We start from the raw sequence: 57671 nt of genomic DNA, 5'->3' as shown, positions 1-57671 counted from the left end.
ATCAACAGGCTGAGACTGCATTCATTGCGCCAAGCAATGTGTTCACCGCTGCGGCATTTGGTGGAGGCAACCATGGCGAGGCTGCGCTCGCAGCTGCCTGGTCCGGGTCTGGCCCGAAAGTAGAGACCTCTGCTGTACTGGGTATGCAAACCTCGGATGACTGGTCTTTATGGAAGCGAAATATGCCTGTGAAATACATAGTTCAAACCAATACAAGCGGGAAATTAACTGCACAGAGTTATGATGCCAAGCAATGCAACTGTGAACCTCCTGAAATTACACCGAAAATCAAAAAGATGGCCTTGGCGTGGACCGCCAAGCAGGAAGCTGCTGCATCATTATCAAGTGCAATCGTTGCCTATCGTAAAAAAAATGACGCTTGGCCCAAGAGTGTAACGCAAATGGCCCAGCCATTTCCGAATAATATTCTGGGAGAGACTGCGCCAGGGATGACCGAGATGTTTCCGAAGCTGTTAGCTTTGCATCAAGGAAAGGCACAGAAAGGAAAGAGCAATTCAAGTGGTAAAGAGAACGGTTCAACATCTTTGGATTCGTCTCAAGGCAAAAATGCTGCTTTTGCAGATACGCTGGGAGGTCAGCCTTTTTTGCAGGAACCGCTGGAGATGGTCATTGATAAGGATAAACATAAACTTGCATTAATCAGTGGGGATACCATTGTTCGTATATATGATGTGGGACTTGGCGGTGATCAAACACCGGAAGGTTCATTTATCATCACAGATAAAGTGGTCAATCCGAATGGACGCTCGAACGGTGAGTTTGGAAGCAGAGGTATGCAGCTCTCGAATACGAATTATGCCATCCACGGGACCAACGAGCCAGACAGTATCGGACTGGATGAGTCCCTTGGATGTGTGAGAATGCGTACAGAAGATGTAGAAGAGTTATTCGCTCTTGCTCCGCAAGGCACTCCGGTACGCATTGGAGAAGATGTACTGCCAGATCTGACGCTTGTTCCAGAAGCAAAGCAGCGTTATCAGCATACGCTTGTTCCAAAGCAAAATAATCCGAACAAAACGTATCACTGGCTGAATTGATCTGTTTGATATGTAGAATCAGAAGGATTCAGCCTGAATCATCTACATGTTGGCAATAATGATAAGAGCACCAATGATGATGATCAAGCCGCCTACACTGGCTGCAGTCCATGCAATGGCTTTGCGATTCACTTCTTCTTTCTTTTGCTGTAATGCAGGTGGTTTACGTTTGGGAGCCATGAGTTATTCCTCCTTATTTGGAATAGAACTGGTGTAGAGTAACCATGCTCTCATTGTAAAGAATTCAACTCGTCATTTCCAGTGGGCGGGTGGATTTCTTGTGAGCATTTTGTATTATTCGATTTGTGCTGTCTATGCGCAAACTACTTTCCTTTTTAATAAGAAACAGATAAACTTGTGAGTAGAGTGTTTTTTTACATATGAAAAGACGGAAAACGGCTTTTTGGCGTACCGGACCAGAACGGAGTGAGTGATTTGTTATACAGAAGTCTTGCTAAACCTTTGTTGTTCAAAATGGACCCTGAACAGGCCCATCATCTGATTATTGGCGGCCTTAGTGGCGTGGGTAGCATCCGTCCGGTTCCTTCCGGACTGCGAGTGATGTACGGCGTTCGTGAAACGTCTGATCTGGCTGTTGACATGTTTGGGTGTCATTTCCCTACACCTGTTGGTCTGGCTGCGGGTCTGGACAAAAACGGACAGGCCGTAACGGGCTTTTCTTCCATCGGATTTGGATTCATGGAAGTGGGAACCGTGACACCACTTGCACAACCAGGTAACGATCAACCACGGCTGTTCCGATTGCCTCCAGATGAGGCTTTGGTGAACCGAATGGGCTTCAACAATCTGGGTGCGGAAGCCATGGCAGTTGAATTGGCACGTCTACAGGATCGGCGTATTCCAGTGGCTGTTAACATCGGCAAGAATAAGGCAACGTCTAATGAGGAAGCTCACCTGGACTATTCGAAGTGCATTCAGGCACTATACGATTATGCTGATCTATTCGTGGTTAATATCAGTTCACCAAATACACCGGATTTGCGTAATCTGCAACATGGGAATGAATTGAAGGAACTGCTCGCTGCGGTTATGAACGAGATGAACGTGCAGCATGCACGAGCGGGCGGAGCGACCAAATCCGTTCTGGTGAAGATTGCACCGGATGTGAATGATCAGGAACTTGAATATATGGTTCGCACAATTGCAGACAGCGGTGTTGCTGGCATTATTGCAACGAACACAACCATCAGTCGTACAGGACTTTCCCATCAACATGCAAAAGAGACTGGCGGTCTGAGCGGTAAACCTCTACGTGATCGTTCGACGGAGATTATTCGCCAGATCTATCGCCAGACGGAGGGAAAACTTCCGATTATCGGTTCAGGTGGCATTTTCACAAGTGAGGATGCATACGAGAAAATTAAAGCCGGAGCAAGCTTGGTCGAAATATATACAGCATTGATCTATGAAGGGCCTGAGGTGAATCGGCGCATTCATGCCGGACTGCGTGAGTTGCTGCGCAAAGACGGTTATCGTCATATCTCCGAAGCGGTTGGTGCAGAACATCGTTAAGAAGGATTGTGAATCCCCGGAATGAAAATATAGAAGCATGGAAGAGCGTAAAATGGTTCGGGACTCTTCCCCCCACCAAACATCATGTATAATGGAATAGAACAGGGGAAGCTATAGAGACAGGAGGCATAAGCATGGACGGTAGAGACTGGGGTACATTTTTACTTCCTTATGAACAAGCGGTAGAGGAATTAAAAGTCAAGTTTAAGACAATGCGGGCGGAACTGAAAAAAAGGGAAGAGTATGCCCCTATTGAATTCGTTACCGGTCGTGTCAAAAAAATATCCAGTATTCTGGAGAAATCCAGAAGACTGAATGTGTCGCTTGATGACGTGGAAACAGGCATTGAGGATATTGCAGGTATCCGCATTATGTGCCAGTTCGTAGATGATATCCGCCGGGTTGCCGAGTATATTCGAGGCCGTAAGGATCTCACGGTATTAATTGAGAAAGATTACATTACGAATTTCAAAGAGAGCGGCTATCGCAGCTTCCATATGATTATTGAGTATCCTGTTCAGACGGCTCTGGGACAAAAGAAAGTTTTGGCCGAGATACAGATCCGGACGCTTGCCATGAACTTCTGGGCTACCATTGAACATTCGCTGAGTTACAAGTTTCGCGAAGGGTTACCTGATGAGATGAGAACCAGGCTGAAAAAAACGGCTGAGGCCGCGTTTATACTGGATAACGAGATGTCTGCGATTCGTCTACAGATTTTGGAGGCGCAGAAGGCATTTGAGGATGATTCCAATATCGTGTCAAGAACATTGAATATCATTCATCAATTATACTTCTACCACCTTGTCAGTGAAGCAATTGAAGCACAGAAGCGATTTAACGATTACTGGGAACGGCATGATATGGAAGGGCTCAAAGACTTGCTGGATGACGTGAAGAAACTTCTGAACAACGCCAGAAAGGGCGAAAACCCGGATGAGCATCTATGAGCCACTGTACATTGACTACTTAATCTACTTCAATCGGGATCAGGATTATTTCGAGTGCCATGAGGTGCTGGAAGAATTGTGGCTTGAACGTAACCGGGATTCTCTCTATAAAGGGTTGTTGCAAATTGCAGTTGGTTTATACCACTTCAGGAATGGCAATCTCCGCGGAGGAACGATGATGTTACAGAGCTCACTTGATCTTCTGGAACCTTATCCTGCTACGATTCTGGGCATTGACCTAGGGGCTTTGGTACGGGATGTACAGGGGATCGTGAAGCAACTGTCTCAATCAGATGTTCAGTCTGTGACTTACAGGGATTTGTCCATACGAATTGTTGATAAGGTCTTAGAACAAGAGATATCTAGAAGATCGCTTGAGCTAAAACCTAATATTCCGCAGCGCCGGAGTCCTACCAGAGGGCGAATATACGAAGAGAAGATGAAGGCGATGGATCAGAGTAAAAGTTGAATCGTAATCAGCGTTAACATTCAAATGAGCATCCCATGGATATGAAGTTCCATGGTTATGAAACACCCCGACGATTCCTGTAAAGGGAACGATCGGGGTGTTTTTGAATGTTGCGTCGTATTCAGATGATTGCAGGTGGCAGAGCTTGTCCTTCAACAGAACAGTCGGTGATACAATGTGCCTGATTGATACTTGTGGAAACGGATCTATCAGTTAGCTTGCCGAAGGAGCGGCACTGCCTTTATATTTTTGGAAAAATTGTTTGTAATCATCCAGCGTGTAGCCCTGGTCACTACCATTCTCTTGCAGTCCACCAACCATACGGTCTTTCTCGACACCAGCCTCATAATAGACGAGTGTAGGTGTGAACTCGATATTGTAATCGGTCCATCCTGCTTCGAATTCACGCAGATTGAACTGCGGAAGCTCAATACCTTCACTGTCAACCAGTGGCATCAACTGAGGTGTTGTGGCACGGCAGTGCGAGCAATCGGAAGCAAAGAAATAAACAAAAAAGCTGTCTTTGTTATCGATTTTGGCTTTGAGATCAGTGGGCACAATAATTTGTTGATAGTTGGGATCACTAAGTAGCTCCCGTGTAGCTGGATTAAGCTTGGAAGCAGCGATGCCATAAGCATTTTCCACTGAATCCATCTGTTTCTTGGATTGCTGGTCTACGACAACCAGTGCTGCAATCATAATGATTAAAATACCCAGGAAAATAAGGATCGCAGCACTTTTCTTTTTCTTCTTGGATTTCATTGGACATCCCCCATCGATCATATCGAAATATAGTTTGGGCAAAAATAAAGGTTGGGATAATATGCATAAACACCCGGATTTTTGCTCAGGAATCAATCTACTTGCCATTATACTACATTACACGCTGTAGTGGAATAGATACGATATGATAGGAAAGCAAAGCTTGGATATGATAAAATAAAACGATATTGCAATCTTACCAAGACAGGATGAGTGGGAATATGGGTGTAAAGTTACCTTTGATATTTGCTGAGCGAATGAAAAGTTTGCTGGGTGATGAGTTTGAACAATTCATGAAATCTTATGAACAGTCTCCTCATGCGGGACTGAGAGTGAATACGCTAAAAATATCGATGGAACAATTCGATGAGATTGCTCCGTTTGATCTAAGACCTATTCCGTGGTGTGAGACAGGATTCTATGTACCTCATGGTGTTAAACCGGGGCTGCACCCTTATTATCATGCAGGCCTGTATTATATACAGGAACCAAGTGCAATGGCTCCCGTTGAATTATTGCAGGTGGAGCCTGGAGATCGTGTGCTTGATCTGTGTGCTGCTCCCGGAGGGAAAACAACACAGATTGCTGCAAAGCTGCAAGGCAAGGGTGTACTTGTCACGAACGATATCCATGCTGAACGCACCAAAGCGCTGGCCAAGAACGTGGAATTGTACGGGGTGCGTAACGCGGTTGTTTTGAATGAGTCGCCAGAGCGGATCGCAAATGCATTTCCTCATTATTTTGACAAAGTATTAATTGATGCGCCTTGCTCAGGTGAAGGCATGTTCCGCAAGGATGAAGACATGGTGAAATCGTGGGAACATCATTCGGTGGAAAAATGTGTGCTCATGCAGCGGGATATCTTGGAGACTGCGGCACGGTTGCTGGCCCCGGGAGGAACCATCGTATATTCGACATGTACCTTTGCGCCGGAGGAAAATGAAGCGATGATTGCGGAGTTTCTGAATGTAAACCTTGATTTCGTAGTAATGGACATTCCTGAAGAGACGGGGTTCGCTCCAGGACGTCCGGAATGGGTACGTCAGATGATGCCAGAGAAGGCAGAGGAGACGGAAGCTGTACTGGATCAAACGCGTGGCACCGCAAGATTGTGGCCTCACCTTTTGGAAGGAGAGGGACATTATCTCGCTGTATTGCAGCATCGTGTAGGGCAAGAAGTAGAAACAGATCAACCTGGAGTAGTTAAAGAAGGAGCAATGGAGTATGGACAGGTCGTGGATGTGTCCAGGATTGAAGTAGAGGGGAACAAGGATCACTCTATTGCTGCTTCTTCAATTGCTATAACCAAGGCTGATCGTAAAAAGGAACGTTTATTGCGAATCGAATCCCGAGAGTCCCATGACAGACAGGCTGGCGGCGGCAAGAATTCGGGTAGACAGAGCAAAAAAGGTAAAGATCACGGTGGACGTAAATCGGAACGGGGTCAGGGACGCGGAGCTGATTCGGCAAGTATGGATCTGGTTGCGATCTACACTCAGTTTGTGAAAGAACAATTGGAGATTGAGTTAACTGGAGAGACGGTATGTTATGGAGATCGGGTGTATCAATCATCGGTTGGTGCAGCTCGGTTGGAGGGATTGAAAGTCATTCGTCCAGGTTGGTTTATGGGCATGATCAAGAATGGACGATTTGTTCCGTCACACCCGCTTGCATGTGCTCTGAATGCATCTGAGGCACGGAGAAGCGTGAATCTGTCATCCGCTGATGGCGAAGCCGTGAGATACCTCAAGGGTGAAACGTTAAATATTGAAGAAGAACGAGTGGTGCTCAAGGCGGATACGGTTGCCAAAGGGTACGTTCTTGTATGTGTAGATGGTTATGCCGCTGGCTGGGGAAAATGGCTGGATGGTGTACTGAAGAATGAATATCCTGCAGGCTGGAGGTGGACATCGGTATGAGTGGAAAAGGTAAACAAACGTTGCGTCTGGACAAAATATTAAGCCATATGGGTGTGGGAACACGAAGTGAACTCAAAAAGATGGTGAAACAAGGCAGAATCCATGTGGACGGCAAAGCGGTGAAAGACAGTGGTGTACAAGTGAATCCCGAGGCCAACGTCATTGAAGCCGATGGCGAGCGGATTGTGTATCGGGAGATGATCTATCTGATGTTGCATAAACCTCCGGGTGTTGTGTCTGCTACGGAGGACAACAGAGATAAGACGGTACTGGATCTGCTGCGGAAAGAGGATCGGGTGTTCAATCCTTTTCCTGTGGGACGACTGGATAAGGATACGGAGGGACTGCTCATTCTTACGAATGACGGTCCACTTGCCCATGATCTGTTATCTCCACGCAAACATGTACCCAAAACCTATGAAGCCCGTGTGCTGGGAAACGTGGATGAAGCGGATGTACAACGTTTCAAGGCGGGCATTCAATTGGATGACGGGTACGAGACGCTGCCGGCCGAACTGACTATACTTGGTCAGGAAGAAACGGAAGAAGGCACGGTCTCGTCGATCTCGCTTATTATTCATGAAGGGAAGTTTCACCAGGTAAAACGTATGTTTCAGGCGGTAGGCAAGCGTGTGGTTTATCTGAAACGCGTAGCCATGGGTGAGCTGGACCTAGCTTCCGATCTTGCTATCGGAAGCTATCGTGAACTAACCGCAGATGAGTTGAGTCTTCTGCGGAAGTAAGGGTTTGGGTGGGTGCGACTACTAACAGATGAGGATGAAGCCAGAATGACTTATAAATTAATTGCACTTGATGTAGATGGAACATTGCTGAATGATCATCATGAACTTACCGAATGGACTCAGGAGACCTTGATCCAAGCTTCCCGTCAGGGAGCAGAGATTGTTCTGTGTTCAGGTAGAGGTCCTGCCAACACGATTCCTTTTATGGAGCAGATGGGACTGGATGGATATGTGATTACACATAATGGCGCCGTTACCGCGCAAGTGGATACTCGTGAGGTGGTCCATCATTTTGCATTAGATGGACAAGGACTGGAGCCGATCATATCCTACTGTCGAGCCAATGGCGTGCATTTTGATATCAATACGGCTTTTGGTCTGTATGTGGATCAACCGGAAGGTTTGGGTTTGCAGGTGCGTGAGATGTATTACAACTTTATGGCAGAGCCACTGAAGTTACCTAAGTGGGTTGACATGACAGAACCGCTGGCGAAATTTACTGCATTTGGTCCGATTGAACAGATGGATGCAGTACTTCAGGAATGGTCTACTTGGAATCTGCCTTATTATATGACACGGAGTGGTGACTTTTTTATTGATCTGATGCATCCCGAAGCGTCCAAAGGCGCTGCGCTTAAAAGGCTTGCCGAATCGAAGGGAATCATGCCTTCGGAGATTATGGCGATTGGTAACTACTTCAATGATATTACGATGCTGACTTTTGCGGGCAAAGGCATTGCCATGGATAACTCACCGGACGAGGTGAAAGCTGCTGCGGACGAGGTTACACTCTCCAATAACGAGCAGGGTGTGGCACACGCAATCCAAAAATATGTGTTATCCGTTTAACCTTACATCTTATATTTGAAATGCACGCTTCCCTCATAATCTACCGTCCTCAGGGGCATCCTAAGAGAATACCGTTAGGAATGGAGGAGGGCACGTGATGAAATATGATGTGGAATTGGTTGCAGACCTGCGGACATCAGGTGGAGAAGTACAGGACGTGATGGTCAATGGACAATATGCAGGCTCACTTTTCCTTGTGTACAGAGAAGGAGATCGTTTATCAGGTAGTCTTCAGATCGAGCAGGAGTCTCTGCCAGAGGGTACAGAGGAATTTATTGTGGAAAAAGTGCATGCCTATGTCCGATCTCTTGCAGATGCGTTGGAAGCTGCGTATTATGAAGTGCTGGTTAGTTGTGGCTCATTACATACGGTTCTGCATAAGTCAGAGACAGTGTGGCCGTCTGAAGATATGAATCATGACGAACGCTATGACGATATAGATAGCAGTGAAAGTAAGGTAATTCCTGTTTCACAAGCCGAATCGTTTACATATGAAGATCGGGATCAGGTTCTGGAGATGGAAATGGTAAGCGCAGGACGTAGCATATCGACGTATATATTCAATGATGTTGAAGGGCAGGAACTTGCAGAAGCTTCCTTAAAACAATATGGCGCTGATGTACAAGGTGAAATACACTGGTATGACGAGCCGGAAGAGAATCAATTGGAAGCTGCGGCAGAGTTGCTGGTTCGAGAGCTGGATGAAGATATCATCGATACGATTACAATCCGCATGTGGCATCAGGGCAACGAACTCGAGACGCTAGAGTGGGTACATCGCGATTTCTCCGAGGATTTGGAGGATACCGATGAATCGGATCTGGACGAGCTGGAAGCTGCTGAAGAAACATGTTATGTCATGCTGAAGCGTAAGGATCGGGAGTTCCGGGTATATGAGCTGTTTCTTCAGGAGCGAGGTGGATTGCCTGTGGGAACAGCAACAATAGACACTTCTCAATCCGATCTGACGGGATACATTGATTACGAGGTTCCTGGAACCAGTGTGCAGCGAAAGAGCCTGGTCGAAGTGTTGATGCAGGAGTTGGACAAGGAAATGGAGTTTGACACCTTGCACCTGACGATGTTGTATCGAAATCAGATTATTGATGAAGCCAGAATAGATGGGTAAAGGGCAACCGCCTTTTACCTTTTTTTGTTCTCATTTTGACGAAAAATTCATTTCCCGGTATAGTACCATTAGTTAAAAAGAGATCAGGAAGCGGAGGAGAACAATGATGCACTCATTCAGGATCAGTAGCGAATATATTAACGATGGTTTTCAAGCGGTTCAGGCGAAGCCGGAAGATACGGAGGATGTGATGTCGCTGCTGGTGGAGACAGCCGAATGGTTACAGAGCCAAGGTTCTTCCCAATGGAATGCTTTGCTTAAAGGTGAAGATTCACATGATACGGCAGGGGCGATTCGCCGTGGGGATGTGTTTGTATTCAAAAAAGGAGCGGATGTAGCGGGGATGGTCATCCTTTTGGTTCAGCCAAGTCCTTGGGATATTCATCTTTGGGGTTCAAAAGCTCATGCCGAGGATGGCGCAATTTATCTGCATCGGTTAGCGATTCGAAGAAAATATGCTCAGAGCGGTCTGGGACGGTCCATTTTGCAATGGTCCAGCAGCGGCATACATTTTGAAGGCAAACATACTGTTCGGTTAGATTGCGGAGCGAGCAATGCTACGTTGAACTCCTTTTACGCGCGGAACGGGTATACTTTTTTGGGCGAGACCGATGGTTACAGTACATATGAGAAGCCCGTGGAGCTACTGAGCTGAGAGTTCTGACTATCCATTGAATATGTTGACGACAACCACAAGCGATTGACTGCTGAATTAAAGCTTTTGCTTCTGAGGGGAACGTTTCATGAATATGTTGTATATACGAGTTACCGTAATATAGATGTTCCGGCTTCCCTATGTCATAATGGATAGTAGAGCAGTACGTAAGTTAGAAAGGGGGAAACTAACGGTGAAATTGCTGCAGGCGCTTTTCTTTCCTCCGGAGCAGCCCGGAGGTGTATCCTCTATGATTCCGTATATGCAAGAGAGGTTTACAACCCCGAGGTGGGAAATGGATCTGTTCTCGTTGCCAAAGCGAATTCGCAACAAGGGCAGAGAGGAAGTTCAGTTCGAAACGTTTGACTGGACGGAATATCAGGATAGTCCTGTTGTCCAGAAATATATTCAAACTTATCGTGATTATCTATGGTGGACCAAACTGCGTATTCAGAAGCCCTATGATCTGATCCATGCCCACCACCCAATTGCAGGACTTGCGATGAAAACAGTTTTCCCGGATACACCCCTCATTCAGACGATACACTCCAGTTATGAACGAGAATTAATCCTTAATGGACGCATTGAAACGGATGGTCCGGAGCATCGATTCCTGCTTGCGATATATGGTGAGCTGGAACACCAGGCAGAGCGTCTCTTGACGGTGTCGGATTCGTTCCGCCGTTATCTGGCTCCCTATGTGAAGGAACCTGATGTCATCGGTGTGATTCCCAATGGGTTTGATGAGAAGCGCTTTAAGCCGATCCCTCATGATAATGCGATACCACAGCTGGTCACGGTATGTCGGCTTGTTCCGGCGAAAGGGTTGGATATTCTTTTCAAAGCTTGTGCGGAACTGAAGGGCCGAGGTCATGATTATGTGTTACATATTATAGGAGATGGACCGATTCGTCCTGATCTGGAAGAATTGGCGCAGCGATTGGGGATCTATAATGAGACCATTTTCTATGGTTACACACTGCACCCTGAGGAATTCATGCCATTCTTTGATATTTTTGTACTTCCTTCACGGGCAGAAGCATTTGGTTCCGTCTTCGCTGAAGCGGCGCTAAGTTGTCTTGCCCTTGTGGGTACGGATGTAGGTGGTATACCGGAACAGATCGAGAACGGTAGCAATGGGTTGCTTGTACCGGCAGAAGATCCTTCTGCATTGGCTGAAGCGCTTGAAAAGGTGATGCTGGACCCGGCTTATCGTTATGAACTTGCCCGTTCGGCGTGTGAAAAAGCCAAAACACATTACTCGCTCGGCAGATCGGTGAATGAGCTGAAAAAGATGTATCTACAGTTTCCCAGCTAAGCCTAAACATAGAGCAAAAAGTGCGAGCCGCTGTGATAAACAGCGGCTTTTTGTCATGTTTAAGGAAAGAGAGTCTGCGTAATGACTTGTGTTCATGAACTAAACCGATGCTTATCCTCCTCATGAAGTACATGGACCGTGTGATTTATATATTGTTGCGTTTACGAAAGGCGCCCCAGCGGTTCAGTACCAATTTGGCAGCCCAAAACAGTGCCATACTTCCGAAGATAGGGTAAAGGATGGATAGCAGCGAACTGAATCCAAACTGACTGAGTGAGTAACACAACAGCATAATGGTTAATGTAATGAAACGGGGATGGACACGTATATGTTGTCTGAGTTGCAAGGTCATTCCATAGATATCGGCTACAAAGGTACTGAATATTTCCATGAAAATAAGGGATACATATACAGATTGCACTGCCCATCCAAGTTGAAAGGCAATGCTACCCATAGGGATTTCGAATTGGATGATGCCGGGCATCTGAGCTGACATGGCAAAATGAGCTGCCATCAGCATGAAACCAACGCCAATTCCACCCAATACTCCACCCCACTTCAGCACATTCCGACTACGGATCTGGTTACCTACTGGCACAAGAACAGCTTGAGCCAACACCAGATTGAACGAAGTATACAACAGTGGAGACAGCCACACTTGAATAGGGTTTGAGTCTGTCGTCAGTGTAATGAATCGGGAAGCACCTGGATGATGGATGGTACTGGTGATCATGAGCAGAGATAACAGGAGCATCATGGGCACGACGATGCTATTCATTTGTAGGATGGCCTGAATGCCCCGACCGAGAAGCAGATATGTCCCTACAAGTGTGACGATCAGACCTGTCTGATAATGCAAACCCAGATGTTCGACAAAAACGGAACCTGCTCCGGCAAGCATGACACTGTTCACGCCAATGAGAATGAGAAGGGTCACCCAGGTGATCCATTTGCCTGCCTTGTGGCCGAATAAATGTTTGTTCAGATCCTCATAAGAGCGGGACCCGGTATCGTGAGCGATCAGCATCATTTTGGTACCTAACCAGACAAAGAGCATGGTGGATAAGCCTATGGTGATGGTGGCCCATTTGCCATACTGGGTAAAAAACTGCAAAATTTCCTGCCCTGTAGCGAAGCCGGCTCCAACAACCGTTCCAATGTATGTAAATGCGATCTGCAGCACCCGAAATGCCTGTTTCATGTGTTTCCCCTCTCAGGCCCCTGTTTAGTTTGGACATGCGGGTACCATGGTACAAGGTATGCTTGACCCACGAAAGTCATGACAATCGATAATGAGCTTTGGCTTGAATTGCGTCTCAAGGACAGCGCCCAGGCAATTTCGCTTGAACTTATAGATAGATATATGATACTTTTACCTCATAGGATAGGCTTGGGAGGTCAAATCATGGAATTATTGAAACGACGAATTTTACAAGAAGGTGTGGTTATCTCGGATCAAGTATTAAAGCTGGATGGTCTGTTGAACCACCAAATTGATCCTGCATTAACGATGGAGATGGGACGTGAGTTCGCTGCCCGTTTTCGTGAAAGTGGAGTGACTCGGGTAATCACGGTAGAATCCTCAGGGATTCCGGTTGCGTTTGCCGCAGCCTATGAACTTGGGGTACCCCTTGTATTCGCCCGTCGCAAAAAAACACTTCTGGCTGATCCTGATGCTTACTGTGAACGCGTACCGTCTTTTACTAAAGGAATTGTAACTGACATTATGGTATCCCGCGAGTTCATTCATGAGCATGACCGCATTTTGTTCATTGATGATATCATTGCCAATGGAGATGCCGCTCGTGGCGTCATCAAAATTATCGAGCGTTCCGGTGCGGAACTCGTCGGATTCGGCGTTGTGGTCGAGAAAAGTTTTCAGGCAGGGGCACGCACGATTCGTGAACAGGGTATTCCGGTGGAAGCCTTGGTACGCATTCGTTCCCTGAACGATGGAACAGTACAATTTGACGATAACGAAATGTGACATTTTAAAGGAATAGGGCCTATTTTTTGAACTATGCCTTTGCATGACCGCGGATTTCATTTATAATGGGGTTATGTTAGGGAGAGGAGGCAACACCATGGGGAACCAACCGGCAACAGAACAATTTTTTAATGATAAGCTGGCGGAATCGAAAGTTCATTTTGAACGTGCCCTGGATTGTAAACATACGGAATTCGATGACCTTTATCCCTATATGATTGAACATCCTCAATTTTTCTGGTACAAACGCTATGTTGCCTGGTCAGAATTACTGACGATTGTAGGCTTGTGCGAAGAGTTGTCCTTCTCTTGGAAAGAACAATTTACACCGCATCAAGTGGAGTACCTTGAAGAACGTGTGATGTCCGCCAAAGTGCTTGATTTTTGGTTCGAGAAGAACGACAGCAAAGAGCACGCTCAGCGGTAACTTTCAGTCGGGACATAATTTCGAATGACATGACAGTCCAATACAGTCACGTGAGACCTAAATGACATTTCATTTAGGTCTCTTTTTGTAAATAATTTGGAATATAGGAGCCATGAAGATGATTAGTGATACAGAATTGGACGCCCTGCGTCTGTCAGGTGAGAAAGTTAGAGTCGTACGGGACGAGCTGGAATCGAATGACGTGAAGGGGATTGTGGTTGCCTGGGATGGCGAGCAGGTACTTATCCGTCGTCAGAATCGACGTGTCGTTAAGCTGGACCGAGGTTACAGCTATCAGCTGTTCAGCGAGCCGCGCCAGAGTCCACTTAGTGAGTAACAGCTTATAATTATGGCAGGGCGATGAGCGTAAAATGTTTGGAATTACCATGATTTCTTGGCATAATTGGCTCACTCGGGAGAGAAGATAGGTACAGTGAGGAAGATCTGTAACTATAGCCGAGAGGGTGTGCTACAAGCCATGACATTGATGAATGATAAAGTTCATGCCTACAAGGATCAGATTGGAGCATTAAGCGATGTGCTGCCAGGTGTGGTGAAGTCGTATCATGAGTTTACCGGAGAATGTTTCCAACCTGGCGTGATTGATGCGAAGACAAAACAGCTAATTGCACTCGGCATTGGATTATTCGCCAACAATGAGGTATGTACCTTCTACCATGTAGAAGAAGCCCGCGCCAAGGGTGCAACAGATCAGGAGATTATGGAGACCGTAGCCGTGGCCGGAGCTGTAGGAGGAGGACATGCCCTGTCTCAGGGTGCGATGCGAGTGCAGAAGGCGCTGCATTAGTAAGCAATGCAACATACATTTTTAAGTGCAAAAAAGGCATCCGGTTAATAACCGATGCCTTTTTGTGTGTGAATTACATTTTACCTAACATTTTATCGTACATAAACTGTCCAGTTACCCGACGTGCTGTTACGTAACGATCATTGAAGTATGGATTCGATAACTTCGTGATGCTTACACCTTTACTGCTGGAGGCATGAGCGAATTGTCCGCCGCCGATATATACACCTGTATGTGAAATGCCTTTGCCCATCGTATTAAAGAACACCAGATCACCTGTTCGAACATTGCTTTTGGCTACCGGAGTACCTGCTTTGGCTTGCTGTTGCGAAGTACGTGGCAATTCAATGCTGTATTTGTTGAAAATATATCTCATAAACCCAGAACAGTCGAAGCCGGCTACAGTCGTGCCACCCCATTTGTAAGGTATACCTGTCATGTTGTTCACTACGGAGTTGATACTGCTTGCCTCTGTGCTTGTTGCCCCGGATGTAAATAATACAGCTGCTCCAAAAATGGAGATAATCAGTTTTTTCAAAATCAATGTTCTCCCTTCGATGCCTACGGAGTTAGCTAAGGGTTCGGTAGAAGGTTCCCTATATTTCCTATGTATAAGAATAATTCACCCAAATTGGTTCCCCCGTTTTCAAACATGAAACTCGGCAATGAATAATTAAGTTTTTGTAACTATTTGAAACTATATTGCATAAATGCGTAATTGTCAAACCCATTTAAACCCTTTCTTAATACCTCAATGTTAGCGGAATTAAGGTTTTTATATGAAAAAAGGGATCAAGTTTGGTTATCATTCATGACAAAAACGTCATTATTGATTCGTTTAAGACGAATTTGGATAAATAGATAGGTTTGTCATGAGTTAAAAGAACTATTCCGTTATGTAGAATTAGAGAGATTATATTCATTAAGTTGCATATATTGACAAACATCGATTTTTTGCATATTATCTGATTATCCAATCCACATATTGGATTAAAATTGATTTTATTATGCGATAAATACAAATAAAGGAGGCTTAGGGACGCGTATCATAGGTAAAGTAGAAGTGGAAGATTTATAAAAACGAACATAGGAGAGTGTTACATTTGAAAGCGAAGAAAATAATTACTTTTGTTCTGGCATGCACGATGGTGTTCTCGGCAGTTGGAATGGCAGTTCTCCCTGTAGGGACGGTATCTGCTGCGGATGCATCCGGTACGACAGCAAGTATTTCTGATATTTTGAAGAACCAGCTGCCGGATGGAGGTTGGAGAAAAGATATAAACAAACAAGTGGAGAGTGGGCGAAGTCCACGATTGACAACAAGGCTACATACTCAGAAATTAGAAGATTGGCGAAGGAATTTAAAAAGACGAATGATCCGCGATACTCTACAGCTGCAATCAAAGGGATTAATTTTTTGATCAACATGCAGTATTCAAACGGGGGATGGCCACAAGTTTACCAAAGCTCCGGATATCACAAGCATATTACTTACAATGATGATGCCATGATTAATGTAATGATCATGCTGGATGAAGTAGCAGCACGCAAAGGTGATTTCTCGTTTATCGACAGCACACTTGCTAATCGCAGTAAAAATTCAGTTGCCAAAGGTGTGGAGGCGATTTTGAATACACAGGTCGTTTCAGGCGGTAAGCTGACAGCATGGGGACAACAACATGATTCCAGTTCCCTTAAACCAGCGAGCGCAAGAATCTACGAAGTGCCATCGCTGACAGCTGGAGAGAGTGTAACGATTGTTGAATTTCTGAAAACCAGACCTGCTAACGCTAAAATCACGGCGTCCATTAAAGGAGCGGAGGATTGGTTTAACAAGGTGAAAATTACGGGTTACAAGTATGAAAGAGCTAATGGAGATAGTAAAATTATCGCTGATTCCAAAGCTGCACCGATTTGGGCACGCTTCTATGAGATGGGAACGGATAAACCAATCTTTATTGGTCGTGACGGGATAGTTAAATACAATTTAAGTGAAATTGATAAAGAAAGAAGAGGCGGTTACGCATGGTATGGCAACTGGCCTTCCAAGCTGTAATTTGTAGTATGCCTCAGGTTTGATGAACTAGTAAATGATTAGTGCGATAAGTAAAGCCCGGATCAGACATGGACGTCTGGCTCGGGCTTTATTGTTATTATTTTCAGTCTTGACATGATAGATTGCACATGATATATTATTTCTTGTCGCCGAGATTGATTACGGAGATACAATATGCGGTCGTGGCGGAATTGGCAGACGCGCACGGTTCAGGTCCGTGTGGGCTAACCCCCGTGGAGGTTCGAGTCCTCTCGACCGCATCTAATAAAAAGACTCCTCAAGCTAACGCTTGAGGAGTCTTTTTTGTTTGCATTTTTTGATATAACACCAACTTTAGACTTGAGTGTCCAAGAGGTTAGTGCTTAGCTGCACGTACAGCAAATGGTCTTCCATCAGCGATACGGAACGTTTATTGTGCTGCGGTAACATTAACGCTGTCAATATTCGGTCCTTCCGATCCAGTGGTAACCACTTTCAATGTATTGGTCCCCGTGTTCATGGGGACCTGTATTGTTTTTTCAACCCAAGTGGACCAGCTTCCCGTTGCCGTAAAGGGCTCGTTGCTGATGACTTTGGTTCCGTTAACAAAAATGTCGAGGTTACGGGTTCCGCTTTCCAGCGCATAACGAAACTTTACGTTTTTGGTACCTGTGGTAGTGTTATTAATGCCGTTCCATTGAATGGCTGAACCAGTCATCGCATTGAAGTTGACATACCCGGAGCCAGTGTAACCGGGGTAGATCGTTTCAATGGTAGCTTCCGTAAGTGATGTTCCGGTCTCGGCTTCATACGTAGTGCCACTGCCTGTATTCCCACCGCTATTTCCGCCAGTAATGTTGGCAACAAACGTTGTTACGCTCTGAGGCGGGAGCTGTGCCGTGAAGGCTCCATTGGATACGGTAAGCGCGTTTCCGCTTGCCAGGTTTCGACTGCTGTCCGTAATCCATGAGGACACAGTAGAGGCATTACCATTCTGCAGAACGAATTTTTGGCTTGTAGCTGAAGTTCCACGGTTAATCGCCACGACGACTACTTTGTTATCACCTTTATAGGCTGAGACAAAGGTGTTCGTATCCGGATTTTTCGTTGCATCGACTCGCAGGTAGCCTGGACGCACGAATTTAGAGAAATGAGCCATATTATACCCGCGTTTGCTTATGGTACCGTCCTCTTTCATCGGACCATACTGTCTGCGGATGTACCACCACACGTAGGCTTGGAAGTCACCTTCTACCATGGCATTGTGCATGTGATAGGAAACGTCTAATGCTTCAGGCCAGCGGTCTGCTGAGTTGTTGTCACTGTTCGGAACATACACCTCAGTCATCCACAGTTCTTTACCGGCTCCTTTTTGCTTAAAGAGAGGGTAGGCAAAATTCGAAATCTGGGTTCCATACGTATGTGCTCCCAGTATGTCCATGTTGGCAAGCGCCTGCGGATCATTCAGGATTGGATCGGATATGTTCTTTAAGTACTGGAAGGATTCAGGCGCCATGACTTTGGTACCTTGAATGGACCCGGCATTTTCTTTCATGAATCGAAGGATCTCTTGTGGAGTCCACCAGGTCCAGTCATGAGCATAATCCGGTTCATTTTGCACAGAAATGGAATACAGATCTACGCCGTTATTTTTCATGTAGGTTACAAAGTCGTTCAGATGTTGCGCATATGCGGCATATTTGTCGTATTTCAGACGTTTGGCATTGGTGTCCCCATTGCGGTTGAACGTTTCAACCATGCTGCTCGGAGGATTCCATGGGGATGCAAATACGATAGCCCCCTTTTCAATAGCACGTTTGGCTGTGGCAACTTCACGATACCAGTTATTAGAATCTGGATCGACGTAGATCCTGAGAATGGAGAAGCCTAACTGATTCTGATCATTACCAAAAGCAGTTTCACGTTGAGCGGGGGTCAGATCACCAATCCAGGCAGGAAGGTTAATGCCCCCAAAGCCCTTGATCAGTTGTTTTTCCGAGGATAAATTAATGTTGGCATCGCTGGCTGCTGACACATGTGTCGGGGTTAACATCAAAGGCAGGGCTGTTAAACAGGCCAAAAGAACATTAATCGTCTTTTTTAGTTTGAATTTCACTACTTTCATCCTCCTCGATAATGGTAAATGGTTACATGGAGAAACCGCGACCAGGGATAACAAACAAGAATAGCGGATTGTCTGGCATTTATTTTATGTAAACCCTTTCAAAACCTCCTTCCATAAATCATAGGAAAGAAATGCAGCACATAAGCTCTTTCATTTGTTGATTCTACTAAAAAATTCCTGAACTGAAAACCTGACAAATTACAGTATTTTTTCTAATTAATCTCTATTTTCTAACTGTTCAATGACAGTTCTTGTCTGAATGCTAAGGAGAAAACGGGAATGGTGGGGATCTTCGCTTGAGATAGAGGTCTCCAATGGCTGGGATATTGTTATTAAGGAAGGCTTTGGCTTACATATTCCTCCCTTCATTATCAAACAATGAGATCACAGAACTTACGGGGAGGGAATCATGATGAAGGAACAGAGAAAGAATTATCGATTCATTGCAGGTATCATGGCATTGTTGATTGTGATTTACGCAGGCATATCGGCAGGAGGGCCTACAGCGGCAGCTTCAGAGTCCCCATCGAATCACAAACGCTTAGCGATTATCATCGATGATGTTGGTAATGACATGAAGGGTACAGCAGAGATCCTGGCGATGCCAGTTAAATTAACGGTAGCGGTCATGCCTTTTTTGCCAACAACAAAGAAAGATGCGATAGCTGCACATGAAAAAGGGATGGATGTGATTGTGCACATGCCCATGGAACCCAAGAAAGGAAGACCTGAATGGCTGGGCCCGGGTGCAATCACATCCAATCTAACCGATGAAGAAGTCCGCTCTCGCGTGGAGAAAGCGATTGATGATGTGCCCCACGCAATTGGCATGAACAATCATATGGGTTCCAAAATTACTTCGGACAAACGCATCATGTCAATTGTGCTCGATGTATGCAAGGAGCGGGGCCTTTTCTTTGTAGACAGCCGTACGAACTTTCGCACCGTAGTGGGGGAACTGGCCATATCCAAAAATATGCCACCTGTAGGTAATGACATTTTCCTGGATGATCAAAACTCCAAGCAACACATTCGCAAGCAATTGGATATGGCAGCTCAGCGTGCGATCGACAAGGATATCTGTGTTGTCATTGGTCATGTCGGTCATTCGGGGATGAACACATCCGCAGTGATTCGTGAATCCGTCTCCCGTCTGCAAAATCAGGTTCAATTTGTAGGAATTGGTGATCTGGTTCGGGATGTGTGGAACTGGCGTGCTGCGCCTACACTACCGACAGATAATAAATAATGCCGTTGGCAATAGATTGGGCGATTCGTTTTTGCTCAGCGGGATCACTCATTCTGGCTCGATCTTCGGCATTGCTCAAAAATCCGGTTTCGACGATGACGGCAGGTTGCTTCACGTAATTCAATAAATAAAAGGGCTTGCCCCATACAACGCCGTGCTCCGTTCCGAACAACTTGTTCATGGCGTCTTGAATGGATTGGGCCAGCAAATAACTCCTGCCTTCCTTCTGGTGTAGTACCACCGGGCCATGTGCACCTGATCGGGGACTCCAGTTCGCATGAATGCTGACCACGATATCTGTACTTACTTCTTCGCTAAGGCTTTTACGTTGGGCAAGATCTCTGGTATGACGGGAGCGGCTTTTCAGCCAGCGGTTCTCATCACTAAGTGCATAATCACCAAGGCGATTGATGATGACGGCATACCCTTTGCTGCGAAGCAGGAGATAGATCTTTTGGCTAATGGCGAGGTTGATATCTTTTTCCAGCACACCTTGGGCTGACGTACCACCGTCAATACCGCCATGGCCTACATCGAGCAGGATAACCGGTGCTGCAAATGCATGATGACTTGAGCGATAAGCATCTCCATCGGTCACCGGCAGCATGGATGGACTGTTCTGGGACGGGGTGGGAAAGCAATGGAAGCTGATTAGCAAGGCTACCGAAGCGGTCAGCAGCTTATACATGGGAATACACACTCCTTCATGAAATAGGTACCGGATGCAGATTAATGGCTGTTTGGATACCTTTGGCATTAGACTGTGCATTTTGAGGTTTTTCATACCCCTTTCAATAAAAAATGTTTAACCATTGCACATCTTGCGCACAATAGAACTATCGTAAGCTCCGCAAATGTGCAGGAGCGAGGGAGGCAGATGTTATGGCCAAAAGTGATGAATTGGTAAAATACATTACGCAGCGTGTTGTTCATTATATCGATACGCCGAAGGATGAGCGGAAAGATCGCACCAAAAGGAAAGAGCCGTGGGCGATGAAGTGGTTTGGTATGATCCCTTTCGCTGTATCCCTGTGGGTGGGTAAAAAGGAAAAAGAATTCGATACACAGTCTCATAAACGAAGTTCTTCGGGCAAAGGGTAACTATCGCTTACCTATTTCACTCAGCGAGTTTAAGGTCACGCCCTAATGTAGAACCAAAAGACGCAATCCCTTTAATACATGGGAAGGCGTCTTATTTGTTGTGGATGTTTATGTTTTAACGTTATCTGAATGAGCTGTAGAGTTAGCTGATGCTTAAGGTTTCAAGATGTAAAACTGACCGTCTTGTTGTAATGTGCTCAAAGGAACAAAGCGTTGAATGGATGATTTTCCACCTAATGCTATATAAATGGACTCTGCTTCCTGATCTGTATGCCATAGCTGATAACCGCTAACGGGTAGAGGACCACCGTATACGACGTTATGATCACCCGCTGAGAAAACAATCTCTTGATTCTCCCCATGTTGTATCACATCTTGTGCCCGGTCGGCAGCAACAGGTTTGGAGGTAATCCACAACAGATTGTCAGCCGGATTGAAGACGGGTCGCAGATGAAGTGGATCGACTGATAAAGATGGCGTTGTGGATAAATCAGTTATGCTGGCAGAGTTCTGTTTGGAATCAGCCTCCAGCAGGTTCAGGAACTCTGAGGGTAGTACATCTCCGTTCGTAGCATCAATATAAAGTGCAGGATGATTAGGTTGTTCCACTTTCCAATAAGCTAGCAGGGGAAGAGCATAACCAAGATGAAGCTCTCCTCCGCCAGCAAGTAATGCCTCAAAGTTCACATGTTGTCGATCCAAGGCTTGTCCAAGAAGTTCATTGTTGTATGGTGACTGTTCTCCATGACCATATTCACTAAGCAGCAGCTGTCCCTGTTCTATAGCTGTAATTATCATATATCCGATCGGTTTGCCTTCAAACTCAGCTTGCACGAGCCAGCTATGTGTACCCGGCCCCAGAGGGTAGAAGTCCAGGTCGGCGTTCTTCCAATGTGCTTCGGCGGTACCTGTACCAAGTGTGACAGCTTGTTGCTCTGCAAACCGTTGCACAGCAACGGGAGCTAGCTTTTCATTCTGAATGGCATGACGTTCGGGACTATACTCTGTTGATGATGCGGGAGATAGTGAAGACGTTTTTTGTTCCTCTGCATCGGCTATCGACCAAAAAGAGAATAGGGCAAGACAACTGAGCAAGCCCAAGGTTATAGAGGTTGTTTTCCGAGCGTTGTTGCAACACGTATGAAAGAATCGTTTCAAATTTACACCTACTTTTCATTTATCCGTTACCTGAGCGCGTCCTAATTTCATTCTATGGGACAGGCTATGCAAAGGTTGCTGCAACCTGTCGGGCGGCTAATCATGAATAAACACTACTTTTGCCAGCATTTGCAGGAAAAGTAGTGTCTTCGTCTATCTTTCGTTTATCTTAAGTGAAACATACCGCTGCTAATGGCAGTCACTTTCACTTTGGGCTCATATTGCCAGATCATCTCGGTTCGGCGTGTCTCATATTGCAGTTTCATGGCTTCACGATCCATAACCGCCTGCTTCGCTTTCTCTTCTTCGGCATCTGTCTCGGTGTCGATCGGTACTGCGGCCTCTGCCGCCAGTTCTACATCTGCTCCAATAGGTTTAGCGTTATTTATATCCACAACTTTTTTCAGTGATGCAGGTGGTGTGCGGTCAGAATGGACATTCTGATTCTCCGTGACTGAGGTTATGTTACCTGGTGATTCTACCTCAGGCGTATCTTCCCGGAGTACCGCCTCATAATAGGTGTCCAACACGTCCAGCTCCAGATCAAGCCGCTCTTGGGCTTTCTCTGCCCAGCTGTAATCGAGTTTCTGCAAGCGGTTCGTCAAATGAGATTCCAAAGCAGCTCCGGCATCGGATAACGAAACTTTCGCTGTCTGCACATGCATGTTCTCCGCAAGCCTCGGACTAAGATCACGTCGGTTCAGCTTAGTGCCGAATTTCTCTATAATTTCACCCGAGCGAAGGGAGATGCCGAGAAAATGCAATTCCTCCCGTTTCAAGTCACAGGCGAATTCCACCTTGAAACATACACCGAGCCAAGGCTCATATACGGCTGGCGCTGTAGCGCGCAATTGCCGTTTGGCTGCCTGTTCGAACAGGTTTACGAAGGCACCGCCTTCTCGGGCTGCACCGAAAATCTGTTGTAACCTGCGACTGCCATACACCACATCTTCGCGCAATATACGTCCCGGTCCCAGCTGTGGCAAGGAGGGAGTGATGCCGAAGTAACGACCCAGAATAGTGTCCTTTGGTGGCTCACCTGGGGTATTTCCGTTAGTTACGCCATTCGTACCCGCAGGGTCAGTTGCAACCGGAGGTGATGTTTGCGCTGCTTTGGCTTCTGCTGCTTCAATGGCCTGCTGATAGCTGTCAGGATCAAATATAAATGTAAAGGACATCGTCTCAGCGGGTGCTCCGGTTCGTTCAACGAACCCCCAATAATAGGGGCGATTGGTCAACGCTTTGTCCGCCTCAGGCGAGAGTTTGACTGTAACATGGGCAGGGGAACGCTCCATAATCTGACAATCCAGTGCTTCCAGATAGGTGAGAACATAAGCCTGTACTTCATGGGGAGACATGGTCATGGGTCAGCTACCTCCTTTGCGAAGATCTAACAACCCGGATACGGCAGGCCCTTCATCTGAAACCTCACGTTGAATAGAGTTCAACGATTGTCCAAGTGAATCCATTTTGCGGCGAATATCTTCATCAGTTTGTGATTCCAGCATAATCTTGTACAAACTTTTCTCAATAGACTCCTTCTTCTCTAACCGTTCCAGAATTACATCCAGCCCGCCGATCACCATTTCAAACATATTGATCTTCTCATGCAGCAGACTCAGAATATGTTCCTCAATGGTTCCCGTCGTAGATAAATTAAAAATGTTCACGTCATTCTGCTGTCCCAGCCGGTGTACCCGACCGATCCGCTGCTCAACCCGCATAGGGTTCCAAGGCAGATCAAAGTTGATCATATGATGGCAAAATTGCAAATTGATGCCCTCACCACCTGCTTCGGTTGCAATCATGGCCTGCACACGCCCGCGGAAGAGATCCATCATCCAGTCTTTTTTGCCTCGATTCATGCCACCCCGATAGGGTACAGCCGTAAGCCCATTGTTGCGGAAATAGTTTAGCAGATACTCCTGCGTGGCCCGGTATTCGGTGAAGATAATTACTTTTTCATTCATGTTCCGAACCAGCTCCATCGTTTTCTCCGCTTTGGTATTCTCCTTGATCGCTTTAATATGGGCAACGAGTTCCCAAATCTTGTCCCGAAGGGGAGAGTCCAGCGGAAGTTTCTTCGACAGGTTAACCAGCGTCACGAATACAGCATCCCGACTGCTGCACACTTCACGCTGCAATGTAACAAGGGAGAGCATGCTGCTCAGGTTACCGCCAGCTTCCTGGTACTGGTCTTTAACAAAGGAAGTCACGCCATCATAAAGCGCTTGTTCTTCGGGCGATAGTTGCAGATTCACGTTGGAGACGTTCCGTTTGGTAAATTGAACAGGGCCTTCGCCGCGGCGGTTACGAATCATGACTTTGGATAACTCGTTCTTAAGCTGTTCCTGATTTTTCGGAACCCGTTTGTCTACAACAAAGTTGGCCGCAAAGTCACCCTGACGACCCAGTTGACCGGGCTTCAGCAGGTTGATCAGATTGAACAATTCACTCATATCGTTCTGCACAGGTGTAGCTGTAAGCAGCAGACAATACTTTTTGCGCAATTTCAGCATGAATTGATAGTTGGTTGTTTTCTTGTTTTTGAGCTTATGAGCCTCGTCAATAATAATCATGTCGTAATCGGTATTCAGCAGCATATCTTTATGCGGGTCACGTTTTGCTGTATCCATGGAAGCAACAACCACTTCATTTTGCCAGGAATAGGCCTTTTTCTGGGCAATGGCAGGGATGCCGAATTTTGAATTCAACTCCCGAACCCATTGCAGCACAAGAGACGCTGGCACAAGAATGAGTACCTTGGATACGAGACCCCGAACCATATATTCTTTCAGAATGAGACCGGCTTCAATGGTTTTGCCAAGACCCACCTCATCGGCGAGAATTGCCCGGCCTGACATTTCAAATAATACTCTGCGTGCAGTGTCCATCTGGTGAGGGAGTGGAGTAAGGCCTTGTAGATGCTTCAAACACTGAATTTCGTCAAAATTGGGAATCAGGTTGGTCTCTTCCGCTTGAATGCCGAGTTGAAAGAGTCGGTAATCCCCCCAAGGACCTCCTTTATCCAGTCTTGATTCCAATTGATTAATCCAGCTTCGATCAAATTCCAAGGGAACGGGCAGCTCGGCTACAGGTTGATTCATGTGTTGCGGGTTTTTCCGGTTCATGGTGTTTCCTCCCCTGCCATACGTGATGACGTTTTATTCGTAGGTAATAGTATGGACGAATGAGAGTCAGTTCATAACTATATAAGTTGAACTACATTTTATTTGCACGAACACTACGATGACAGAACAACCTTCCAATCGCTGTTATCCCCAGATTTCTTTGATTCCCTTTTCTGGAGGGGGAAATCCGGGGATAAAGGCGAACGCTTCGCTTTTTCAGGTTTTTTCTGTCCTCTCCGTTGAAGTGCAAATGATTAGTTTAACTTATATTGAACCCAGAAATTCACAGGTTTTGTATGCGTGAGTCTGAGGGTGTGTGAAGAAGCTTGTCCGAGCGGGGAGTTTATGAAGATGGACTATGATAAAAGTCATATGGAAAATCAATATATGGTGTATTATACTGGATTTATATCACTATATGTGGTGTCTCATCATAATTTACTCTTATAGTGAACATGGAGCTTTATTCTGGGGAGGTTGAATGTAGCGATGAAATCGAACCAACGATCGCACCAATTAGAAGGACTTAGCGAAAAAATATTTCTGGACCGATACGCCTGGAAGGACGCTGATTCGAATCATGCCAAGGTCGGAGATGTGGTATTGGTATTAACGAAGGATGATCCGAAGTTCCCGACCAAGGAAGTGGGCGAAATCATAGAACGTAAGGGTCAGCTTGTACAGGTAAGAACTCGAAGCGGTGAGATGATCGAGACAAATGTGGAGAAACTGACACTCAACATAGAAAAAACACCGGAAGAGATGTGGGACCGTCTTGCCAAAGCGATGGCTTCTGTCGAATCCACAGCCGATAAGCGGGCAACGTGGGAGTCCAAGTTCCGCTCTGTGTTGGAAGATTGGAAGTTAGTACCCGGAGGCCGGATTGCTGCGGGTGCGGGGGCAAGCGATGAGTTGACACTCTTCAATTGTTATGTCATTCCGTCTCCGCAAGACAGTCGGGGTGGCATCATGAGAACCTTGACTGAGATGACGGAGGTTATGGCACGTGGGGGAGGCGTAGGTATTAATTTGTCCTCTTTGCGTCCTCGCCGAGCGGTGGTGAAAGGTGTCAACGGATCATCCAGCGGTTCCGTATCGTGGGGCGGATTGTTCAGTTATACGACTGGACTGATAGAACAGGGCGGAAGCCGCCGGGGTGCGCTCATGCTCATGATGAATGACTGGCATCCAGATGTGCTTGATTTTATTACCGTGAAACAAACGATGGGGCAGGTGACCAATGCCAATCTGTCTGTATGTGTGAGCAACGCATTTATGGAGGCTGTCAAGCAGGACGGTGATTGGGACTTGGTTTTCCCCGATACGAACGATCCAGACTATGATACCGAGTGGAACGGGGATATGCAACAATGGAAAGCCGCAGGTCATTCGGTGGTGCACTATCGTACGCTGAAGGCGCGCGAAATCTGGCATACCATTATTGAATCAGCCTGGAAATCGGCAGAGCCTGGTGTGGTATTCATGGAGTACTACAACCAGATGTCCAACAGCTGGTACTTCAATCCGATTATCTGTACTAATCCGTGCGGGGAACAAGGCCTGCCTGGCTGGGGTGTATGTAATCTGTCTGCGATCAATCTGTCCAAATTCTACGATGAAACAAATCATGATGTGGCATGGGATGAACTGGCGGAAACCACTCGTATCTCGGCTAGATTTTTGGATAATGTCATCGATGCAACACCATATCATTTTGAGGAAAATAGACTGAATCAGCAGCGTGAACGCCGGGTTGGGCTTGGCACAATGGGACTGGCAGAGCTGATGATTATGCTGCGTATTCGATACGGCAGTCCTGAATCTCTTGTTTTTCTGGATAAACTGTATGGATTCATGGCGAAGGAGGCCTATCTGGCATCGGCAGAGATTGCAGCAGAGAAGGGAGCTTTTCCAGCTTTCGAAGCTGAACCGTATTTACAGAGTGAATTCATGAAAAACATGGTTGCGACGTACCCTGAAGTGGGAGAGGCCATTCGTAAACAGGGCATTCGAAATGTCACACTGATCACACAAGCGCCAACGGGAAGTACAGGTACGATGGTGGGCACATCAACAGGTATTGAACCGTATTTCGCCTTCAAGTATTTCCGTCAGAGTCGTCTAGGTTATGATGAACAGTTCGTACCGATCGCACAAGATTGGCTGGATGAACATCCGGGTGAAGCTTTACCAGACTATTATGTGACGGCGATGGATCTGTCGGCTGAGAATCATATCCGGGTGCAGGCTGCGATCCAGCAATGGGTGGATAGCTCGATCTCGAAGACGGCCAACTGTCCGGCTGATTTTACAGTGGAGGATACGGCTGAGCTGTACGAACTGGCCTTCGACCTTGGCTGCAAGGGTGTAACGATATACCGCGACGGCAGCAGGGATGTGCAGGTGTTGTCCACGTCGAAGAAGGAAGAGACCAAGACTGAAGATCAGAACACAGCGGAAGCTGAAGAAAAGACAGTCGTATCTGCTATAGAAAACCCGAATAATGCTGAAGTACAGGCAAGTGATGGAACTTCCAATAGCCAGGTTGGTGTTAGAACGCATTCTTCCGAGCAAACCCCTTCCTCTTCTTCAGTGCTGGATAAACAATATAGAAGCCGTCCTCAGGTACTGCGCGGTGCGACATACAAAATCAATACGCCATTCGGTATGGCTTACATTACGATCAATGATCTGGAGGGAACGCCGGGTGAGATCTTCCTGAACGTGGGCAAAGCGGGATCGGATGTTTTCGCCATGGCTGAGGCACTTGGTCGAGTATGCTCTCTGTTCCTTCGATATGGAGATCATGGGCACAAGGTTGAACTGTTGATCAAACATCTCAAGGGAATCGGTGGTTCGGGAGCGATTGGCTTCGGAGCCAACAGGGTTGAATCGATTGCTGATGCAGTCGCCAAAGCATTGGAAAGTCATGTACAGAGCAATGTGCAGGAGAACGAAACTGGAGCATTACAAGAACAGAATCAAGTGGAGAGCACGTATCCAGAAGTGGAGGATCAGAAAACCTTTACCGAATCGAGAGATTTATGTCCTTCATGCGGCTCGGCGTCCCTGATGAATGTGGAAGGATGCAAAACATGTAGCAACTGTGGGTACAGTAAGTGCAATTAAATATCTTATGAAAAAAAGAGAAAAAAAAAGGCACTCCTGACTCCATTACGAAGTCAGGAATGCCTTTTCGTCATTTAGCTAACTAACACCAATCCTGGCATCGATCTGCAAGTGATTGCAATTCATTAAATAAAACACCAGCATGGTAGCCGTCGCACACGGCGTGATGTAACTGAACGGATAAGGGAAGATAAACTTTATCGTTCTGTTGAACATATTTTCCCATCGTGAAAATAGGCAACAAGTAGGTTCCTTCATTGTAAATATTCAGATTAAATCCCGTAAAGTTCACCCAGGGAATACTGGAAACGGGAAAAGTATTTGGCGGTTCATTGGGTTTGGCAACAAATTGTTTGTGATCTTTGTAATTCTTCATATCTTCCAGATAACGAATGTGGAACGTCTCGAAATCTTCATGGAATGCTGTCCAGATCGTTGAGAAACTTTTGTTGTCCTCATGAAAAATCGTATAACTCGGAGACATTTCGTCCCAATAGCCCAATCTCCCCTCGGCATCAAAACAAGTTCGAAATTCCCTGTGTGCATTGACGACCGTAGAGATCATATGAATAAGAGCCGGATAGAACTTCAATCCTTTAAGCTTCAGTTCGTTGATCAATAGCGTGATATCCAGATTAGCAGTTATGCTGTAGGTACATCTGACCTGATTCAAGTAGTGGTCAAAGTATGGCTTTCGATCCCACTGATCTAACACGATTGAATTAAACATAAGTTATAACCTCCTAAATTTGAATAATGGATTTATTTAGGAGGTATATTTGACTGATTTGACCATATCCTATCACATTCCCAGTATCGTATTTTTAGAAATTGACCATTTCAGTATACCATGATAGTGAATATGTCGCTTATAGCGAAATCGTCTGCAAAACGCTTTTTCAACCTGTTTCTTTCCTTTATAATTAAAATTGTCTTTATAACGAAGAAGAGAGGGGATTAGATGCGTCAGCCGATAGAAGAACCTATATTTTATTCTTATCCTGGAATGGTAGCGGTGGTGACTTCACGTCATGAGGGAGTCCAGAATGTGATGGCGTCCGGATGGCATACATACATCGGATCATCACCAGGCGTATACGGCATCTCCCTTCGTAAGGAAACATACTCCTATGAACTCATTGAGAAGAGTGGCGTATTCGGCGTTCATTTCCTGCCAGCTCATCGATCGGAGTGGATTCAAGCTGCAGGAACGTTCAGTGGGAGAGATACGGATAAATTCACAAGATTCGGCATTCCGTATGAGGAAGGAATCAAGGTAAGTGTACCCATTTTGACAGATGCTTATTTTGCTTATGAATGCAAGGTTATGGAGATTACGACATATGGTGACCATGAATGGATTGCAGGCGAAGTGTTGCAGCGATATCAGGATCAGAAGTACTTTCTGGAGAATGGAATGGTTGATCTGGAGAAGTTGCAAATCCCAATGTACACAGGGCGTTCAGCATACCGGATCATGGATGCGAGGACAGAAGAAAAGATTCACCCGTTCCACCTCTAGGGTCCTAGGCAAGAAGAAGCAATTATGAGCAAAACTTTCAATCCGGTCTGACATAGGTTTATAATGGATATTGGCTGCTGAGCAAGTCGGCAGCCTTTTGTTATGGATTCAATTGTTTCAATCGATGTGTGCGTGGGTATGCTGGTTTGCGCAAGCAGGACAGGTAATTTTAGCCACTCGATGAAAAGTACTATATTTAACGACAAAATTAGAGTATGATTTTACAGCTATATGAGCTGGTAGGAAAGGTTACATCGGTTTAATCGTTTGTAACTATTCCTGTAAAGTATGAGGTTTATTTCGGGCGTATAATGCTAAACGTGAACTCACGAATGAATATAAAGAATATTTTAATAATCAAACTTAATGGACTGGTCACACGTCTTCCTTAAGACTATAGAATTCACCAAGAATGTAGCATCATCGGATCGTGCTTCGAACAGAAGCTTTTCTTATGTTGTAAATGAAAGATGGAAGGTGCAATACGTATGTTAATGACAACCAGAACGATCAGGAGTTCCTTTATGCCCCCAACACCGATGTTGTTGACTCACAGTAACAAGGAGGGGCATGCATGTCACAATCGTTAAATCGTAAGAGACATATGAACGGACTTGACGGCTTGCGAGCTATCGCTGTACTTGCGGTAATCGCGTATCATCTGAATTTGGATTTTATTCCGGGCGGACTGCTCGGTGTAGGTATATTCTTTGTTCTCTCGGGATATTTAATTACAGATATTCTCGTGTCACAGTGGCAGGAACATGGACGCATTTCACTCGGTGATTTCTGGGTAAGACGGGTAAGGCGTTTGCTTCCAGGCATGCTGACCATGACAGCTGTGGTGATGATCTGGTTGGCCTGTACAGACCCATCCCGGCTTGCTGCACTTCGTGGTGATATCGTTTCGGGTGTATTATACATAAGCAATTGGTGGTATATCTTTCACAACGTTTCCTATTTCGAAAGTTTTGGCCCTCCATCACCGTTTGGACATTTCTGGTCACTGGCTGTGGAAGAGCAATTTTATCTCATATGGCCTCTTCTACTGATCGCAGCAATCGTAGTGTTCAAAAGAAAGGGATGGCTGGTCGTCTTCATTGTCGTCGCAGCTGAATTATCTGCTGGCGCAATGGCCATCATGTATAATCCGGATCTGGACCCGAGCCGTGTATATTATGGAACAGACACGCGGGCATTTGCACTGCTTGCTGGTGCTGCTCTTGCCGTGGTGTGGCCTAGTCGCAAGCTGTCGAACTCTCTGTCTGGCATGAACCGGCTTGTGCTCGATGTGTCGGGACTTGCTGCGCTCGCTTTATTAATCTATATGATGCTGAACAGCAGTGAGTACGATCCGTTTCTGTATCAAGGGGGCATGGTGCTTCAGGCTATCGCAACAACGTTGCTGGTAGCGGTGTTGGCTCACCCATCGTCTTTCCTGGCACGTATCATTGGCGCGAAGCCATTACGCTGGATCGGAGAGCGATCCTACGGATTATATCTGTGGCATTATCCTGTCATTATGTTAACCAATCCCGCGGTAGATACGGGAGGAGCACATCCTGTACGAATCATTTTACAGGTTGCTGTAACGGTTGTACTGGCCTCATTGTCCCTTAAATATATTGAAAATCCGATTCGGTACAATGGATTCCGTGATTCTTGGTCCCGATTATGGGGAAGAGGGCGGTCATCGATCGGTATACGTAACGTATGGTGGAAGCGGGCAGGTCTATTGATGACGATTCTGCTGTTGTCCTATACGGTATCTCAGATGATGGTCTCACATGCAGCGAACTCCGACTCCCATTCGGTATCGATGTCCAACACATTGAATGGAGAGAATTCCGTAGCGGAGGAACAGGGACAGAATGTGTTGCCAGCTATTACAGCGACGTCAGGCTCTGGGCAAAAGAACGATGCTCATACTCATAAACCGGAGGCAGGGACGAAAGATGATCCGGGGAAAAACGAGAAGCCAACAGGAGAGCCTGCTCCAGACTCCAAACCTGACGACCAAGACAATTCAGTGAATCCTGGTAAGGACGGTCAGTCTGAAGATAAGCCGGCTGATGACTCCGTGACGAACGAGAATGATACATCGGATGACGCCGGAGGGAATCAATCCGATAATACGGATCATACGGATGATGCACCTGATTCATCTCAGGACAATGAAGAAACGGCTCCTCCTGCCCAGGATGGAAAGGTTCATTATACCGTCATTGGAGATTCGGTGATTTTGGATGCAAAACCGTATCTGGAGCAAAGTATATCGGGAGTGTATGTGGACGGACATGTCGGTCGTCAGATGTGGCAGGCAGGCGATGTATTGGAAGGTCTGAAGCAAAACAACCAAATGGGCAGCAAAGTGGTGCTGGAGCTCGGGACGAATGGTTCCTTTAACTCCAAAAACTTGAATGCTGTGCTTGATTATCTCAAGGATGAGGATCGGGTATATCTGGTTACTGTGCGCGTACCTCGTCCGTGGGAACGAACGGTGAATAGAGCTTTAAATGAGGCTGCCTCCAAATACAGCAATGTCTCGTTGATTGATTGGAACAGTGCAAGTGAGGGACATGACGAATATTTTGAAAAAGATGGCGTACATCTCACTACGCAAGGGTCCGAAGCTTTTGCAGAACTGGTGAAGAACAGTATCCAATAATACGCAATCCATATTTAATACGATTTAGCACTTATTCATTATATATAGCCTGGGGTGAAGCTACCGACGGCTGCAATAAGAAAGAGCTCTCATTGTGAGGGCTCTTTTTAGTTGTTATGAACAAATAAGTCAGCAAAGTAAATTCCAAACAGGGGAACCGATATTTTTCACCCCTGCATCCGTGGATCGTCACCTTACGGTATGATAGCGTTACCATTTACAATAAGTGTATTCAAATCGCCGAGGGGGATTATAGAGATGTTGAAAAAATGGCTTTCGGGTTTCCTGGCAATAACATTGTTCTCCATTATGCTGGCTGGCTGTGCTGGCGGGGACACTTCAGAAGGAGGCAGTGGGAATGACAAAGTAACCGTCACACTCTGGCACAACTGGACCGGACAGGATGCAAAGGCGGTTGCGATGCGCAAAATTATTGAAGATTTTCGCGCGGCGCATCCAGATATTGAAGTTGTGGATGAAGGCTTGCCAACAGATGGTCTCAAAACCCGGCTTCGTACAGTGGCCGCTGCCAACGAGATGCCAGACCTGTTCGTGATGTGGCCGGATGCTATGACTAAGGAATTTGTCAAAGGGGATCTGTTACAGCCCATTAATGCAGAGCTGGACGCAAAGCCGGAGTGGAAAGATAACTTTATCCCGAATGCACTGGACGGATACACCGTAGACGGGAACATCTACTCCGTGCCCATGAATCTGGCGCCGAGTTCCTTCATCTATTACAATGAAGCTCTCTTCAAGCAGTACAACGTAAAAGTGCCTGAGACATGGGCGGAACTGGAACAAGCGATTGCTACTTTTAATCAAAATAAAGTCATTCCCATGGCACTTGGCAACAAGGCCAACTGGGTAGCTCAATCAACGATATTCAGTACACTGGCTGATCGGATTACCGGCACAGACTGGTTCCTGAAAGCGGCAGCACAAGAGGGTGCGAGCTTTACCGATCCGCAATTTATTGAAGCCTTGAACAAGATGCAGGAGCTTGGCAACACCAAAGCATTCCAAGATGGATTCAACAGTATCGATGAGACACAGATGATGCAGCTTTATTTTCAAGGTAAGGCAGCGATGGTCATGAACGGCGGATGGGCCTTGGCAAATCTGGTGAACAATGCACCTGAAGAGGTGTTGAACAACACCCATATTACGATTCTTCCTCCAGTGGACGGAGGCCAGGGTGAACCAAGAACAACATCCGGTGTAGTAGGAACCGGGTTGGGTGTAAGTAAAAAGCTGAGCGGTGCGCAAAAAGAGGCAGCGATGGAGCTGTTCTACGCGCTGGCAGGATCTGAGGGTCAGAAGGCCACATTGGATAGCAGCACATTGGTGAGTTACAAGATTGATCTGGACAAAACCAAAGCACATCCATTGTTCGTTGAATTATATGATCTGATGCAGGAAGTGAAGATCACGCCAGTATACGATTCCAAGCTGGGATCGGCAACGGTTGAGGTTATTAATAATGCATTACAAGAGTTGCTAATGGGCGGTAAGGCCGAAGACATTGCAGCCAAAATTCAGGCGGCTCAAGCCAATGCGGTTAGTCAGTAAGCATTCGTTAAAACCCCTTCCCGGCAGGGGAGGGGTTTTAAGTATGAATGAGATAGTCAGTTGCAAGTTGGTAAAGGCATTTATGGAAGGGAAGTGAACAGATGAACGCACTGCGCAGTCGGCGTTTTATTATGCTGGGGCTGGCCCCGGCAGTCATCATTTATGCATTGTTTGTATTTGTACCGGTCGTGTGGTCGGCATACTACGGTTTCTTCAACTGGTCCGGCATTGGCGCATCCAAATATATTGGTGTGGATAATTACATTGAGATCTGGCATGATCCTGTGTTTTGGCGGGCACTGAAAAATAACGTTATTTTTGTGTTGGCATCGGTGTTTGGACAAATTCCGTTAGCGTTGATGTTGGCGGTCATATTACACAAAACTAATCCATTACAGCGGTTTCTGCGCTCAGCCGTATTTCTGCCGATGGTGTTATCCACTGTCGTTATCGGTATGATCTGGCAGTATATCTATCATCCGCAGATCGGGATATTGAACTTTCTGCTGGACGCACTGGGGCTGGAAAGTTGGAAGCTGCAATGGCTTTCCGATGACAAGATTGCCATTTTCTCATTGGTACCGCCGCTGCTCTGGAGCTTTGTCGGGTTGTATCTGATTATCTTCATCTCGGCGTTGCAGAATATTCCCGGCGAGATTCATGATGCCGCCAAAATAGACGGTGCTTCAGGAATCCGGAAACTGGTATCCGTCTCTTTGCCCATAATCTGGGGTACGGTTCAGGTAGCGATCATTCTATGTATTTCGGGTAGTCTGAAATCATTCGATCTGGTCTACATCATGACCAAGGGTGGTCCGGCACATGCGACGGAACTGCTTGCAACGTATATGTACAATTCAACCTTTACAACATACCGATATGGTTTCGGTAGTGCGATCTCAACAACCATTGTACTGATCTCCCTGCTGTTGATCGGAACAAGCCAGTGGGTAACCAGTCGCAAACGAAAAGAGAATCAATAGAGAGGAGGAGTTATCATGCGCGTGACACCTGTATCCATGCCATCACCACAAAGCAGCTCGGGCCATCCGATTCGCCGTCTACGTAGCGGAATTGTTTGGACGCTGCTAACGGTCTATGGTATTTTAACATTGTATCCGTTCTACTGGCTCGTGATTAGTGCATTCAAAACAAATGAAGATTTCTATAGCAGTCCCTTTGGTCTGCCGGAAAACTGGAATGTTGCCAATTTCAGCAATGCATGGGAAAGCTCCAGGCTGGGAACCGCTTTTGGAAATTCACTAATCGTATCGGTGGGATCACTTATTCTGACGCTGTTTATTGCAGCGCTAGCTTCATTCATTCTGGCTCGTTTCCAGTTTCGCTGGAAAGGGTTAATCATGACCTTCTTTGTTGTTGGTATGCTCATTCCGATCCATAGTACACTTGTCCCCTTATTTATTTTAATGAAACAGATGTCTCTGCTAAATACGTACTGGGCCTTAATATTACCTTATACGGCTTTTGCATTGCCTACGGCTATTTTTGTGCTTACTGCTTATCTGACAAGTGTTCCACGTGATATTGAAGAGGCAGCTTTCATTGATGGAACAGGACTTTGGGGGCTGTTTACCCGAATCATGTTACCCATGTCCGTACCTGCGTTGTCAACGGTTACGATCCTGAGTTTCTTGCATGCGTGGAATGACTTTTCATTTGCGCTTGTATTCATCAACAAAACCGGATTGAAAACGTTACCGCTGGCCATTGCGAACTTTGCGGATGGGTATCAGACTGATTACGGTTTAACGCTTGCTGCCATGACCCTGTCGGTCATTCCAACCATTATCTTGTATCTCGTATTCCAGGAACAGGTTATGAAAGGCATGACAGCCGGAGCTGTCAAAGGATAAGCGAAAGCGCATCCAGAGGAGGAGAAACGTTTGGCACGCTGGCTCACATCTTCGTTACAAAGGAAGCTATCGGTCGTCGTGACGGCTTTAATGATTGTGCCATTGCTGGCCTTGGGTCTGTTCGCCTTTCTCATCTCTTCCCGCATTACAGAGCAAAAAACAAAACTGTCCGGCATGGATACGCTGAAACAGGTGGAAGCCAATCTTCGTTATATGCTGCAAGATGCCGAGAACCTATCGATTTTCCTGATTGGAGAACGGGACATCCAGCAGTATCTTAGCCACAATGAAGATCATGAGCTGGACCGGGTGGATATCCTGGGCAGGATGACCAATCTGGCGGCTTCCAAGAAATATATTGCGAACATCGCCATATATCCAAGCCGATTCGATGCCACATTGTCTACGGCTACCTGGTATGAATCCAATGAATCCAATCTGTCGTATCCCTCTGTTCCAAGCGGTGAAGCAGTCAAACAATGGACGGGGATATACCCAGTGCAGAATTACGCGGGTATTCAAAATGTGATCACATTGGTTCGGCCAATCCGCAGTATCCATGATTATCGACCCATCGGCTGGTTAGCCATTAGTCTGGATGAGAAGGCCATATCCAAGGGATGGGCCGCTCTGGGATTAGGCAGAGGGCAAGGCAGACTGGAGCTCATCGGCAGTTCTGGAGAGATTCTGTCTTCGATGGACAAATCCCGGCTTGGACTTAAGCTGGAAGGTGTCGAACCAGGGATTTCGACGTTAATTCAGGATGGCGGTAGTGGAACCACCACATATGGCAGTGGTGACGATAAACGGACATTGCTCTATTATCCGGAAGAATTGACGGGGTGGACGTTGGTTGGAACGGTTCCCTATGACCAGTACAAGTCCGAGAATCGGTACATTCTTATTCTGACCGGTTGCGCCGTTGCCATGTCTGCTGCGATCAGTGCTGCCTTGGTCTGGTTTACGGTGCGGCGTGTGACGAGGCCGCTTCGTGTGCTTACCAGACATCTGTCCCGAATTGATCCGGAACGTCCTCTTCCGCTGTTTCGGTCTGAAAGTGATGACGAGATTGGCAGGCTTGGGGAGAGTTACAATCTACTCGGTGCACATATTCAGTTATTGAAGGAAGAGATTATTCGAGGTGAAGCTCGCAAAAAAGAGGCAGATCTTCGGGTGCTTCAGGCGCAAATTAACCCGCACTTTCTGTATAACACACTCTCTTCAATTCACTGGATTGCCTTAATGTCTGAAGAGAAGAGAATTGCGGATATGGTAGAGGGCCTGAGTGATTTTCTGCGTATCAGCTTAAACAATGGTCAGGATTACTGCCCTGTGGAACAGGAGATCGCTCATATTCGCCATTATGTACGTGTGCAGTCGATTCGTTTCCCTGATCAATTTGTGTTGCATTATATCGTAGATCCAGCGCTTGAGAAGCGAATGATGCTGAAGCTATTGCTGCAACCGCTTGTTGAGAACGCCATGATTCATGGCATTCAGCCCAAAGAAGGCGTGGGTACCATCACTATAATGATTCGCAAGGACCCGGATAATGAACAGATGAATGTGCTGGTGCTGGATGATGGTGTCGGCATGGAGCCGGACATGCTGGAACAATTAAGGATAAGCATTAGGGAATGGAAGGGAAAACAGCCGGAAAAACAGCTAAACCAAGGCGGTTATGGGCTCTGCAATGTAAATGAAAGACTGCTGCTCCATTATGGAGCGGATGCACAGCTTGAAGTAGACAGCAGGGTTGGGGGAGGTACCCGGGTTTCGTTTTCCATTCCAATCTTGGAGGGTTCGTCATGAGACTATTAATTGTTGATGATGAAGTGATTATCCGTACAGGGCTTGCCAGCGTTATCGCTTGGCATGAACTCGGAATTGAACTTCTTCAACCTGCTGCCTCGGCAGAGGAGGCGTTAGCACGAATGGCTGAGGAACGTCCGCATATTCTGATGACGGATATTCGGATGACAGGCAGATCGGGACTGGAACTGGCAGAAGAGGGACTGCGATTGTTACCTGAGCTGGAGGTCATTATTTTGTCCGGATACGATGACTTTTCTTATGCCCAACAGGCGATTCGCCAAGGTGTTACAGATTATCTGCTCAAAACAAGCAAGCCAGAAGAGATCATCAAAACCGTATTACAGGCCAAACAGCGAATCACGGAACGTTGGGCAGAGAAGTCCAGAGAGGGCCAGCTTATGCGGGAGAATCGAGAGCGGTTATTTGCCGGGTGGATCATTGATGGTGACACCGCTTCGGGCCATTTTCCTTCATTCTTGCGATCTGATGCTGGAAAAGAGGCAGGGGTTGTTGGCCTTGATGATGAACAGATTCTCAGACAAGTCATTATTCTTCGAGCAGAGGGTTGGGATCGATCCTCGGATGCGCTATTACGATTTGCGGTGCAGAATACCCTGGAGGATATGTTACCTGGTGCCATTGCTCATGTAGAGAAACAGCAAATTATCTGTGTAGTTTCATGGCCGCCTGTGGAACATGAAACTACGTTCAGGCTGGAGAGTGCATTACGTCGGGTGGAGCAATTACTGAAGTGCACCCTGCGCGCAGCGGTAGGTCTGCCTATGCGTGGATATGCAGATCTGCACGAAAGCTATAGAACTGCTTCAGCTGCCTTCCGATATCGGGGGTTGATGGATTATAAAGTATGGCATTATGAGCACGTTCAGGATCGACAAGGTGGTAAAACTGTACTTACGCACGAAGAGGAGACCAGACTTGGTACAATATTGCTGGATAATGATTCAGTCACTTTAACGACATGGACGCGGGAACTTGTGACTAATCTGATTACAGAACCGGAGGTCACACCAGAATCGTTCAATGCTTGTTTACACTCGGCTGTCATTGCAGGTCATCGCTGGCTGACTCGCACAATGCGAGCTACAGGGCGTGAAGAACCCGCAAGGCTCGAGCCCTGGTTGCCGGAACCGAATGCCGAAGCTGCGGAGCTCGGGGATATGCTGTTCCATCATCTGTATGGTCTGATGCATGTCTATCATAGCCGAATGGGTCAGGGACAGGCTGCCCATGTGCAGAAGGCTATCGGTTATATTGAATCTTCATTGGCGCAGGATATTAATCTGCAGCAGGTAGCTGGACATGTTCATTTGCATCCGGGTCACCTCAGTGAGCTGTTTAAAAAAGAAATGGGTGTGACCTTCGGAGATTTTGTCACCGATATGCGTATACGAAGAGCGATGGATATGCTCGCGGTGTCTCCAGCGAAGGTCAGTGAAGTCGCTGCCATCAGCGGCTACGAGGACGTGAAATATTTTAGCAGACTGTTCAAAAAACATACGGGTAAAACCCCGAGTGAATATCGCGAAGAGGCGTTGTTGTTCAAACCTTCGGGAAGTTAGAAATGAGCAGATTAGGAAACATGTCTTGCCTTTCTGCAAACGTTTTCGATATGGTATTACTCAGGGTTATTGGAGAGTGAGGGCATACGGATGAAGACCCATAGTTCAAGTCAGGATTTATCGGGACAATGGAAGATACAGCATTTTGAAGTTGGAGAGAAGCGGGCAATGGATGTGGCAGCAGCTGCGCTGGATGACCGTTTCTGGATCGGGGCTGAAGTCCCTGGCGATGTACACGCCGCACTGGTTGAGCGCAGTATCATTGATCCGCCCTATTACGGACATAATGATGCCAAAAGTCGCTGGATTGAGCAAAAGGAATGGTGGTATCGCACAACCTTCAATCTGGTGAGAGATGCAGAGACGGAGGAGCACTTTGAATTGGTGTTCGAAGGATTGGATACGTTTGCAACGATATATGTCAACGGCCATGAAGTCGGGAAAACGGCCAATATGCTTATGTCACATGCATTTGATGTAACGTCTCTGGTACGCAGCGGTTGGAATGCGATTGCTGTCAAGTTTGATCCGCTTCACCTGCATCACCGGGACAAAGAAACCTTTGACTGGTCCTCGTATACGAAGGAACGGCCATGGTTGCGCAAAGCAGCGATGAACTTTGGCTGGGACTGGGGTCCACGCATGGTTACGGTAGGGATCTGGGGTACGGTAAGGCTGGAAAAACGAACAATCGCTAAGCTGGAAAATATGTATGCTCGTACGGAATCAGTCAGTTCAGAGTTGGCAGTCTTACATGTCACAGCGGATGTGAAGTCGGTCTTGTCTTACCGTAACAGACAGAAACGTGAGCAGGCTGTGGTTGCGACCTGTAATGTTCGTCTGTTGGATCGCAGTGGACACGAGGTGGCAGGTGTCACTGAACTACCCGTAGAGGGTGGTATAGCAGATACCACACTAAACGTTACGTCACCTCAGTTATGGTGGACTCATGATCTGGGTGAGCCGTATCTGTATACGCTGGAGGTTACATTATTCGCCGATGGCGTTGAGGTGGATCGTTATAGCGAGCCTTATGGGTTACGAACGATTGAGCTGGCTCTTCACAATGAACGGGGTGAAGATGCATTTACTTTTATTCTGAACGGAGTCAAAGTATATGCCAAGGGTGCCAACTGGATCCCGGCCGATCATCTGATTGGCGCCATCCCAAACTCTCGGTATCGTGAGCTTGTCGAGCTGTCGGTGGAAGGGCATATGAACATGCTGCGTGTCTGGGCTGGTGGTATATATGAGAAGGATGTCTTCTACGATGAGTGTGATCGGCAAGGGGTGTTGGTGTGGCAGGATTTTGCATTTGCAAACGCATTATTCCCGGATTTCAATCGTGATTTCATGGATAATGTACGGCAAGAGGTAGAAAACAATGTCTTACGTCTGCGTAACCGTGCCTCGCTTGCCCTCTGGTGTGGGAATAATGAAATAGATTGGCTCTATGATATGAAGTCTGCAAGTGGAGATATTACCAGCCCGTTCTACGGCGAACTTATCTATCATGAGCTGATCCCTGAAGTGCTGGAGCGATTGGATCTGTCTCGTCCGTACTGGCCTTCTTCGCCGTTCGGCGACAGTAACGGTCAGGATGCGAATGACCCGGATGTGGGGGATCGCCACAATTGGCAGGTATGGCATGGTTCGGTCTATCCAAGGAAGCATGGAGAGCCGCCGCTGCTGGACTACAGTATTGAAGGTGTAACGTTCAAAAATTATAAAAAGGATCATGCGCTGTTCAGCAGTGAATTTGGTATGCACGCCTCGGCAAATCGTTACACACTGGAGAAAAATATGCCCGCTGGTCAGTTTTACTGGGGCAGTCCGGAGATGGCCTATCGTAACAAAGATACCAATCACCAGAAAGGTATTCTGCTAATGGAGGGTTACACAGGCATTCCGCAAAATATAGAAGAGTATATGAACTACTCCATGCTTACTCAAGCAGAAGGGCTGCGATATGGAATTGAGCATTTCCGGCGCATCAATCACCGTAACAGCGGTGCGCTTGTATGGCAATTGAATGACAGTTGGCCAGGAACAAGCTGGTCCATGATTGATTATGAACTGCTGCCGAAGGCATCTTTTTATTATGGGAAAATATTCTTTCATCCTATCCTGTTGTCACTGGAGCATGAGCCGGGGGAGCCGCTTACGTTGTGGGTTGTGAACGATACACGTGACGTCTTGAAAGGGGAGCTTCGACTCAATGTCTATGCATTGAATGGAGAGAAGATCTACTCCAGCTCACATGTTGTTGAGGTAACATCCCAATCCTCACGGTGTATTGCTGAATTAACTGAAGTACAGGTGTTACAGGGTAGACGCGCGGAGGAAGTAATGGTTGAGTTGGTATCCGAAGGATTTGCGGCACCGAGTAATCGATACTTCTTGCGTGATCCTAAGGATGTGAAGTTGCCAGAGTCGCAATTGAGCGTACATGTGAACGAGGAGGAGCAGTCTGTTACGGTTACGGCCAGTGGTGCGATTGCACGATTGGTGAAGCTGGAGCTTCCCCTTGGGCGTGTCCGATTCAGTGACAATTATTTCGATCTGCTCCCCGGTGAGAGCCGAACAGTGAGACTACGTCATCCAGAGCAAACGTCTCTGCCTCTGACGGAACTTCGAGTTAGTGCCATGAACGGCAGAGAAGGATAAAATAATAATAGAATTCGAATCTTATTCGAGGTTCAAGGTGGTAATCCTGATCAGGGATGCCACCTTTTTTACTTTTGCAGCAGGGTGAGTTCCTGTCGTTGTGTCAGGTGGTGTTGTCCTTATTCCACAAGCGAAACTTCCAATCGGGTTCACATCTTGGCACATTCGGGTTAGAATGATAAAGAAATCGTTTTCAAAAGGAGGTGGATTCATGTCATTTGTCTTTTATCCGGGGATGGTTATATTTATTCTGATGTTGATCCTGCTGATTATTGGTATTGTATATATCGTTCTTAAAAGCAAACAAGTATTGCGTCGCTTAAGCAATCTGGAGAAAGCAGTATATGAAAAAGATAACATCTCATCCTATCCGAAGGACGTTGATATTGTACAAGAAGGAGCACCCAGAGAAGACACGTTTGCTCCACGCAAACGAAAATGAACAAGGATACGGAATTACATAAAAAAGATAAACCAACAAGCCAAACAGCCGATTTTTCTCTATGAGGAAGTGATCGGCTGTTTGGGCATATAGGCATTTTATCTGTATTAACTGGGTTTAGAGAAAGGATTCATACCGCTGTTGGAAAGAGGATTCCATCTCCACTTGTCGTGCAAGTTGCTGCTGTACCTTTGCACCGCGAATCGTCTGAAGTTTCTGAAGTTGTGCAGTGGAACTGAATTGATCTGCAGCCATTTGGACAAGTAATTCGGAGAGCACATCCGCATCTTCGAGCGCGGCATTAAGTCCAAACGCACCGGTTGGTGTCATGGTATGAGCGGCATCACCGATGAGTACAACATTGTCCTGTGCCCACGACGGGCAATAGCTGCTTTCGACAGATAACAGAACAAAATCACTCCAGCTCTGAATGTTGGCAGCTACAGAATCAGACAGGCAAGGAAAAGCAGATACAAGTTTATCTACAAAAGGAGCAATCGGCTGCTCTCGCAGCTTGGAGTAAGCTCCTTCGGGAATGTTCCATCCAATCTGAACATAACCGCCGAACTGTGAGAACAGTGCGAGCTGTTGACCATCCATGCTGGCCATCCGAACAGCGGGTTCCCAACCTACGGGTGCCGGAATGCGTGCCCAGAGCAAATCATACCCGTGCTTGCGAATCTCCGGGGTCATACCGGAATGTTTGCGTACAGCAGAGTATCTGCCATCAGCACCCACAATAACAGATGCTTCAATGGAGGCAGGAACGCCGTTCTGCCGAATGTTAATACCCACGACCTGGCCGTTCTTGTCTCGTAACAAACCGGTCATAATCGTATTGAAGTGTACTTGTTCATATGAACTATGCTGCTGAGCGTGTGATACGATGGCCTCCAGGAGATGATCTTGGGGTACATGAATACCAACATGAGATTCTCCATTGCTTGGTGATACCGTATGAATAATTTGCCCATTTTCCCAATACTGAATCTGTTCCAAGAGCAGCGCTCCGCGTTCCTGGATGAGGGAATAGAGGCCGTGTTTATTCAAAATGGCTTCGCCGTCCACATTGATCAACTCCCCGCGAAACGACTTGTGCAGGTGCGGCTGCCGCTCAATGAGCATCGTGGAGATTCCTTTTTGATTCAGTAAGTAAGAAAGCAAAGCCCCGCCAGGTCCCGCGCCGACGATGCAAACATCCGTTTTGAGTTGTGATTGTGTATTCTGATTCATGTGCATAAGTCCCTTGCATTATAATGGTGACGCTTTATTTACTTTATAACAACAGATTTATTAAAATCATTAAGTAACTAAAAGTAACTTTAAAGATATAGGTTATTATAAACAAACCCGTTGCCATAATGCAATAGGTGAAACCCGAAATAAAACAAGAGTATTGCAGTCAACGATAGAGTGTCGGATACAAGCGCATTTTTCACAAACATCATAGTGTAAATATGTTACAATATAAGGTAGGTTATGATGAAAGGCGGAGGAACGTTTATGAGCCCGGATACGGAGCGAAACTCTCAATTGGCAAATGTGGATCAATTGTTGGAGGCCTTCTTCAGATATAAAAATAAAGTATTGGATCAGCAGCAGAAGAACGAAACCAACTGTAAACTGAATCCGACAAAAAGTCATATATTGGGCATGATTTTACGTGAAAAACGCTGCATGGCGGTTGATGTGGCCAGACAACTCAGTTTGTCTTCCGGTGCAACCACCATTGTTCTGAACCAACTGGAGACGGAAGGGTTGATCCAACGGGAGCGCAGTGAAGAAGATCGGAGAATTGTGTGGCTGTCCCTAACGGATGAAGGCGCGCAGCTTGCCAAGACACTTAATGCGAATCGCGGTCGAATGACGTGGGAATTGTTGCAAGCACTTTCCGAGGAAGAGCAACAGCAGATGTTTGGCATGCTGAAGAAAATTGAACTGAAACTGCTGGAGAACATGAAGTCGTTTGAGCAGATCCACCGGTAGTCCATAATATGACTTGATTCCTTGAAGACGTCAGTCCTCATGAGTTCGTCCCTAATTGCGGGGGGATGAACCTTGAAGACTGGCGTTTTTGAGTTGGTTTACAAATGAAAGCGAACCACATGATCTGTCATGCCTTCTTGGGTCAAAATTTCTTTTTGCTTGCTGCCCATCAGGTCAAAGTGGGGAAAGGGCTGCCGCCGATGAATGTATCGCGGGTCCAGCCCATGATCGTTGCACCAACGCTCGAGACGTTCCAGATCTGCACAGCCAACTTTGGTGACACTGGTGATACCGGGAAATCGGTTGTCAATCCAGAAATGAGTGAGGTACGCAATCTCACCCCGAGCCACTTGTTCCTTCCATGCAGTAAGCTCCTGTCGTTTAATTCCAAATGCCATAGATGCAAGTTCCTTTCCAAACGGGTATTGTCCTGAGCATATTGTAACATCTTATATACAGAATCCATCAGAATTCTTTAATCTATATAAGTTGCACTAAAGATTATTTGCACTGACACTACGATGACAGAATAACCTTCCAATCGCTGTTATCCCCAGATTTTTTGATTCCCTTTTCCGAAGGGGAAAATCCGGGGATAAAGGCGAACGCTTCGCTTTTTCAGGTTTTTTCTGTCCTCTCCGTTGTCGTGTAAATGATTAGTTCCACTTATATAAACTGGTCTGAGACGAGTTGAATGGGTATATGAATATGACAACATTTTTATAATAAAGGTTGGATTATGTTAAAATAAACCTATACAACAAAGGTTTCACCACTTCTATAGCGGAAAGGGATTGTCATCATGGAAATATTTATTGCCGTACTTGTGTTACTGGTACTGATTGGTTTATCCAATATCTTAAACCGGTTTGTACCCTTTATTCCCATTCCGCTCATTCAAATCGTGCTTGGTGTAGCTATAGCTTTGCTTCCCGCAGGTGTTCACCTGCCGTTGAATCCGGAATTGTTCTTTGTACTGTTCATCGCACCTTTGTTATACAACGATGGTAAGCGAACGCCAAGGAATGAATTATGGAATCTGCGTGCACCGATACTTCTGCTTGCATTAGGGCTTGTATTCGTGACGGTGGTTGTGGCGGGATATGCCATTCACTGGCTGATTCCTTCGATTCCGTTACCTGCTGCTTTTGCTCTTGCAGCTATACTGTCCCCGACAGATGCTGTGGCCGTTGGCGCTATGGCGGGCCGGGTACATCTGCCCAAAGGCATACATAGGCTTCTTGAGGGTGAAGCATTAATGAATGATGCATCTGGCCTCGTGGCCTTCAAATTCGCAATTGCAGCCACAGTTACAGGTGTATTTTCCCTGGCGAATGCAACCTTCAGTTTTATTCTGATTGCGATTGGCGGACTTCTTGTCGGGGCATTGTTATCTTTTCTGTTAATCAGGCTAGGGGTATGGATCCGTAGACTGGGCATGGAAGATGTGACCATTCACATGCTGCTGCAAATCCTGACGCCATTTATTATCTATCTGGTGAGTGAAGAAATTGGGGTATCAGGTATTCTTGCGGTAGTGGCAGGCGGTATTATCCACGCCATTGAGCGTGACCGCGCTGAATCGGTTCAGTTGAAAATGCAGGTGGTATCTGCGAGCACATGGTCAGTCATTTTATTTATACTCAATGGTCTGGTGTTTGTTATTTTGGGTGTACAGGTACCGGATGTGTTGAGTACCATATTTGAAAATGTTTCGTTTAATAACTTGCAAGTGTTGGGATATGTGGGCTTGATCTCCGTGCTACTGCTGGTTCTGCGTTTTCTCTGGATCTATCTGTTCTGGCAAGGGAATGAATTGCTGCGTACCAAATCCTCTATTGGCCGGCCCAGATTCAAGGATATTACGATTATTTCCCTCTCTGGGGTGCGGGGGGCTGTAACATTGGCGGGTGCGTTCTCCATTCCTTATGTGCTTCAGGATGGATCACCTTTCCCTGAACGGGATCTGATTATTTTCCTGGCGGCAGGAGTTATCCTCTTCTCCCTGATTGCGGCGAGCGTGTTTCTTCCAGTTCTGGCCAAGGACGATGGGAAATCCACAGAAGAAACACCGCAGAAGTCAGAACGAAAAGCACATGACATTATGCTGAATGCGGCAATACGAGCTGTCAAATCCGAAATGAACGATGAGAACAAAGCTGCGGCACTCGCGGTTGTCTCCGACTTGTCCAAGTACATCAGACAGGCCGCAGGTCAGCTTACCGCCGGCAAACGCAAAGATATTCAGAAACAAGAAACGGCTATTAACCTGATTGCCACCCGCGCGGAGCGTAAAGAAATCGAAGTGATGCTGGACGAAAATGCAATTGCTTCTGATGCGGCCTTCAAATGTGACAGCTGGCTGGATCGCAAGGAAATGATGCTGGCCAATCGCGCAGACACTCAGATTATGACATCAATCAGCGAGATCGGGCGTGTGCTGGGTCATCTGTTCGCCAATCGATCCCAGAAGCCGAGTCAACCTTTCATGCTTGAAAATGCAGAACTGTTCCGTCAGGTGAAGCTACGTACCTCTGAAGCGGCAATTAAGGCTATACGTGCCCATATGAACGATGGGAATCGAGTTGTAGCTCTGTCGGTCATCGCCAAGTATGAGCGTGTGATTGCCAAATTGCGAACCTGGAACCAGGGTAAAACCGAAGATCCGTTTAATCAGGAGAAATTGGAGTTACAGATGGTGGCGATTCAGGAACAGCGCAATACAGTGCAACAACTGTATGAAAACGGCGAAATCACCCGTGATGTGGCTGCCAAGCTGCGCAGGTTTATTAACGACGTGGAAGCGACTGCGCTGAAAAACACCTAATCCGATAAATCCGATATTTTAAATATGCTAAACGGTCTGATATAATATGGAACAAGAAAGACGTCACAACTAAATTATACTTATTCGATCAGTGAAGGAGAGATGAGACATGGCAGAACAACAAATTCGGTTGGGCAAGACGGATCTGATCGTGAATCCCATTGGACTGGGTGCGAATGCAGTAGGTGGACATAATATCTATCCGGACATGCTGAATGATGAGACAGGTAAGGAAGTCGTTCGTACAGCTTTGAAACAAGGCATTAACTTTGTGGATACGGCATACATCTATGGACCGGAGCATTCCGAACGACTGATTGGTGAAGTACTGAAGGAAACGGGTCAGCGGCAGAATACCATCATTGCGACCAAGGCAGCTCATAAATTAGTGGATGGCAAGATTGTCATAGATAACTCACCTGCTTTTCTGAAAACAGCCGTGGATGAGGCATTGAAACGTCTGCAAACCGATTACATTGATCTGTTCTACATCCACTTTCCGGATGAACATACGCCTAAGGATGAAGCAGTAGATGCGTTAAAACAATTAAAAGTCGCTGGTAAAATTCGTGCCATTGGCGTATCTAATTTCTCCATTGATCAGTTGCGTGAAGCCAACAAGGACGGGCATGTAGACGTACTGCAATCTGAATATAATCTGTTCAAAAGAGAAGCGGAGAAAGAGCTGTTGCCATATACGGCTGAGCATGAGATTTCTTTTGTACCCTACTTCCCACTGGCTGCGGGACTGCTGGGCGGTAAATATAATCGCAATACAACCTTTCAGGATGGACGGGCGAAGAACCCGCTGTTCACAGGTGAAGCTTTCATTGAAAATTTAGATAAAGTTGAGCAACTGCGCAGCATAGCACAATCCAAAGATGTTGAGGTCGCGCATCTGGTTCTGGCCTGGTACCTGACTCAGCCTTCCATTGATGCATTGATTCCGGGTGCCAAGCGACCGGAGCAGGTCATTAACAATCTGCAAACATTAAATGTGGAATTAACTGCTGAGGAAATTGCAGTCGTGGATCAGATCTTTCGTTAATGAGTTCGGGTGAATCGGGAAATGCTAACAGGGAGTTTACGTATGAAGACAAAGTGAGGACACCACATGAACCTGAAGGCAGCCCGAGTCATCGGAATGTTCACGCTAATTATTTTGCTGGGTAGCAGTACTGCCTATGCGAAGCCTGTACAGAAGAACCGTCAGTATTATGAGGAACGTGGAGAGATTGTGTGGGAAGTTCCCACACAGGATAAACTCATCGCCCTTACCTTTGATGATGGACCAGATCCGATTCAGACTCCGCAGATCCTGGCTTTGCTACAGCAGTATCATGCCAAAGGAACTTTTTTTGTACTTGGCAAATGGGCAGATAAATTTCCTGAACTGATTAAGCAGGAACAGCTCGAAGGGCATGAAATCGCCAACCATACGTATGCGCACACGTATGCAGTTCGATCAACACGTGCGGACAAGTACATGAAGGATATGAATGCAGCGGAAAGTTCCATCATTGAAGCGGGTGCGGAGCGCCCCCTGTTGTTCAGACCACCGGGCGGCTATTACAATGACATGGTCATCCAGGCTGCCAAACAAAAAGGGTATACCATTGTACTCTGGTCTTGGCATCAGGATACACGGGACTGGGCTTCTCCAGGTGTATCGGCTATCGTTAACAAAGTGTTGAAGAACGCACGTAATGGGGATATTGTACTTTTTCACGATAAGGTGGAAGGCAAGTCGCATACGGTAGCAGCACTCAAAACGATCCTGCCGAAGTTACAGCAGCAGGGGTACCAATTCGTTACGGTGTCTGAGCTACTTGCTGTAAAGGCACGCGAAGCCGCGAAGGATGGAACTTCGCCTTCATCTATTTTGAAGCATGTGCAGCCCTGAACATGGCTAATCCAATTAGAAACCGAAGGTCTCAGATGAAGAGACCTTCGGTTTCTTTATCTTGGTCTTCATATCAACCATGGAACCAGCCTTAGGAGGTTATTGCCGTGTCCCTTTTGTTTTGAAACCAAAACGTCTACAATAGATGGAGCTTTGTGTTTAAGGGTTATATAGTATACAAGATATGAATTACGACATAGAGGAGAGTGAACATAATGAATGGACAACAACGTGTAAATATTAAGCCAGGTCTGGAAGTGGACATTGTGCTGAAGCAGGATCAAGCTACAGGTAAGCTGACACGGGGCATTGTGAAGGATCTGTTAACCAAATCATCTACGCATCCACACGGAATCAAAGTACGACTGACGAGTGGTCAAGTGGGACGTGTGAAACAGGTCATTACAGGAGGCTCGAACTAACTGTGGCCCAAGGCGGGGAGATGAGTACTACCGCAAAAGTAATGGCACATCTGGCTTCGGGTAATACACGTCAGCAGGACGCCTATCATGTGTTACAGAGCAGTGGATTGCTCGATATATTAGCTGACTATCACCCATATCCAGCAGGAACGGTACCAATTGATATTGATATACCGGGCAGTGATCTGGATCTACTGTGTTATGCAGAGGATCTGGACGTGTTTGAAGCCGAGATACACAATCGAATCGGAGCCGTTGCTGAGTTTCAATGTGTACGTAGTGGGGATCTTCCAGACCAACGTCCTTATGTGACTTGTAATTTGCAAGTGGGACATTGGCCTGTGGAGATTTTTGCCCAATCCGTGCCAGTTTACAGGCAGAATGCATACCTACATATGATCGTAGAGTGGAGATTGTTGCAACTGTGGGGAGATGCGGGACACCGTGAGATCCGCAGACTGAAACAGGCAGGGTGGAAGACGGAGCCTGCTTTTGCTTCTGTACTTGGATTAGAGGGAGATCCATATGTGGACATGCTACATCTGGCAGAGATGAAACGTGAAGATCTCTGGAACTGGGCGCGTTTACGCACGTCTTTTTAAACTGTTTAGACCTTTGGTCAGATTAGAAAGATGGCTACAATTGTTGTTACCGTGAGTCCCAGCAGTACAGGCTTCAGGTTGCGTCTTGCAAGTTCAAAAGGATTGACTCCGCAGATAGCAGCAGCAGGAATCAATGCCCATGGAATCAAGGTTCCGCCACCTACCCATATAGCTGCAACCTGACCTAATGCTGTCAGTACAGGTGCGGAATCTGCCGATCCTGCAAACATGGACGCAATCGAGCCAACCAGGGATATCCCCGAGAACCCCGAACCATCCATTCCGGTAACTGCTCCGGTTACCGTCATTGTAATCGCGCCCACCGTATCATTTAATGGCACCAGCCCAGCAAGTGCGACCCCGAGATCATTCACAATCCCGTGTGAACCTTCAGGAAGAGGGTTGATGAACAACTCCGTAATCGCAGCATCTCCCAGATAAAAAAATGCGGCTATGGGAATAACCGGTCCAAACACCTTGAAACCAAACTGAAATCCTTCTATTAAATAGTTGGTCGTTTCCTCTGGTCCCGCATGTCGATGTGCGGCAAGGGTGACACCTATCAGTATAACCACAGCGGTTCCGCCAATTAGAGCTGTTGCGTCACCGCCTTGCAACTTCAATATAAACATCAGAATCACATCAACTGCGAATAACAGAGGGATAAGCAGAGCGAACGCCTTTTGCAGACGGGGTGACATGGCTTGACGTTGAACAGGCTGATTAGCGGGTAGGGAGGTGGACACAGCCTCTGATGAAGAAGAAGGTTCCGAGCTCAGGGTACCTGATATAACGTTCGGGGAATGAACAGGTGAACCTGATTTCATCTCTTTGCGCAGCATCCAGAAGGCTGTAAGTGTAGATACGGTGCCCATGACAATGACCAAAGGAATGCTGGCCGTCATGACGGAAGTAACCGGTATACCCGCCGCATCGGCTGTAAGTTTGGGAGCCCCCTGAATAATGTAATCTCCCGACAGTGCTATCCCATGTCCAAACAGGTTCATCGCAATAGCAGCTCCAATCGGAGGAAGACCTACACGCACGGCTACAGGAAGAAGTACTGCACCAACGAGTGCTACGGCTGGGGATGGCCAGAAAAATAGCGATACTACCATCATGATCAATCCGATACCCCAATACGCGACCTGAGGAGAACGGATAAACCGGGTGACGGGTGTTACCATGACCCCATTAATGCCTGTTCTGATTAGAACACGGCTCATTGCCACAATAATCGAGATGATAAAGATCGTACTTAGCAATTCTTTTGTTGCATAGATAAAACTGCTGAAGATCCCAGCAACTGACCCGCTTAAGGTTTCGGTTGCCAGAAGTCCAATGGTCATAATACCCGCAACACAGATGATCGTGGTGTCCCTGCGCCGGATCATAACTGCGATGATCAAGACGATAAATGCCAGATAGACATAGTGTAACGCAGTGAGTTGAATATTCATCGAACAGGCCTCCCTACATCCTGGTGACTAACCCGAGGAGTGATATATCGTATGCATGTCAAGATCGGGCGTTCGTGGAGTCCGGGGCTTGCCGCAGCATTTATTTTTAGGGAGAAGCTTCTGAGTAATAATGAAGGATTTTATTTACAACTGGAGAATTTATTACTACATGAAGCTTGTTACTCTTGAAATTGGAGCGGATGGAAGTCACCAGAATTGATATGTGAAGGTCACGGGACCCCATAGACAGTGGCAAGCAGGGGTGATTACAATAAACATGCCATCATAAGGAAGAAAATAGAAAAAACTATGTTGAAATAAAGTGTGTGTTCAATAAGTCTGGTTTCAGTACAGCGGACTTTTTGAACTACCTCTAAAAGGGCGGGAATCCATAATCCATGAATTTTATCCGTTCACTTCGTTTTAAATTTATAGTGGGTCTTACATTGATCATGCTGCCATTATTCATGCTGCTTTATTACAACAACGTCTACGCCATGAAAGTTGTACGTGACAAAGTATCCCTCACCAATATGAATCATCTCGCCAAGAGTGTGGAGCAGAATGAACGTGTGTTACAGGAGACGAATCGGTATTTATATAGTCTGGGCGAGCGGGACCCGGATATTATCTCTCTGTTTTTTCTGAAATACGGCAGCGGCGATTATATCATTGCAAAGCAACGGATTATGAACAAATTCATGACAGATATCGGTTTTTATAATCTAATCGATTCTTTTTTTCTATATGATGCCGTGAATGATGATTTGCTGCTCGCCACTTCAGGCAATTATGATGTCAAAAAGTCGGTTGTGCAGGAGAGTATGCCAGTCCAGATGCAGCAATTGGAAGGGGATATCCAGAAGCCGGAATGGAGCATCGTGCGTGGCGGGACGTGGAATGCGCTGGTGAAAACGGTGCGAATCAACCAGCAGTTCTATGCAGGTGCACTTGTTGATATGAATGCACTGAATCATACACAACAATTCACTGAATCCGGAGATCGGGGAGGTGCAGTCATTGTTGGAACAGACGGTGGGGCAATATCGGATTCCACATTAAATACTGCACAGATTCAGCTGGCTGCAGCGCATCTTCCCGGCCTGAAGAATCCGTATCAGGTGATCTCTGAAGTTGTGAACAAGGGAGAAGCACGTCAATATTTGATGTTGGGTACTGCCTCGGCCATGTCCCAGATGAATTATATCGTGCTGCTGCCTGAGGAAGACATGATGCGTAACCTCCCGTTTTTCCAGCAGATCATTCGTCTGCTTCCCATTGGTGCGGCAGTAATTCTGGTTACTGCACTGATCTTTTTGCGGCATCTGTTATTCCGCCCGATGAATGCGTTAATCCGAGGCATGAGAAGGGTCAGCCGTGGAGATCTCGATGTGAAGCTGGACCCGCCATCTTCGTCGGAGCTTGAATTTATGACACGAAGTTTCAATCAAATGACCAGTGAGATCAGGCATCTGAAGATTGATGTGTATGAGGAACAGTTGCGGACGCGGGAGGCAGAGTTCAAACAACTGCAGATGCAGATCAATCCTCACTTTTACCTGAATTCACTCAATATTATTCATAGTCTGGCTTCCTTGCAAAAACATGAGTTGGTGCAGCAGATGGCAGGTCATCTGGCCGATTATTTTCGATTCAGTCTGCGTGCAGGCAAACGTGTTATTCGTCTGGATGAAGAGCTCGAGCACATTCGTCATTACTTAGAAATTCAAAAGCTGAGGTTTCCAAGCAGATTCGATTTTGAACTGGATGTTGAGCCGAATCTGGGACATTATGTGATTCCGCCATTAACCATTCAGCCTTTTGTGGAGAATGCCATTATTCATGGATTTCAGCGCCGGACACAAGCATTTGTCATTCGGATCGTGGCGCGCCTCGGTGAGAAGTCGTCCGGTCAGGTAGATGGGACGGTGCTTCAACTGATGATTGTGGACAATGGTGTCGGATTTGAAGAGGAATTGTTGGGGCGTCTGCAACATGGACAATATGCTGAAGATCCGAGTGGACAGCATATCGGTATATGGAACGTGGCTCATCGGCTTTTAGTGAAGTATGGTGATCAAGCCAGTTTGCAGTTTGGCAATGAGGTGGATCATGGCGCCAAAGTCATCATTGATTTACCCGCTCAGACCGAAGAGGAAGAAGGGGGAGCCTATGCGGAACCTGTTGATCGTGGATGATGAAGTGTATGCATTACAAGCAATGGTGGAAGGAGTCGATTGGCAAGCAGCAGGCATTGACCAGGTATACAGTGCTGGTGATGCCGAAGAGGCAAGAAAGATCTTAAAGACTAATGCTATTGATATCATGATCTGTGATATCGAGATGCCTGGTGAAACAGGGCTTGACCTGCAAAGTTGGGTGTTAAAACATGATCCAGGCATACTGACCATTTTCCTGACAGGGCATGCTTTATTCGATTATGCTCAGACAGCCATTAAGCTAAGCAGCTTTGATTATGTGTTGAAGCCGGCTCCAGCGGATCAATTGATTAAGGTAGTAACCCAGGCGGTGGAGAAGATCAAGGATGGAGAGCAGCGTACCCGTACCAACGAAGTTTATGAGACCGTATACAAACGCTGGAAAACCCATAAACCGCTGCTGACGGAACGCTTCTGGAAAGATGCCATCTCTCAGCGTATCACGTTAACCGAACAACGGTTGCAAGAGCTCGCAGAACTGTATGGTGCCGAGATTGATCCGCATGCTCGTGTGTTACCTATTGTGATCTCAGTAGAGGAATGGGTGCGTGATTTTGATTTGCGTGACGAAGAGGTATTGGAATATGCCCTTCGTAATGCAGCCAAAGAGATGCTGCTTAGCGACAAGCCCGGTGAGGTGTTTCAGGATCAAAGTGGATTAAATATTGTGCTTGCTTATGAGCAAGATGGCATCATTCCGAGTGCGAGCGAAGTGGCACAACGTTGTCAGGGATATATTCAGGAATGTGGTACGTATTTCTACTGTCGGTTGTCCTGTTATGTTGGTGCCCCGGTTGCTGTGACTGAGCTGCAAGGCATGTTAAATGAACTGATGGATATGGAGCGGCGCAATATTAAGGAGCTTGAAGAAGTTTTTGTCTATGATGAGCGGGGAAGAGATCAGGAAGATCGCTTTTTGCCTATTCCATGGTTTTCGGAATTATCTATTCTTTTTGAGACGGGTAAAGTAGGAGATTTGCGAGAACGTGTGGATGAGATTTTTGAGTTGCTTGCTGCCCAAGAGGGTTTATCTCCTGAAATGCTACATCTCTACTATCATGCCATGCTGCATGTGGTCTATCCGCTGCTTCATCAGAAAAACGTGTCAATACGCAGTCTGTATCCGGGTGAACGGGAGCCGGAGGAGAGTATGGTGACAAGGTCGTTGCCGCAGTTGAAGCAGTGGACTGCTGATCTGATTGATCGTGTTATCCCGGTGTTGTACCCGGACGATCATAGCCCTATGACCATTGTGGATCAGTTGTGCGTTTATATTGAAACTCATATTGGTGAAGAACTTATGCGAGAGGAACTTGCAGCTTTTGCCGGATTCAATCCCGCTTATCTATCACGTCTGTTTCGGAAAGAGAAGGGGATGTCCCTATCTGAGTTTATTCTGCAGGGCAGAGTAGCCAAAGCGAAGACATTGTTGTCCCAGTCCACCGTCAAAGTGACGGATATCGCTGGCAAGGTGGGGTACTACAATTACTCGCATTTCACCAAAATGTTCAAAAAGTGCACGGGTATAACGCCACAGGAGTTTCGAAAACAGTCACGTACCGTATAGTTCAGGGCGCAGCATGCTGCGTCTTTTGTTTTTTTTGGTACTAAAGTCATAATTTGATAAGTCAACAGGTCACCACAGCAGATAGAGGTCTTACTCGCCCCGCCGTATACTTGAACCACAGGAGCCGCAACGGAGCTTCATCCTGAGGAAGAATTCAAGAGGAGTGAGGGAGAACAAGTTATGAAGACACAACCCCAGGCGGGTAAGGGAGTACGGATATCGGAAATACCGGGAGAAACAGTCCGAAAGCGCAAGTCTGTGTGGCACAATCTTGGCAAATTCAAGGTGCTGTATCTCATGTTCTTGCCAGGTGTCCTGTTTCTGCTGGTGAACAACTATATGCCGATGTTCGGCGTTCTGATCGCATTCAAAAATGTAAACTATGCTGATGGTATTTGGGGTAGCCCATGGAGTGGATGGGACAATTTTAAATATTTGTTCTCAACCAGTGATGCATGGGAAATTACCCGAAATACACTCGCGTATAACACGGTGTTCATTGCACTGAATCTCTTAGTAGGTGTCGGGCTTGCTATTCTGCTCAATGAAGTGAAGAACAAGGCAATGTCCAAGTTATATCAATCACTTATGCTATTACCGTATTTCTTGTCCATGATTGTGGTCAGTTATCTGGTACTGGCTTTCCTGGGCAAGGATTCAGGCTTCATGAACTCAACGGTTCTGCAGATGTTCGGCGGTCAGCCGATCGACTGGTATTCAGAGCCAAAGTATTGGCCATATATTTTGCCACTGGTGAACACATGGAAAAATATTGGATATTATGCCGTCATTTATCTGGCAGCTGTCGTGGGTATCGATGAAGAATATTATGAAGCAGCTGTGCTTGATGGCGCAACCAAATGGCATCAGATCCGTTTCATTACCATTCCGTTTCTCATCCCATTAATCGTCATTATGACGTTATTGCAAATTGGCCGTATATTCTATGCAGACTTCAGTCTGTTCTACCAGGTTCCATTGGAATCGGGGGCGCTGTTCCCTGTAACGAATGTACTGGATACCTACGTATATCGTACGTTCCTTATCGGTGGAGATATCGGGATGTCATCAGCAGCCGGTCTATACCAAGCAATCGTTGGATTTGTGCTGGTGCTTGTATCCAATACCATCGTAAGGCGAATAGATAAAGATAATGCATTATTTTGAGAGGAGGCAAGTCAGCTGTGAAATCACGTGATCCACTAGCCGTATCGAAGCGTTCCGCATCCGTTATTCATGCGATGTTTCTATTCTATGCCATTGCCTGTATCGTGCCGATCCTGCTTGTCTTCGCCATCTCATTTTCGGACGAGACAACAGTAATTGCCAATGGATATAAGCTTATTCCAGAGAAATTCAGCCTGACGGCTTATGAGTTTCTGTTCAGAGATATGGATCAGATCATTCACTCGTATGGTATATCCTTTATCGTTACCGTTGTAGGTACCATTACAAGTGTTGCGCTGACCGCATTGTATGCGTATCCGCTCTCACGGAGAGATCTGCCTTACCGGGGCTGGTTCGCCTTTTTCATCTTCTTCACAATGTTGTTCAATGGGGGGCTGGTACCTTGGTACCTGGTCTATGTCAACGTATTGGATCTGAAAAACTCCCTACTGGCACTCATTATGCCGCTACTGCTATCCCCATTCTTTGTACTGGTCATGCGTACATTCTTCGCGAACTCCATTCCGGTGTCTATTCTGGAATCGGCTCGGATTGATGGTGCGGGAGAATTGAGAACGTTTGCACGTATCGTGCTTCCGCTCTCTCTCCCCGTAATGGCAACCGTCGCGTTGTTCAGTACATTGAATTACTGGAATGACTGGTACCTTAGTATGATTTTTATATCAGATAACCGGACGATCAGCCTTCAGTACCTTATGTACCGGACGCTGCTCGATATTCAATATTTAACAACCAACTCCAACGTCTCTTCACAGATTTCGTCGCAGGGTGGATTGCTGAATCTGCCTAACAAAACTCTGCAAATGGCGATGGCTGTGGTCG

Annotated in this window: 51 protein-coding genes, 1 tRNA gene and 1 riboswitch (2 of these 53 running past the window's edge); of the genes, 39 read left to right on the top strand and 13 right to left on the bottom strand. The window is 46.4% G+C overall.

The features are described from left to right. Positions 1–1058, top strand: partial view of a L,D-transpeptidase family protein gene (locus J2Z28_RS07340; RefSeq protein WP_211081755.1) — the 3' portion only. 385 nt of this gene lie to the left of the window's left edge; the window shows 1058 of its 1443 coding nt (coding positions 386–1443); its start codon lies beyond the left edge, outside the window; its stop codon occupies positions 1056–1058. Between the two features lie 42 nt (positions 1059–1100). Here J2Z28_RS07340 and J2Z28_RS07335 read toward each other — a convergent pair whose 3' ends face one another. Further along, positions 1101–1238, bottom strand: coding sequence for a hypothetical protein (locus tag J2Z28_RS07335; RefSeq protein WP_017689367.1), 138 nt, complete (start codon positions 1236–1238; stop codon positions 1101–1103). A 255-nt stretch (positions 1239–1493) separates the two neighbouring features. Here J2Z28_RS07335 and J2Z28_RS07330 point away from each other — a divergent pair, with 255 nt between their 5' ends. From J2Z28_RS07330 to J2Z28_RS07320, 3 genes are all read left to right on the top strand, one after another. Further along, positions 1494–2591: a quinone-dependent dihydroorotate dehydrogenase gene (locus J2Z28_RS07330; protein ID WP_211081754.1), complete on the top strand. Its 1098-nt coding sequence runs from the start codon at positions 1494–1496 to the stop codon at positions 2589–2591. A 134-nt stretch (positions 2592–2725) separates the two neighbouring features. Continuing rightward, positions 2726–3541: a GTP diphosphokinase gene (gene yjbM / locus J2Z28_RS07325; RefSeq protein WP_036609636.1), complete on the top strand. Its 816-nt coding sequence runs from the start codon at positions 2726–2728 to the stop codon at positions 3539–3541. Further along, positions 3528–4010, top strand: a complete 483-nt coding sequence (locus J2Z28_RS07320; protein ID WP_211081753.1) for a DUF309 domain-containing protein — start codon at positions 3528–3530, stop codon at positions 4008–4010. The genes yjbM and J2Z28_RS07320 overlap by 14 nt, the downstream gene beginning before the upstream one ends. A 213-nt stretch (positions 4011–4223) precedes the next feature. Here J2Z28_RS07320 and J2Z28_RS07315 read toward each other — a convergent pair whose 3' ends face one another. Then, positions 4224–4772, bottom strand: coding sequence for a thioredoxin family protein (locus J2Z28_RS07315; RefSeq protein ID WP_047842389.1), 549 nt, complete (start codon positions 4770–4772; stop codon positions 4224–4226). A gap of 221 nt (positions 4773–4993) precedes the next feature. Here J2Z28_RS07315 and J2Z28_RS07310 point away from each other — a divergent pair, with 221 nt between their 5' ends. The 6 genes from J2Z28_RS07310 to J2Z28_RS07285 all read left to right on the top strand — a co-directional run bounded on the left by J2Z28_RS07310 (position 4994) and on the right by J2Z28_RS07285 (position 11385). Then, a complete protein-coding gene (locus J2Z28_RS07310; RefSeq protein ID WP_211081752.1) occupies positions 4994–6691 on the top strand; it encodes an RsmB/NOP family class I SAM-dependent RNA methyltransferase in 1698 nt (565 codons plus the stop codon). Next, a complete protein-coding gene (locus J2Z28_RS07305; RefSeq protein WP_211081751.1) occupies positions 6688–7434 on the top strand; it encodes a pseudouridine synthase in 747 nt (248 codons plus the stop codon). Before J2Z28_RS07310 ends, J2Z28_RS07305 begins: the two co-directional genes overlap by 4 nt. Before the next feature lie 45 nt (positions 7435–7479). Further along, a complete protein-coding gene (locus J2Z28_RS07300) occupies positions 7480–8283 on the top strand; it encodes a Cof-type HAD-IIB family hydrolase (protein WP_211081750.1) in 804 nt (267 codons plus the stop codon). Between the two features lie 97 nt (positions 8284–8380). Then, positions 8381–9412 carry a hypothetical protein gene (locus tag J2Z28_RS07295; protein WP_211081749.1) on the top strand — a complete coding sequence of 344 codons (1032 nt, stop codon included), beginning with the start codon at positions 8381–8383 and terminating at the stop codon, positions 9410–9412. Between the two features lie 106 nt (positions 9413–9518). Then, positions 9519–10067: a GNAT family N-acetyltransferase gene (locus J2Z28_RS07290; RefSeq protein WP_211081819.1), complete on the top strand. Its 549-nt coding sequence runs from the start codon at positions 9519–9521 to the stop codon at positions 10065–10067. A gap of 193 nt (positions 10068–10260) precedes the next feature. After that, positions 10261–11385, top strand: a complete 1125-nt coding sequence (locus tag J2Z28_RS07285) for a glycosyltransferase family 4 protein (protein WP_211081748.1) — start codon at positions 10261–10263, stop codon at positions 11383–11385. A gap of 145 nt (positions 11386–11530) precedes the next feature. Here the strand turns inward: J2Z28_RS07285 and J2Z28_RS07280 are convergent, their stop codons facing one another. Next, positions 11531–12586, bottom strand: a complete 1056-nt coding sequence (locus tag J2Z28_RS07280; protein WP_211081747.1) for a YkvI family membrane protein — start codon at positions 12584–12586, stop codon at positions 11531–11533. A gap of 204 nt (positions 12587–12790) precedes the next feature. On the opposite strand from J2Z28_RS07280, the gene J2Z28_RS07275 reads away from it, so the two are divergent. The 4 genes from J2Z28_RS07275 (at position 12791) to J2Z28_RS07260 (ending at position 14607) form a co-directional block, all read left to right on the top strand. Further along, a complete protein-coding gene (locus tag J2Z28_RS07275; RefSeq protein ID WP_211081746.1) occupies positions 12791–13372 on the top strand; it encodes a xanthine phosphoribosyltransferase in 582 nt (193 codons plus the stop codon). 97 nt (positions 13373–13469) lie between these two features. Then, positions 13470–13799: a hypothetical protein gene (locus J2Z28_RS07270; protein ID WP_036609615.1), complete on the top strand. Its 330-nt coding sequence runs from the start codon at positions 13470–13472 to the stop codon at positions 13797–13799. Positions 13800–13917: 118 nt separating this feature from the next. Further along, positions 13918–14136 (top strand): hypothetical protein, encoded by a 219-nt coding sequence (locus tag J2Z28_RS07265; RefSeq protein WP_036609613.1) that lies wholly within the window; start codon positions 13918–13920, stop codon positions 14134–14136. Between the two features lie 141 nt (positions 14137–14277). After that, the gene (locus J2Z28_RS07260) at positions 14278–14607 is read left to right on the top strand and encodes a carboxymuconolactone decarboxylase family protein (protein WP_017689352.1); all 330 of its coding nucleotides are present in this window, start codon (positions 14278–14280) and stop codon (positions 14605–14607) included. Positions 14608–14680: 73 nt separating this feature from the next. On the opposite strand, the gene J2Z28_RS07255 is transcribed toward J2Z28_RS07260, so the two are convergent. After that, positions 14681–15145 carry a C40 family peptidase gene (locus J2Z28_RS07255; protein ID WP_017689351.1) on the bottom strand — a complete coding sequence of 155 codons (465 nt, stop codon included), beginning with the start codon at positions 15143–15145 and terminating at the stop codon, positions 14681–14683. A 5-nt stretch (positions 15146–15150) separates the two neighbouring features. Beyond that, a riboswitch (cyclic di-AMP (ydaO/yuaA leader) is annotated at positions 15151–15282 on the bottom strand. Between the two features lie 428 nt (positions 15283–15710). On the opposite strand from J2Z28_RS07255, the gene J2Z28_RS31640 reads away from it, so the two are divergent. From J2Z28_RS31640 to J2Z28_RS07245, 3 genes are all read left to right on the top strand, one after another. Beyond that, on the top strand, positions 15711–16028 hold the full coding sequence (locus J2Z28_RS31640; RefSeq protein WP_342357483.1) for a hypothetical protein: 318 nt from the start codon (positions 15711–15713) through the stop codon (positions 16026–16028). Then, complete coding sequence (gene pelA, locus J2Z28_RS07250; protein ID WP_342357482.1) at positions 15920–16663, top strand: pectate lyase; 744 nt, start codon at positions 15920–15922, stop codon at positions 16661–16663. The genes J2Z28_RS31640 and pelA overlap by 109 nt, the downstream gene beginning before the upstream one ends. Positions 16664–16839: 176 nt before the next feature. Next, positions 16840–16923, top strand: a tRNA-Leu gene (locus tag J2Z28_RS07245). 149 nt (positions 16924–17072) lie between these two features. On the opposite strand, the gene xynC is transcribed toward J2Z28_RS07245, so the two are convergent. Continuing rightward, entirely contained in the window at positions 17073–18767 is a 1695-nt protein-coding gene (gene xynC, locus J2Z28_RS07240) for a glucuronoarabinoxylan endo-1,4-beta-xylanase XynC (RefSeq protein ID WP_280530808.1), read from the bottom strand. A gap of 454 nt (positions 18768–19221) precedes the next feature. Here xynC and J2Z28_RS07235 point away from each other — a divergent pair, with 454 nt between their 5' ends. Further along, the gene (locus J2Z28_RS07235) at positions 19222–20016 is read left to right on the top strand and encodes a divergent polysaccharide deacetylase family protein (protein WP_415841445.1); all 795 of its coding nucleotides are present in this window, start codon (positions 19222–19224) and stop codon (positions 20014–20016) included. Here the strand turns inward: J2Z28_RS07235 and J2Z28_RS07230 are convergent. Next, the gene (locus J2Z28_RS07230) at positions 19991–20704 is read right to left on the bottom strand and encodes an N-acetylmuramoyl-L-alanine amidase family protein (protein WP_211081744.1); all 714 of its coding nucleotides are present in this window, start codon (positions 20702–20704) and stop codon (positions 19991–19993) included. The two genes, J2Z28_RS07235 and J2Z28_RS07230, sit on opposite strands and share 26 nt — an antisense overlap. 194 nt (positions 20705–20898) lie before the next feature. Between J2Z28_RS07230 and J2Z28_RS07225 the strand changes: the two genes are divergently transcribed. Beyond that, positions 20899–21117: a YqzE family protein gene (locus J2Z28_RS07225; protein WP_017689331.1), complete on the top strand. Its 219-nt coding sequence runs from the start codon at positions 20899–20901 to the stop codon at positions 21115–21117. Positions 21118–21270: 153 nt separating this feature from the next. Here the strand turns inward: J2Z28_RS07225 and J2Z28_RS07220 are convergent, their stop codons facing one another. The 3 genes from J2Z28_RS07220 to J2Z28_RS07210 form a co-directional block, all read right to left on the bottom strand. Then, positions 21271–22275 (bottom strand): hypothetical protein, encoded by a 1005-nt coding sequence (locus J2Z28_RS07220; RefSeq protein WP_211081743.1) that lies wholly within the window; start codon positions 22273–22275, stop codon positions 21271–21273. 164 nt (positions 22276–22439) lie between these two features. Then, on the bottom strand, positions 22440–23639 hold the full coding sequence (locus tag J2Z28_RS07215; protein ID WP_244988151.1) for a YqhG family protein: 1200 nt from the start codon (positions 23637–23639) through the stop codon (positions 22440–22442). A gap of 3 nt (positions 23640–23642) precedes the next feature. Then, complete coding sequence (locus tag J2Z28_RS07210; RefSeq protein ID WP_211081742.1) at positions 23643–25406, bottom strand: DEAD/DEAH box helicase; 1764 nt, start codon at positions 25404–25406, stop codon at positions 23643–23645. Positions 25407–25895: 489 nt separating this feature from the next. Between J2Z28_RS07210 and J2Z28_RS07205 the strand changes: the two genes are divergently transcribed. Then, entirely contained in the window at positions 25896–28535 is a 2640-nt protein-coding gene (locus J2Z28_RS07205) for an adenosylcobalamin-dependent ribonucleoside-diphosphate reductase (protein ID WP_211081741.1), read from the top strand. An 82-nt stretch (positions 28536–28617) separates the two neighbouring features. Here J2Z28_RS07205 and catA read toward each other — a convergent pair whose 3' ends face one another. Continuing rightward, positions 28618–29265 carry a type A chloramphenicol O-acetyltransferase gene (catA, locus tag J2Z28_RS07200; protein WP_211081740.1) on the bottom strand — a complete coding sequence of 216 codons (648 nt, stop codon included), beginning with the start codon at positions 29263–29265 and terminating at the stop codon, positions 28618–28620. A gap of 231 nt (positions 29266–29496) precedes the next feature. Here catA and J2Z28_RS07195 point away from each other — a divergent pair, with 231 nt between their 5' ends. The 9 genes from J2Z28_RS07195 to J2Z28_RS07155 all read left to right on the top strand — a co-directional run bounded on the left by J2Z28_RS07195 (position 29497) and on the right by J2Z28_RS07155 (position 42675). Further along, on the top strand, positions 29497–30057 hold the full coding sequence (locus J2Z28_RS07195; protein WP_211081739.1) for a flavin reductase family protein: 561 nt from the start codon (positions 29497–29499) through the stop codon (positions 30055–30057). Between the two features lie 574 nt (positions 30058–30631). Further along, on the top strand, positions 30632–32725 hold the full coding sequence (locus J2Z28_RS07190; protein WP_211081738.1) for an acyltransferase family protein: 2094 nt from the start codon (positions 30632–30634) through the stop codon (positions 32723–32725). 258 nt (positions 32726–32983) lie between these two features. Then, positions 32984–34297 carry an extracellular solute-binding protein gene (locus J2Z28_RS07185; protein WP_211081737.1) on the top strand — a complete coding sequence of 438 codons (1314 nt, stop codon included), beginning with the start codon at positions 32984–32986 and terminating at the stop codon, positions 34295–34297. A gap of 101 nt (positions 34298–34398) precedes the next feature. Beyond that, on the top strand, positions 34399–35280 hold the full coding sequence (locus tag J2Z28_RS07180; RefSeq protein ID WP_211081736.1) for a carbohydrate ABC transporter permease: 882 nt from the start codon (positions 34399–34401) through the stop codon (positions 35278–35280). A gap of 15 nt (positions 35281–35295) precedes the next feature. Then, on the top strand, positions 35296–36171 hold the full coding sequence (locus J2Z28_RS07175; protein ID WP_211081735.1) for a carbohydrate ABC transporter permease: 876 nt from the start codon (positions 35296–35298) through the stop codon (positions 36169–36171). Between the two features lie 30 nt (positions 36172–36201). Continuing rightward, positions 36202–37983: a cache domain-containing sensor histidine kinase gene (locus tag J2Z28_RS07170; protein ID WP_211081734.1), complete on the top strand. Its 1782-nt coding sequence runs from the start codon at positions 36202–36204 to the stop codon at positions 37981–37983. Beyond that, on the top strand, positions 37980–39566 hold the full coding sequence (locus J2Z28_RS07165) for a helix-turn-helix domain-containing protein (RefSeq protein WP_211081733.1): 1587 nt from the start codon (positions 37980–37982) through the stop codon (positions 39564–39566). The genes J2Z28_RS07170 and J2Z28_RS07165 overlap by 4 nt, the downstream gene beginning before the upstream one ends. A gap of 90 nt (positions 39567–39656) precedes the next feature. Beyond that, positions 39657–42233: a beta-mannosidase gene (locus tag J2Z28_RS07160; protein WP_211081732.1), complete on the top strand. Its 2577-nt coding sequence runs from the start codon at positions 39657–39659 to the stop codon at positions 42231–42233. 211 nt (positions 42234–42444) lie between these two features. Continuing rightward, positions 42445–42675, top strand: coding sequence for a hypothetical protein (locus J2Z28_RS07155; RefSeq protein WP_211081731.1), 231 nt, complete (start codon positions 42445–42447; stop codon positions 42673–42675). Between the two features lie 117 nt (positions 42676–42792). Here J2Z28_RS07155 and J2Z28_RS07150 read toward each other — a convergent pair whose 3' ends face one another. Beyond that, positions 42793–43908 (bottom strand): FAD-dependent monooxygenase, encoded by a 1116-nt coding sequence (locus tag J2Z28_RS07150; RefSeq protein ID WP_211081730.1) that lies wholly within the window; start codon positions 43906–43908, stop codon positions 42793–42795. Between the two features lie 270 nt (positions 43909–44178). Here J2Z28_RS07150 and J2Z28_RS07145 point away from each other — a divergent pair, with 270 nt between their 5' ends. Then, positions 44179–44661, top strand: coding sequence for a MarR family winged helix-turn-helix transcriptional regulator (locus tag J2Z28_RS07145; protein ID WP_211081729.1), 483 nt, complete (start codon positions 44179–44181; stop codon positions 44659–44661). Positions 44662–44759: 98 nt separating this feature from the next. On the opposite strand, the gene J2Z28_RS07140 is transcribed toward J2Z28_RS07145, so the two are convergent. Continuing rightward, positions 44760–45059: a hypothetical protein gene (locus J2Z28_RS07140; RefSeq protein WP_211081728.1), complete on the bottom strand. Its 300-nt coding sequence runs from the start codon at positions 45057–45059 to the stop codon at positions 44760–44762. Positions 45060–45463: 404 nt separating this feature from the next. Here J2Z28_RS07140 and J2Z28_RS07135 point away from each other — a divergent pair, with 404 nt between their 5' ends. The 5 genes from J2Z28_RS07135 (at position 45464) to J2Z28_RS07115 (ending at position 50415) form a co-directional block, all read left to right on the top strand. Next, complete coding sequence (locus tag J2Z28_RS07135; protein WP_211081727.1) at positions 45464–47488, top strand: Na+/H+ antiporter; 2025 nt, start codon at positions 45464–45466, stop codon at positions 47486–47488. A 109-nt stretch (positions 47489–47597) separates the two neighbouring features. After that, positions 47598–48536 (top strand): aldo/keto reductase, encoded by a 939-nt coding sequence (locus tag J2Z28_RS07130; protein ID WP_211081726.1) that lies wholly within the window; start codon positions 47598–47600, stop codon positions 48534–48536. Between the two features lie 66 nt (positions 48537–48602). After that, positions 48603–49391 (top strand): polysaccharide deacetylase family protein, encoded by a 789-nt coding sequence (locus J2Z28_RS07125; RefSeq protein ID WP_211081725.1) that lies wholly within the window; start codon positions 48603–48605, stop codon positions 49389–49391. A gap of 215 nt (positions 49392–49606) precedes the next feature. Next, a complete protein-coding gene (locus J2Z28_RS07120; RefSeq protein WP_211081724.1) occupies positions 49607–49813 on the top strand; it encodes a YwbE family protein in 207 nt (68 codons plus the stop codon). A gap of 20 nt (positions 49814–49833) precedes the next feature. Next, positions 49834–50415: a DUF4269 domain-containing protein gene (locus tag J2Z28_RS07115; RefSeq protein ID WP_211081723.1), complete on the top strand. Its 582-nt coding sequence runs from the start codon at positions 49834–49836 to the stop codon at positions 50413–50415. Positions 50416–50432: 17 nt separating this feature from the next. On the opposite strand, the gene J2Z28_RS07110 is transcribed toward J2Z28_RS07115, so the two are convergent. After that, positions 50433–51875 carry a hypothetical protein gene (locus J2Z28_RS07110; RefSeq protein ID WP_211081722.1) on the bottom strand — a complete coding sequence of 481 codons (1443 nt, stop codon included), beginning with the start codon at positions 51873–51875 and terminating at the stop codon, positions 50433–50435. A 398-nt stretch (positions 51876–52273) separates the two neighbouring features. Here J2Z28_RS07110 and J2Z28_RS07105 point away from each other — a divergent pair, with 398 nt between their 5' ends. The 4 genes from J2Z28_RS07105 to J2Z28_RS07090 all read left to right on the top strand — a co-directional run. Next, positions 52274–54073 carry a sensor histidine kinase gene (locus J2Z28_RS07105; protein WP_211081721.1) on the top strand — a complete coding sequence of 600 codons (1800 nt, stop codon included), beginning with the start codon at positions 52274–52276 and terminating at the stop codon, positions 54071–54073. Next, positions 54048–55661: a response regulator transcription factor gene (locus tag J2Z28_RS07100; RefSeq protein WP_211081720.1), complete on the top strand. Its 1614-nt coding sequence runs from the start codon at positions 54048–54050 to the stop codon at positions 55659–55661. The genes J2Z28_RS07105 and J2Z28_RS07100 overlap by 26 nt, the downstream gene beginning before the upstream one ends. A 180-nt stretch (positions 55662–55841) precedes the next feature. Further along, positions 55842–56828: an ABC transporter permease gene (locus J2Z28_RS07095; RefSeq protein ID WP_211081719.1), complete on the top strand. Its 987-nt coding sequence runs from the start codon at positions 55842–55844 to the stop codon at positions 56826–56828. Positions 56829–56845: 17 nt separating this feature from the next. Further along, positions 56846–57671 carry the 5' portion of a carbohydrate ABC transporter permease gene (locus J2Z28_RS07090; protein WP_017689303.1) on the top strand. 83 nt of this gene lie beyond the right edge of the window, so only the first 826 of its 909 coding nucleotides appear in the window; its start codon is at positions 56846–56848; the stop codon falls past the right edge of the window.

This window comes from Paenibacillus xylanexedens (assembly GCF_017874615.1).
Taxonomy (GTDB): domain Bacteria; phylum Bacillota; class Bacilli; order Paenibacillales; family Paenibacillaceae; genus Paenibacillus; species Paenibacillus xylanexedens.
Note: the sequence above shows the minus strand (reverse complement) of the source record. Positions and strands in the feature narration are given on the sequence as shown.

Excerpts from the sequence above, each read along its gene's own strand:
- J2Z28_RS07335 (WP_017689367.1), bottom strand. The coding sequence starts at position 1,238 with ATGGCTCCCAAACGTAAACCACCTGCATTACAGCAAAAGAAAGAAGAA.
- yjbM (WP_036609636.1), top strand. The coding sequence starts at position 2,726 with ATGGACGGTAGAGACTGGGGTACATTTTTACTTCCTTATGAACAAGCG.
- J2Z28_RS07320 (WP_211081753.1), top strand. The coding sequence starts at position 3,528 with ATGAGCATCTATGAGCCACTGTACATTGACTACTTAATCTACTTCAAT.
- J2Z28_RS07315 (WP_047842389.1), bottom strand. The coding sequence starts at position 4,772 with ATGAAATCCAAGAAGAAAAAGAAAAGTGCTGCGATCCTTATTTTCCTG.
- J2Z28_RS07310 (WP_211081752.1), top strand. The coding sequence starts at position 4,994 with ATGGGTGTAAAGTTACCTTTGATATTTGCTGAGCGAATGAAAAGTTTG.
- J2Z28_RS07305 (WP_211081751.1), top strand. The coding sequence starts at position 6,688 with ATGAGTGGAAAAGGTAAACAAACGTTGCGTCTGGACAAAATATTAAGC.
- J2Z28_RS07300 (WP_211081750.1), top strand. The coding sequence starts at position 7,480 with ATGACTTATAAATTAATTGCACTTGATGTAGATGGAACATTGCTGAAT.
- J2Z28_RS07295 (WP_211081749.1), top strand. The coding sequence starts at position 8,381 with ATGAAATATGATGTGGAATTGGTTGCAGACCTGCGGACATCAGGTGGA.
- J2Z28_RS07290 (WP_211081819.1), top strand. The coding sequence starts at position 9,519 with ATGCACTCATTCAGGATCAGTAGCGAATATATTAACGATGGTTTTCAA.
- J2Z28_RS07280 (WP_211081747.1), bottom strand. The coding sequence starts at position 12,586 with ATGAAACAGGCATTTCGGGTGCTGCAGATCGCATTTACATACATTGGA.
- J2Z28_RS07275 (WP_211081746.1), top strand. The coding sequence starts at position 12,791 with ATGGAATTATTGAAACGACGAATTTTACAAGAAGGTGTGGTTATCTCG.
- J2Z28_RS07270 (WP_036609615.1), top strand. The coding sequence starts at position 13,470 with ATGGGGAACCAACCGGCAACAGAACAATTTTTTAATGATAAGCTGGCG.
- J2Z28_RS07265 (WP_036609613.1), top strand. The coding sequence starts at position 13,918 with ATGATTAGTGATACAGAATTGGACGCCCTGCGTCTGTCAGGTGAGAAA.
- J2Z28_RS07260 (WP_017689352.1), top strand. The coding sequence starts at position 14,278 with ATGACATTGATGAATGATAAAGTTCATGCCTACAAGGATCAGATTGGA.
- xynC (WP_280530808.1), bottom strand. The coding sequence starts at position 18,767 with ATGAAAGTAGTGAAATTCAAACTAAAAAAGACGATTAATGTTCTTTTG.
- J2Z28_RS07235 (WP_415841445.1), top strand. The coding sequence starts at position 19,222 with ATGGCATTGTTGATTGTGATTTACGCAGGCATATCGGCAGGAGGGCCT.
- J2Z28_RS07230 (WP_211081744.1), bottom strand. The coding sequence starts at position 20,704 with ATGTATAAGCTGCTGACCGCTTCGGTAGCCTTGCTAATCAGCTTCCAT.
- J2Z28_RS07225 (WP_017689331.1), top strand. The coding sequence starts at position 20,899 with ATGGCCAAAAGTGATGAATTGGTAAAATACATTACGCAGCGTGTTGTT.
- J2Z28_RS07215 (WP_244988151.1), bottom strand. The coding sequence starts at position 23,639 with ATGACCATGTCTCCCCATGAAGTACAGGCTTATGTTCTCACCTATCTG.
- J2Z28_RS07210 (WP_211081742.1), bottom strand. The coding sequence starts at position 25,406 with ATGAACCGGAAAAACCCGCAACACATGAATCAACCTGTAGCCGAGCTG.
- J2Z28_RS07205 (WP_211081741.1), top strand. The coding sequence starts at position 25,896 with ATGAAATCGAACCAACGATCGCACCAATTAGAAGGACTTAGCGAAAAA.
- catA (WP_211081740.1), bottom strand. The coding sequence starts at position 29,265 with ATGTTTAATTCAATCGTGTTAGATCAGTGGGATCGAAAGCCATACTTT.
- J2Z28_RS07195 (WP_211081739.1), top strand. The coding sequence starts at position 29,497 with ATGCGTCAGCCGATAGAAGAACCTATATTTTATTCTTATCCTGGAATG.
- J2Z28_RS07190 (WP_211081738.1), top strand. The coding sequence starts at position 30,632 with ATGTCACAATCGTTAAATCGTAAGAGACATATGAACGGACTTGACGGC.
- J2Z28_RS07185 (WP_211081737.1), top strand. The coding sequence starts at position 32,984 with ATGTTGAAAAAATGGCTTTCGGGTTTCCTGGCAATAACATTGTTCTCC.
- J2Z28_RS07180 (WP_211081736.1), top strand. The coding sequence starts at position 34,399 with ATGAACGCACTGCGCAGTCGGCGTTTTATTATGCTGGGGCTGGCCCCG.
- J2Z28_RS07175 (WP_211081735.1), top strand. The coding sequence starts at position 35,296 with ATGCGCGTGACACCTGTATCCATGCCATCACCACAAAGCAGCTCGGGC.
- J2Z28_RS07165 (WP_211081733.1), top strand. The coding sequence starts at position 37,980 with ATGAGACTATTAATTGTTGATGATGAAGTGATTATCCGTACAGGGCTT.
- J2Z28_RS07160 (WP_211081732.1), top strand. The coding sequence starts at position 39,657 with ATGAAGACCCATAGTTCAAGTCAGGATTTATCGGGACAATGGAAGATA.
- J2Z28_RS07155 (WP_211081731.1), top strand. The coding sequence starts at position 42,445 with ATGTCATTTGTCTTTTATCCGGGGATGGTTATATTTATTCTGATGTTG.
- J2Z28_RS07150 (WP_211081730.1), bottom strand. The coding sequence starts at position 43,908 with ATGAATCAGAATACACAATCACAACTCAAAACGGATGTTTGCATCGTC.
- J2Z28_RS07145 (WP_211081729.1), top strand. The coding sequence starts at position 44,179 with ATGAGCCCGGATACGGAGCGAAACTCTCAATTGGCAAATGTGGATCAA.
- J2Z28_RS07140 (WP_211081728.1), bottom strand. The coding sequence starts at position 45,059 with ATGGCATTTGGAATTAAACGACAGGAGCTTACTGCATGGAAGGAACAA.
- J2Z28_RS07135 (WP_211081727.1), top strand. The coding sequence starts at position 45,464 with ATGGAAATATTTATTGCCGTACTTGTGTTACTGGTACTGATTGGTTTA.
- J2Z28_RS07130 (WP_211081726.1), top strand. The coding sequence starts at position 47,598 with ATGGCAGAACAACAAATTCGGTTGGGCAAGACGGATCTGATCGTGAAT.
- J2Z28_RS07125 (WP_211081725.1), top strand. The coding sequence starts at position 48,603 with ATGAACCTGAAGGCAGCCCGAGTCATCGGAATGTTCACGCTAATTATT.
- J2Z28_RS07120 (WP_211081724.1), top strand. The coding sequence starts at position 49,607 with ATGAATGGACAACAACGTGTAAATATTAAGCCAGGTCTGGAAGTGGAC.
- J2Z28_RS07115 (WP_211081723.1), top strand. The coding sequence starts at position 49,834 with ATGAGTACTACCGCAAAAGTAATGGCACATCTGGCTTCGGGTAATACA.
- J2Z28_RS07110 (WP_211081722.1), bottom strand. The coding sequence starts at position 51,875 with ATGAATATTCAACTCACTGCGTTACACTATGTCTATCTGGCATTTATC.
- J2Z28_RS07105 (WP_211081721.1), top strand. The coding sequence starts at position 52,274 with ATGAATTTTATCCGTTCACTTCGTTTTAAATTTATAGTGGGTCTTACA.
- J2Z28_RS07100 (WP_211081720.1), top strand. The coding sequence starts at position 54,048 with ATGCGGAACCTGTTGATCGTGGATGATGAAGTGTATGCATTACAAGCA.
- J2Z28_RS07095 (WP_211081719.1), top strand. The coding sequence starts at position 55,842 with ATGAAGACACAACCCCAGGCGGGTAAGGGAGTACGGATATCGGAAATA.